This window comes from Olsenella profusa (assembly GCF_016900315.1).
Taxonomy (GTDB): Bacteria; Actinomycetota; Coriobacteriia; order Coriobacteriales; family Atopobiaceae; genus Thermophilibacter; species Thermophilibacter profusus_A.
Map to the genome: position 1 here is coordinate 57,672 of NZ_JACSNQ010000001.1, position 57,671 is coordinate 115,342.

Consider the following 57,671-nt stretch of genomic DNA (forward strand, 5'->3'; position numbering starts at 1 on the left):
CATGACGCTCGAGATCCCCGCCGGCAAGGTGGACGGCGACGAGCCACGCGAGGCCTGCGCCGCGCGCGAGCTCACCGAGGAGACCGGTCTTGTCGCCGAGCGGCTCGAGCTTTTGGCCGAGTCCTACGGCGCCCCCGGCTTCACCGACGAGCACACCTCGGTCTACCTCGCCCACGGCCTTACGCAGGGCCCTGCCTGCCCAGATGCGGGCGAGCTCGTTAACGTGGTCTGGGTGGACCTGGACTGCGCGCTGGAGGCCATCCGGCTTGGGCTGCTCGACGACGCCAAGACCGTAACGGGCATTCTCGCGGCCAAGACGTTCGGTATGCTATAAAATGTGGGCGCTTGACCATCGCGCCCTTAGCTCAGTTGGATAGAGCCGCGGACTTCTAATCCGAAGGTCGGGGGTTCGAATCCCTCAGGGCGCACCAGTGGGCCTGGTCGGGCCGGGCACCCCGAGGGGTGTCCGGCCCGTGTCATGCCTCTGGCCGCGTGGAACGGCGCGCTCGCGTAAATCTCGCGCGGGCGGAAGGTGTCATGAAGGCATACTGAACAGGTGTGGTCTGCTCGTTGGAAGGAGCGCACGTTGATCTACACGATGACGTTGAACCCTGCCCTTGACTATGTCATGCACCCGCTGACCCTCGACATGGGCTTCACGAACAGGTCCTCTTCCGAGGAGCTCCACTGCGGTGGAAACGGAATCAACATCTCCACGCTGCTCAACGAGCTCGACGTCCCGAGCATCGCCATGGGCATCGCCGCCGGCTTCACCGGCGACTACCTCCTGCGCCGTCTGCAGGAGAAGGGCATCGCGAGCAACTTCGTGTGCCTGGACCGCGGCTACACCCGCATCAACATCAAGCTCAACGGCATCGTCATGACGATGGTCAATGGCATGGGCCCCAAGATTCCCGAGAAGAAGGTCGACGAGCTGCTCGGCCGCATGGACATCGTGGGCGCCGGTGACACGCTCGTCCTGACGGGCTCCATCCCCAACTCGCTTCCCGAGGACATGTACTCCCAGGTCATGCGCCGCCTCGGCGGCCGCGGCATCCAGTTCGTCGTGGACGCCCCGGGTCAGCTCCTCATGGAGGCCCTGGAGATGCACCCGTTCCTCATCAAGCCGAACAACCACGAGGTCGGCCGCATCTACGGCGTCAACATCGAGGAGCCCGAGGAGTGCATGCCCTACGCGCACAAGCTCCAGGAGGCCGGCGCCCGCAACGTCATCATCTCCTGCGGAGGCCACGGCTCGCTCCTGCTTGACGAGAACGGCGCCGAGCACATCGTCCCCACCGCCAAGATCAAGCTCGTCAACGCCACCGGCGCGGGCGACTCCATGGTGGCGGGCTTCCTCGCGCAGGTCACGCGCGGCGTCGACTACGAGACGGCGCTGATCTTCGCGTCCGCCTGCGGCACCGCCACGGCGGCAAGCAAGGGCATCGCCAAGCGCGCCACGATCGACCGCGTGGTGTCCGCGCTCTACAAGAAGATGGGCCGTGCCATCCCGGGCACCATCGCGCAGGCCATGGAGAACAACCGTGCGCGCGAGGCGGCCGTGGCTGCGGCAGAGGCGGCGGACCAGGGCGAGAAGAACTAGTCGCGCCGCGCTGAGATTGGGTTTCTCGTCCCCTCGGGGGCGTGAACAAGTTGTAATGAGGCCGCCATCCGGCCTGGGACGTAGGGGGATAGAACATGTACGAGGGAGTCAACGCATCTGACGGCATCGGCATCGGCGTGGCGCGCGTCGCCGTCGAGCCCGACCTCAGCTTCACTCCGCACAAGCCCGATGACACGGGCGACGAGAAGCAGCGCTACGCCGCCGCCGTCGCCAAGTTCATCGAGCAGACCAACGCGCAGATCGAGCGCATGAAGGTCACGGTGGGCGAGGAGGCCGCCGCCATCATGGGCGCCCACATCGAGTTCGCCGAGGACGAGGGCATCCAGGAGATGGTCAACGGCTCGATTGACTCCGGCATGTGCGCCGAGCAGGCCGTCTCCGAGGCGTACGACATGTACTACAACATGTTCTCCAACATGGAGGACGAGCTCTTCCGCGAGCGCGCCGCCGACGTCGCCGACGTCAAGACCGGCCTTCTCGCCGACCTGCTGGGCAAGGAGGTCGTCGACCTCTCCACGCTGCCGGAGAACTCCATCGTCGTGGTGCACGAGCTCACCCCGTCCATGACGGCCGACATCGACAAGGACAACGTCGCCGGCATCGTCACCGAGACCGGCGGCCGCACCTCCCACTCCGCGATCATCGCCCGCGCGCTCGAGATCCCGGCCGTGCTCTCCGTGGCCGACGTCACCAAGACCATCAAGACCGGCGACATGGTCATCGTCGACGGCTCCCGCGGCCGCGTGCTCGCCAACCCGAGCGACGACGAGCTCTCCCACTACCGCGCCAAGGCTAAGCAGTTCGCCGAGGAGAAGCAGGCGCTCGAGGCCTACCGCGGCAAGGAGACCGTGACCGGCGACGGCGAGAAGGTCCTTCTCGTTGCCAACATCGGCAACCCGGACGACGCCAACGTCGCAGCCGAGCACGACTGCGAGGGCGTGGGCCTGTTCCGCTCCGAGTTCCTGTTCATGGACGCCAAGGAGCTCCCGACCGAGGACGAGCAGTTCGCCGCGTACCAGAAGGTCGCCCTGCGCATGAAGGGCCAGCCCGTCATCATCCGCACGCTCGACGTGGGCGGCGACAAGGAGATCCCGTACCTGAACCTCCAGAAGGAGGAGAACCCCTTCATGGGCTTCAGGGCCGTGCGCTACTGCCTGAACAACCCGGACCAGTACAAGGTCCAGCTCACCGCGCTGCTGCGCGCATCGGCCTTCGGCGACATCAAGATCATGATTCCGCTTGTCACCAACATCGACGAGATTCGCCAGGTCAAGGCCCTCGTGGAGGAGTGCAAGGCTGACCTTGACGCCCGCGGCGTCGCCTACAACAAGGACATCGAGGTCGGTACCATGATCGAGACGCCCGCCGCGTCGCTGATCGCCGATGACCTCGCCGCCGAGTGCGACTTCTTCTCCATCGGCACCAACGACCTCATCGGCTACACCATGTGCGCCGACCGCGGCAACGACCGCGTGAGCTACCTCTATGAGGTCTACCAGCCCGCCGTCCTGCGCTCGCTCAAGCGCATCATCGAGGAGGGCAACAAGGCCGGTATCATGGTCGGCATGTGCGGCGAGGCCGCGGCCGACCCGCTGCTGATCCCGGTGCTGATCTCCTTCGGCCTGAACGAGTTCTCCGTGTCCGCGCCGTCGATCCTGCGCACGCGCCGCATCATCTCCGAGTGGACCAAGGCCGACGCCGACGCCCTGACCGAGAAGGTCATGAAGCTCAAGACCGCCACCGAGGTCAAGGCCATGCTCCAGGCTGCTGCCCGCTAGGTCTTTCGCTTTTAGCTCACAGCAAGGCGACTTGGGTGCCCCGGCTCCACGCGAGTCGGGGCGCTTTTTTGGCGGATTGATGCTGGACCGAGCGACGCTGGTCCGCCCAGCGCAGGCGAGAAGAGCCAGTGGCTGTGACACGCTGCCGCGACGTGCTGCCGCAGCTTGCACCCGCGTCCTAGCGCGGGAAGATGACGCGCAGCGCCCCCGGAACGACCTCCACCGAGAAGTGCGTGCCCTCGAGGCGCTCGCCATCCACCTGGCAGGGCGGCGCGACGGCAAAGTCGAGCTCGGCGCGGCGCACGCGGCGCAGACACACGGCGGAGGAGCCGGCGTGGCGCCACCACCGCGCGAGGCCGAAGAGCGCGAGCAGGTGGGGGAGGGCCGGGACGCGCACGTTGTAGCAGACGTCGAGCTGGCCGTCGGTGGGGTCGGCGTCCGGGCAGACGCAGAAGCCGCCGCCGTAGCTCGGCCCCACCTGGATGGCAAAGATGAGTGTGGAGAGCTCGAGCGGCGCCTCGTCGTCAAAGCGGGCCGTGCAGGCAAAGCCGCCCTTGGCATGGGAGAGGATCTTGAGCCCGGAGGTCACGAAGAGCGCCTCGCCCTCCTGCGAGGTGTCGGCGGCGCGCCGGTCGGTGGTGTCAAGCGCGATGGCGGCGTCCAGCCCGAAGGAGAGCGTCTGCATGAAGTGGACCCCGTTGACCCGGCCCACCTCGACGCTGCGCGCGGACCCGCGCACGAGCTGGGCGAGCGCCGCCTCGACGTCGTTTTTCGCCATGCCGAGGGTGCGCGCGTAGTCGTTCCCGGAGCCGAGCGGGATCACCCCAAGCTGCGGGCGGTCCGCGGCCGGCCGCGCCATGAGGCCGTTCACCACCTCGTGGATGACCCCGTCGCCGCCGAGCGCCACCACCGTGTCGAAGCCGTCCGCCGCTTCCGCCATGCCCACGGCCTCGCCCGGGCCCGTCGTACGGCGCACCTCGAAGCCGCGCGTGGCCGAGCCCCAGCTTGCCAGGAAGCGCTCGGCAAAGTCCGCGCCCTCCGCGCCGCGGCCGCTGTGGGCCGCCGGGTTGGCGATGACGAGCGTGCGGCCAAGAGGGGAGTCTGCCATGGCGTCCTTCTTACGGAAAGGCCCGGACGCATGGCCCGGGCCTTGACTCTCATGGAGCGGGTGACGGGAATCGAACCCGCGTCATCAGCTTGGAAGGCTGAGGTTCTACCATTGAACCACACCCGCGTGCGATGGTCGGGGCGGCGAGATTCGAACCCGCGACCCCCTGCTCCCAAAGCAGGTGCGCTACCAAGCTGCGCCACGCCCCGGTCGCAGGAAGAAAGTATAGGCGAGCGCAGGGGCCGGGGCAAGCGTACCCACAAGACGTCCTTCTCGCCCGCGAGACGGCGTCCGGCGAGAAGGACCGCCCGTGAACACCGTCGTGTGTACAGAAGGTTTCGCGCGAGGTTCGATGGCGTTACGTATGAGGCACTGGCTCTGCACGGCTACGTTTCAAAAACGTATCCTTTTCAGCAAAGTAAGCCGGCCCACGGACCGTCCACAGATTGGAGCGCACATGACGTATTCCGACAAGGTCATCGCCGAGCTCGAGGCGCGCTACCCCGAGCAGACCGAGTTCATCCAGGCGGCCAAGGAGGTTCTCGAGACCTTGCAGCCCGCCCTTGACGCGCACCCCGAGTACGAGGAGGCGAGCCTGCTCGAGCGCCTCGTGGAGCCCGAGCGCGTGGTGATGTTCCGCGTGCCGTGGGTGGACGACGCCGGCAAGGTGCAGGTCAACCGTGGCTACCGCGTGGAGTTCAACTCCGCGATCGGCCCCTACAAGGGCGGCCTGCGCTTCAACCCCACGGTGACCGTGGGCATGCTCAAGTTCCTCGGCTTCGAGCAGATCTTCAAGAACGCCCTCACGACGCTGCCGATGGGCGGCGGCAAGGGCGGCTCGGACTTCGACCCCAAGGGCAAGTCCAACCGCGAGGTCATGGCCTTCTGCCAGTCCTTCATGACCGAGCTCTGCCGCCACATCGGCCCCGACACCGACGTCCCCGCCGGCGACCTGGGCGTGGGCGGCCGTGAGATCGGCTACATGTTCGGCCAGTACAAGCGCATCCGCAACGAGTGGAGCGGCGTGCTCACCGGCAAGGGCCTCACCTACGGCGGCTCGCTCGCCCGCACCGAGGCCACCGGCTACGGCCTCGTCTACTTCGTCGACGAGTACCTCAAGAGCCAGGGCGACTCCTTCGAGGGCAAGACCGTCGTGGTGCACGGCTCCGGCAACGTGGCCATCTACGCCATCCAGAAGGTCGCGCAGCTTGGCGGCAAGACTATCGCCTGCTCCGACACCAAGGGCTGGGTCGAGGACCCCGACGGCATCGACTACCAGGTGCTCGAGCACATCTACGACAAGAAGCGCTCCGGCCACGACCAGGGCGTGAGCCTGGCCATGTACGTCGACGAGCGCCCGAACGCCACCTGGCACGCCGAGGACGGCCGCGGCGTCTGGCAGCTCCCCTGCGACATCGCGCTGCCCTGCGCCCGCGAGAACACCCTCGAGCTTGCCGACGCCCAGGCGCTCGTGGAGCACGGCTGCAAGGTCGTGGGCGAGGGAGCCAACATGCCCACCATGCCCGACGCCACCACCTACCTCATGGAGCACGGCGTGGCCTTCATGCCCGGCAAGGCGGCCAACGCCGGCGGCGTGCTCGTGTCCGGCCTCGAGATGAGCCAGAACGCCGAGCACCTCTCCTGGACCTTCGAGGAGGTCGACGGCAAGCTCGAGAGCCTCATGCGCGGCATGTTCCACAACGTGAACGACACCGCCCGTGAGTACGGCCACGAGGGCAACTTCGTGATGGGCGCCAACATCGCCGGCTTCCTGAAGGTCGCCGATGCCATGATGGCCCAGGGCGTCTGCTAGGCGAGAAGAACCTGACGGGTGCGAGGCCCCGGGGCTTGCGCGCGGAAGTGCACTTCGTGAAACTTCCGCTAAGCAGGCCCCGGGGCTGCCTGTCATCAGGGCGTTGCGTGCGGGGCCGTCATGGTGTCGGCGGACCTCCTGCCGCCGGGGGTGTCGCGTGCGGGGTGGAGGTTCTTCTCGCCGGGGAAGGATGGGTGCGGCCAGATGGCCGCACTGTTTTCGGACGGAATTCACCCCCGAATCGTCCGGGGACGGTGCGTCCTTCCGCTGCGTACTGTTTCTGGACGGAACCCAGCCCTGGACCGTCCGGAGTCGGTGCGGCCGTCGGCTACGTACTGTTTCTGGACGGTTTGGACAGTCAGAACGTCTGAAAACGGTACGGCAGATGAAGACGTACTGTTTTAGGACGGTTTGGAAGGTCGAAACGTCCGGGGACGGTACGAGCGGGGAGGCGGGTACTGTTTCCGGACGTTCTTCTCGCCGGGAACGTCCGGAAACGGTGCGGCCAGCGCCCGGCCAGCGTCCCGCCGGCCCCGACCCCCTCATCCCGCGCATTTTGGGTAGGGGCGTTATGTCACCACACGGGCAACGCCTTTACTGCTATGCTATCCAAGACCTTTAAGACGGTACGAGAGACCGAAAAGGCGTCCACAACCTACGTCGCAGCCTAGTCGGAGTCTCGCGTGAACGGGCTCCGTTTTTTGTAGCTGCGGCCTGCCTTCTGGGCGCACGGACGAAAGGGCGGTGTTGCTGTGAACCTACTGGTGGACAACGGCAGGCATCCGAGGGCGCTTCTGGCGCTCGAGAACGGGATGCACTTCTTCGGGCGCTCCGTGGGCGCGGAGGGGGAGACCTTTGGGGAGATCGTGTTCAACACCTCGATGGTCGGCTACCAGGAGATCGTCTCCGACCCGTCCTACGCGGGCCAGATCGTGACGCTCACCTACCCGCAGGTTGGCAACTACGGCATCAACGAGAAGGACATGCAGGCCGACCGCCTTCACCTGGCCGGCCTCGTCGTGCACGACGCGTGCTACACCCCCTCCAACTGGCAGAGCGTCACGAGCCTGCCCGAGTTTCTCGCCGAGCGCGGCGTGGTGGCCATCGAGGACGTGGACACCCGTGCCCTGACGCTGGCCATCCGCGAGGGCGGCGCCATGCGCGCGGCCATCTCCACCGTGGATCTCGACCCGGAGAGCCTCGTCGAGCGCGTCCGCCAGAGCCCGGCGATCGCCGAGCACAACTACGTGGCCGACGTCTCCTGCGAGAATCCCTACGTGATTCCCGGCAAGGACGTCGACGGCTGCCCGCGCCTGTCCGTCGTGGCCTACGACTGCGGCGAGAAGGCCGGCATCGCCAAGCGCCTCTCGGCTGCCGGCTGCGAGGTCACCGTGGTGCCGTGGGACACCCCGGTGGCTGACGTCCTCGCCCAGGAGCCGGACGGCGTGTTCTTCTCCAACGGCCCCGGGGACCCCGAGAGCGTTCCGAGCGTGGCCGAGGCCGTCCGCGCGTGCCTCGGCAAGGTGCCGGTCTTTGGCATCTGCCTGGGCAACCAGGTCATCTCAATGGCGGCCGGCGCACAGATCGAGAAGCTCCCGTACGGCCACCACGGCGGCAACGAGCCCGTCATGAACCTGCTCACCGGCAAGGTGGAGATCACCGCGCAGAACCACAACTACGGCCCGGTCTTCTCGACCTTCGGGCCGCTTGTGCCGGAGCTCTCCGACGGTGTCTCCGAGCACCCGGCAGACGAGGACCTGCGCTTCTGGTCCTCGCGCCACATCGCGCCGGTGGTGCGCAACGAGCGCTACGGCCGCATCCGCCTCACGCACGTCAACCTCAACGACGGCACCCCCGAGGGCATCCAGTTCCTCGACGTGCCGGCCTTCTCCATGCAGTACCACCCGGAGGCCAAGCCCGGCCCCAACGACTCCACGTACGCCTTTGCGGCGTTTGCCAAGCTCATGCGCGGCGAGGACGACTACCTCGCCATCGACGTCCGCGAGGGGAGGCGCTTCTAGATGCCCAAGCGCACCGACATCAAGAAGATCCTGATCATCGGCTCCGGCCCGATCGTCATCGGCCAGGCCTGCGAGTTCGACTACTCCGGCACCCAGGCCTGCAAGGCCCTACGCTCGGAGGGCTACGAGGTCGTGCTCGTCAACTCCAACCCGGCCACCATCATGACCGACCCGGAGACTGCCGACCGCACCTACATCGAGCCCATCACCGCCGCCTCGGTGGCCAAGGTCATCGAGAAGGAGCGCCCGGACGCCCTGCTGCCCAACATGGGCGGCCAGACGGGCCTCAACTGCGCCGTGGCGCTTGCCAAGGCGGGCGTGCTCGAGAAGTACGGCGTCGAGGTCATCGGCTGCGACATCGACTCCATCGAGACCGGCGAGGACCGCGAGCTCTTCGCCAACGCCATGCGCGACATCGGCCTGGAGGTCGCCAAGTCCGGCGTGGCGCACACCATCGAGGAGTGCGAGAAGATCGCCGACGACCTCGGCTACCCGGTGGTCATCCGTCCGGCCTTCACCCTGGGCGGCGCTGGCGGCGGCATGGCCTACGACCATGACGACCTGCTGCGCATTGCCGAGCAGGGCCTGGCGCTCTCTCCCGAGAGCGAGGTCCTGGTTGAGCAGTCCGTGGAGGGCTGGAAGGAGATCGAGATGGAGGTGATGCGCGACTCCGCGGGCAACGGCGTCGTCATCTGCTCCATCGAGAACCTCGACCCGATGGGCGTGCACACCGGCGACTCCATTACCGTGGCGCCCTGCCAGACGCTGAACGACTTCGAGCTCCAGCGCCTGCGCGACTACTCGATCGCCATCCTCGAGCGCGTCGGCGTGGCCTGCGGCGGCTCCAACGTGCAGTTTGCCGTGAACCCCGACGACGGCCGCGTCATCGTGATCGAGATGAACCCGCGCGTGAGCCGCTCCTCGGCGCTGGCCTCCAAGGCCACCGGCTTCCCCATCGCCAAGATGGCGGCGCTGCTCTCCGTGGGCTACACGCTCGACGAGATCGAGAATGACATCACGCGAGAGACCCCGGCCTGCTTCGAGCCGTCGATCGACTACTGCGTGGTCAAGATCCCGCGCTTCGCCTTCGAGAAGTTCAAGGGCACCGACGACACCCTCACCACGCGCATGAAGGCCGTCGGCGAGGTCATGTCCATCGGCGCCACCTTCGAGGAGGCCATCCAGAAGGCCATGCGCTCCCTGGAGCAGGGCCACGCCGGCCTCGGCGCCGACGGCGCGGACGACTTCGACGAGGAGAACTTCGAGCACCACGTGGCCACGCCCACGCCCGAGCGCATCCTCTATGTGGCCGAGGCGCTGCGCCGCGGCTGGGGCGTCGAGCGCGTCCACGAGCTCACCAAGATCGACCGCTGGTTCCTGAACCGCATCGCCGACATCGTCACGGCCGAGGGCGTCATCCGCGAGCGCGGCCTGGCGGGCCTGGACGCCGACACGATGATGGCCGCCAAGCAGCTCGGCTTCTCCGACACCCAGCTGGGCTACCTCACCGGCCAGCGCGAGGACACCGTCCGCGCGGTCCGCGAGGTGCTCGGCGTGCGCCCGTGCGTCAAGACCGTCGACACCTGTGCCGGCGAGTTCTCCGCGCGCACGAGCTACCACTACTTCACCTACGAGGCGGGCGGCGTCTCCGAGTTCCACGAGGCGGAGAAGCCGCGCGTGGTGATCCTCTCGGCCGGCCCCAACCGCATCGGCCAGGGCATCGAGTTCGACTACTGCTGCGTGCACGCCGCCTACGCGCTCGAGGCCAAGGGTTACGAGACCGTCATGGTCAACTGCAACCCCGAGACCGTCTCCACCGACTACGACACCTCCGACCGCCTCTACTTCGAGCCGCTCACCTTCGAGGACGTCATGAACGTCATCGAGGTCGAGAAGCCCGTGGGCGTGATCGTCACCCTGGGCGGCCAGACCCCGATCAACCTGGCCCGTCGCCTCAAGGCCGCCGGCGTACCGATCATGGGCACCCAGCCCGAGGCCATTGACCTCGCCGAGGACCGCGACCGCTTCGCGAGCCTGCTCGACCGCCTGGAGATCGCCTACCCGCCCTCGAGCACGGCTGAGACGCTTGAGGAGGCCAAGGACGTGGCGCGCCGCGTGGGCTACCCGCTGCTCGTCCGCCCGAGCTACGTGCTCGGCGGCCGCGGCATGGGCATCGTCTACGACGACAACGACCTCGTGAGCTACATGGAGGAGGCCACCAAGGTCTCCCCGGACCACCCCGTCTACCTTGACGCCTTCCTCGAGGACGCCATCGAGCTCGACGTGGACGCCCTCTGCGACGAGCAGGAGTGCTACGTGGGCTCGGTCCTCGAGCACATCGAGGAGTGCGGCGTGCACTCCGGCGACTCCGCCTGCTGCTTCCCGCCCTTCTCGCTGTCCGACCGCATCGTGGCCAAGATCCGCGACACCACGCGGCGCCTGGCGCTCTCCTGCCACATCAAGGGCCTCCTCAACGTGCAGTACGCGGTGCGCGACGAGCAGGTCTTCGTGATCGAGCTCAACCCGCGCGCGAGCCGCACCGTGCCCTTCTCGTCCAAGGCGACCGGCGTGCCGCTGGCCAAGTGCGCCGCCCGCATCATGAGCGGCGAGAAGATCGCCGACCTCGACCTGCCGGAGGAGGGGCGCGACCTCGGCTACTACGCGGTCAAGGAGGCCGTGATGCCGTGGAGCCGCTTCCCGGGCGCCGACGTCACGCTGGGGCCGGAGATGAAGTCCACCGGCGAGGTCATGGGCATCGACACCACCTTCCCGAAGGCCTACGCCAAGACGCGCGAGGCCATCGACTACGTGATCCCGCAGTCCGGCAACGTCTTCGTCTCCGTGTGCGACCGCGACAAGCGCTCGGTGGCGACGGTGGGCCTTGCGCTCCAGACGCTTGGCTACGATCTCCTGGCCACGCGCGGCACCGCCAAGACGCTGCGCGCCGCGGGCATCCCGTGCGAGGTGGTCAAGCCGATCTCCGAGGGCTCGCCCAACATCATCGACCTCATGGCCGAGGGCAAGATCGCCTTCCTCATCAACACGCCCAAGGGCCACAGCTCGCGCGGCGACGGCGTGAAGATGCGCTCCGAGGCCGTGAGCCGCGGCATCGACATGGCCACCACCATGTCCGGCGCGGTGGCGCTCGTCCAGGCCATCGGTGCGCTGCGCCAGGGCCCGCTCGACGTCTACGCCCTCCAGGACCTGGGCCGCTGATACGAATGATACGAAGGGACAGTCCCTTCGTATCATTTTGACCTCATCGGGCCGTCGGGCTTTTCGCCCGGCGGCCCTTTGTCCTTTCGGCTGCGGGCGTCCGGCCGCGACCCCGCGGCCATGCGGTAGGATTAACCCACATTTGGCTTTGGTTGGCTTTCCTGCTTGAACGGCCAACTGGGGTTTTGCCGGCTTCACAAAGCCAAATGTGGGTTTTTCAGACGCGAAGGGGGAGACATGCCACGTCCGCTTGCGCCCGGCTCCATCGTCGACTGCCACACCCACACCCGCTTCTCGGACGGGGTGGGGACCTTTGAGGAGAACGCCCGGGCCGCCGTCGCGGCGGGGTGCGCGGTGCTCGTCTCGACCGACCACCTCACGCTGCCGCGCGTGATGGACCCCAGCGGCGGGGTGCAGGTCACGGAGCCGGAGCTCGCCGAGCACCGAGCGGCGTGGGAGGCCGCCGCGGCCGCCCACCCGGAGCTGGAGTGCGTCTACGGCTTCGAGTGCGACTGGTACCCCGGCTGCGAGGAGAACGTCATGCGCTGGTCCGCCGGGGCGCAGGTGCGCCTGGGCTCGGTGCACTGGCTTGGCGAGCAGGATGACGGAGCGTGGATCGATGACGTCAACGACCAGCACATCTGGCGCGAGCTCGGCCCCGACGAGGTCTGGCGACGCTACGTTGACGCGTGGTGCGCGGCCTGCGAGAGCCCGCTGCCCTTTGACACGATGGCCCACCCCGACCTGCCCGAGCGCATGCGCAACGAGGGCTTCCCGGCCACAATCGACCTCGCCCCGCTCTGGGACCGGATGGTCGCCTGCGCACACGACACGGGTCGGCGCGTGGAGCTCTCCACGGCGGGCTGGCGCAAGGGGGTGGGGGACTGGTACCCCGCTCACGGCCTGCTTGAGCGCTTCTGCCACGCGGGCGTGCCGATCACCGTGGGCTCCGACGGCCACCGGCCCGAGGACCTCTGCGACGGCATTACGCGCGCCTACGCGCACGCCTGGGAGGTGGGCTACCGCTTCGTAGAGGTGCCTCGGGCGGACGGCAGCTGGGAGTCGATGCCGCTCCAGTGACGCGATGATGCGAAGGGACTGCCCCTTCGCATCATTCAGCTAGGCCTCGTCAGTGAAGGTGGGGTTGGACCACGCCGTGCGGCCGTGCGCGTCGATGCACTCCACGCGCAGGTACGTCTCGCCCCCGCGCAGGTTGAACTCCGCGTGCTCGAGCGCGCCCCCCTTGGGGGCGATCACGGTGCCGCCGGCGTTGATCGGCCCGCCGGCCACGAGGTTCACGCGCTCGCAGGGGCTGCACTCGACCCACACGCGCCCGTCGCGCACGCCCCAGGCGCGAAGCTCCGGGCCGCTCGAGGAGTAGTAGTCGCCAGCTAGCAGCGCGCGGACCACCGCGTCGCGCGTGAGCGCTTCTGCGCGCACCACGACCCACCCGCCGAAGGCGTCGTCGAAGAGGCCCTCGTTGTGGTTGTCGTCCGAGGCGAAGCCCCACACGCGCCTGCCGCGCCGCAGCATGAGGTCCCAGTAGGTGGTGTCATAGCCGGTGCCCGACTCGTTGACCGTGTCGTAGTTGTAGACCTCAAGCGCAAAGAAGCCCTCGACGCCGCAGAACTCGTCGGGCTCCACGCGGCTCCAGATGGGGTGGTTGTAGGTGACCACGCACCCGCGCGAGGCAAGCTCCTCGGCGAGCTGCCTCGCCACGGCCGCGCCGTCCCAGCTCCCGTGGCAGCGGATCGGCTCGAGCCGCTCCATGTGCGCAAAGCGCCTGCCCGCGGCCCTCACCATCTCATCGGTCCCCAGGATGCCGTGCATGTGGTGGCAGCGCAGCCGCACCGACTCGGTCTCGTCAGCGTAGAGGTAGGCCGACGCCTCGAGGCCCGGCAGGATCAGGAAGTCGTCGGAGCCGAGCTCGGCGGAGTAGTCGGTGTAGAGGTCGTGCTCGGAGAGGCAGAGGAAGTCGTATCCGTGCGCGCGGAAGGCGGCCACGGACTCGGCGGGCGTGAGGTGGCCGTCGGAGTTGGTGGTGTGGCTGTGGAGGTTGCCCTTGTAGCGGTTTCCGCCGCGCTCAAGAAAGACCTGGTCGGTGAAGGACATGGGAGCTCCTTTTTCTGGGACGGCCCGCGCACCGGGTGCGGTGCGCGGGCCAAACTGGAAGGGAGGGTGAAGCTCAAGGGGCGAGAAGAACGTGCGGGAGGGGAGGCTTCCCGGGACCATTGGTTCCACGGGACCCCACGGGAAGGAGGTTCTTCTCGCCGGGCGTGGCTGGCCCTACGCGGCGGCCTCGGACGGGATGAAGAGGCAGTCGTGCTCGGGGAGGGTGAGCCAGACCGTGTCGAGGTCGTCGAACATGTGGAAGCTGCGGAAGAGCGCGTCCACGCGCAGCGTGGTCTCGCCCACGTTGACGGTGTAGCGCAGCACGTTGCCGCGCGGGGTGCTGTCGACCACGGTGCCCTTGACCACGTAGGCGCCCTCTGCGTCCTCGGGCTTCTCGCGGGCGATCCCGATGGTCTCGGGGCGCACGGCCACCACGTGGCCGGCGGGCACCGCGGTGCCGGTGAGGCGGGAGAACTCCCCGGCGGAGAGCTGGTTGTAGCTGCCGATGAAGCTCGCGGCAAACTCGGAGACCGGGTTGGTGTAGACCTCGACGGGGCTGCCCGCCTGCTCGATGCGGCCGGAGTGGAAGAGCTGGATGACGTCGGACATCACCATGGCCTCGTCCTGGTCGTGCGTGACGAAGATGGTGGTGAGGCCGAGCTCCTTGTGGATCTCGCGGATGCGAGACTGGAGCGCCTTGCGGAGCTTGGCGTCGATGGCCGAGAGGGGCTCGTCAAGCAGGAGCACGGCCGGCTCGGTCACGATGGAGCGGGCCAGGGCGGCGCGCTGCTGCTGGCCGCCGGAGAGGTTGGCCGGGTAGGCCTTCTCCTTGCCCTTGAGCTCCACCATCTCGATGGCGTCGGCCACCTTCTTGGCGATCTGCTCCTTGGGGACCTTCTTCATCTTGAGGCCGAAGGCGACGTTCTGCTCGACGGTCATGTTGGGGAAGAGGCTGTACTGCTGGAAGACCATGCCGATGTTGCGCTTGGAGGCCGGCACGTTGGTGATGTCACGGCCGTCGAGGACGATGCTGCCCTCGGTGACGGTCTCGAGGCCGGAGAGGCAGCGCAGCAGCGTGGACTTGCCGCAGCCGGACGGGCCGAGCAGCGTCACGAGGTCGCCCCGCTGGATGCCGAAGTTGATGTGGTCGAGGACGGTGTTGTCGCCGAAGCGCTTCACCACGTTCCTGAATTCGATGTAAGCCATCTGGGGCGTCTCCTTACCTGTTCTGGGAGGACTTCTGGAGCTTGAGGACGATCGCGGTCACCGCGGCGACCACCAGGAAGATGATGACCACGATGGCGCTCGAGAGGCCGCTCGAGCGGGCCATGTTGGCCTGGAGGAACACCTGGATGTTCTGGTAGTTGGTGCCGGCGATGTTGTTGGCGAGCACGAAGTCGCCGAAGACAATGCTCTCGGCGAGCAGGCTGGAGACCAGGATGCCCGACATGATGTTGGGCAGGACCACCTGCACGTAGGCGCGGAAGCGCCCGCAGCCGAGCATCTCGGCCGCCTGCATCAGCATGTTGGCGTCGATGGCGTTGAGGGCGTTGCGGATGCCCTGGTAGATGTAGGGGAGCACGAGGATCGTGTAGGCACCGAAGAGCATGAACATGCGGTTGGACAGGATGGTCCCGGTGCCCGTGTAGAGCGAGATGATGCCGATGGAGAGGATGACGCCCTGGAGCGCGTAGGGGATCATGCAGACGAACTGCATGAAGCGCCCGAGCTTCTTGTTCACGGCAACCACCACGTACATGGCAAGCAGGAGCAGCACGATGGTGATGGCGACGCTCACCAGGCACAGGATGAGCGTGCGCCCGATCGAGGCCCAGAAGGTCATGTTGGTGAAGAGCTCGGCGTAGTTGCGCAGGGTGAACCCGGAGGGCAGCACGTCGGTCCACTCGATGAAAAGCGAGTAGACGAGCGTGGTGAGGAAGGGAATCAGCAGGTACAGGGCGACGATGCCCAGGAAGATCTTCGCGGCGAGCGGGGTCTTCTTGCCGGGCGCGGCAGCGCGGACGGCCTTGGACTTGGAACTCATATGATCTCACGACCCTTCGACGCGCGCTTGGTGAAGTAGTTGTTGATGACGGTGCAGACCACCATGAGCACGATGAGCACCACGGCAAGGGCGCCGCCGGTGGCAGCGTCGATCTGGACGTCGCCCTTGAACTTGGAGGTGATCTGCAGCGGCAGCAGCGCGTAGTTGTTCATCACGATGGCGTAGGCGGTGGCGTACGCGGCGAGCGCGTTGGAGAAGAGCACGGAGAGCGTGCCGAGGATCGACGGGAGGAGGTTGGGGATGACGATGCGGAACCAGTAGTCGAAGCTCGACGCCTGCAGGATCGTGGCCGCCTCGCGCCAGGACTTCTTGATACCGGAGAAGGCGGGCAGGAGCAGCAGCGTTGCCAGCGGGATCTGGAAGTAGATGTAGAGCACGAGCAGGCCCTCGCCGGTGTAGAGGTCGAAGTTGGCGAGGAACGGGATGTTCCACTGCTGGCCGAGGATGGTGAGGACGCCGGAGTTGCCCATGAGGATCATGAAGGCGAACGCCAGGGGCACGCCCGAGAAGTTCGACATCATGTTGAGGACCATCGTGAAGGCGTTCTTGACGCGGTCGCTCGAGTCATAGGCGAAGCGGGCGGCGAGGAAGGACACCACGATGCCCACAAGGGCCGAGACGAGGCTGATCCAGACGCTGTTGATGATGGACTGCTGGTAGAGCGGGGTCGTGAAGACCTTGACGAAGTTCTCCACGCCGACGGTGCCGGACTCCTTGCCGATGAGGCTGTCGATCGCGAGCTGGGCGAGCGGGAGCAGCTCGTAGCCGATGATGACGAGCAGGAAGGGGAGGAAGGCGAGGTAGCCCACCCACTTCCTGGTGCGCTTCGGCGCGCGCTGGGCACCGGCGGCGCGCTCGGGCGCGCGCGTGGCCTCGGCGCTGACGTCCGCGGTGACGGTGGCGCTCGCATGCGAGATCTCTGCCACGATACCTCCTTCTTTGGGGTGTTCGATGGGTTGGCCTTTGTGGTCTGGCCGTGCGGCTGGGTTGTACGGCCGGTCGTGCGTTCGGTCGTGCCGTCTTGCCATGTTTTCTGGCCGCGCGTGCGGTCATGTCGTCTGGCCGGGCCAAGGGAAGGGCGGCCCGAGGGCCGCCCTGTCATGCCGTCTGAGTCGACGGGCTCCGATGCCGTGCTAGCCCAGGATGGGGATGATGTTCTCCTGGTACCAGGTCACGAGCTCGTTGGTGACGTCGGTCCACTTGCCGTAGTCGATGGACTGGACCTGGTCGCCGTACTGCTCGTCCGGAAGGCGCAGCGCCTTGACGTCCTCGGGCAGCTCGACGGAGCTGCGGATCGGGGTGGCGTAGCCGCGGGCGAGGTTGATCTGGCCCTCGTCGGAGAGGATGAACTCGCGGGCGAGGCAGGCGGCCGCGGGGTGCGGAGCGTTGGCGTTGATGATCGTGGCGTAGCCGGACTGCACCGAGCCGTCGGAGGGGATGCAGACGGAGAACTTCGCGTCGGGGTTGTTCTCGACGATCTGGGCGCGGTAGTTGAGCGCGTTGTAGTCCCAGTTGAAGCCCACGGCGATCTCGCCGCTCTCCAGGCGGGCGACCGACACGTCGGAGACGTCGAGGCGGCCGGCCTGGGCGAGCTGGGTGATGAAGTCGTAGGCAGGCTGGAGGTCGTCGATGCTGCCGCCCATGGCGTAGGCGATGGCGAGGACGGCGTGCTGGGCGTTGGCGGCGGAGGTGATGTCGCCGACGGAGACCTTGTAGTCGCCGTCGAGAAGCTCGGAGATGGAGGTGGGGGCGGGGCTCACCTGGTCGTCGTTGGAGATGAGGGCCATGGAGCCGTAGTAGCCGACGACCCAGTCGCCGTCGTCGTCCTTGGCCCAGTCGGGGATCTCGTCCCAGTAGCTGGTCTTGTACTTGAGCGTCACGCCCTCGGACTCGGCCGTCGGGCCCCACTGCTGGCCCACGTCACCGATGTCCTTGGTGCCGTCGGTGCCCTCCTGCTTGAACATGGCGATCTCCTCGGCGGAGGACATGTCCTGGTCGGCGTGCTGGAGGCCGTACTCGGAGTTGAGGTCGGCCCAGGTCTCCACCCAGTTGGCCCAGGTGTCGGGCATGCCCACGGAGTTGATCTGGCCCTCCTCCTTGGCCTGGGCGATGAGGTCGTCGAGGCTCATGGAGTTGTAGTCGACCGCCGGAGCGGCGGAGCCGCCGTCGTCGCAGCCGGTGAGGCCGAGCCCGGCGACGCAGGCGAGGCCGGCAGCACCGAGCATGCCGAGGAAGCCGCGACGCGACATCGAGCGCGACGCATTGGTGACGCTGTTCTTCACGTAATCCCCCTTCGGTTCCTGTGCAGAGGCCGCGGGCTTGGCCCCGCGGTTTTCCGCCGAGCAGTCTATGGGCCGCCCGCGGCGTTCCGGCCGCCGGTCGGGGGATTATTTCAGTCTCCTGATTATTTCTTACATGTTTCTGCGTTGTTTCGGCGCTTTCCCTTACATTTCCCCACCCGCGTAAGGATACGAAGGGACAGTCCCTTCGTATCATCTGGCGAGAAGAACCTCTAGCACGTTTCCAAACGATAAACCCCACAGGTAGTCGTTCTTCTCGCCGAGAGGGGGGCAGTTTATCTGGGACTTTTCCGATGCGGAGGTGAAAAAGAGGGACTACCTGTGGGGTTTTCAGCACCGCTGCCCACACAAATGCGAGGTGTTTCGCCTAAAGCGCCCGTCGCCAGCGAGCCCCGCGCTCGGTGCGCTCGTATGGCGAGAAGCCCGCCGCGGCAAAGCACCGCTGGGACGCGACGTTCCAGTCGTATATCTCGCCCACGCGCACCTCGTCCCAGCCGAGCGCCCGCGCTCGCTCGCAGAGCGCCTCGACCACGCGCCGTCCGACGTGGCGGCCACGCATGTCCTTCTCGCCGATGACGATGGGGAGGTCGTCGGGCCAGAGCGTGACGTCGCCGACCGGTCGCCAGCCGTCTGCGGCCCGCTCGTCGCGTACCTCGATGTACCAGAGCTCGCCGTGCTCCGCGAGCCAGTCGTACATCTGCCTCAGCAGTTCGGCCGTGTAGGGCTCCCGCTTGCCGTCGACCATCCAGAGCGTCTCGGGGTCCTGGTACCAGGAGAGCGCCTCGGCGGGCGGCTCGTCAAGACGAACGAGCCGCAGGTCAAAACCTATGTCAAGAACGCGTGGCGTCATCGTCACTTCCGTTGCTCCCCTTGAGCCGACGCTCGAGGCGACGCAGGTCCTCGGTGGCATCCCAAACCTTCTCCTCGACGTCGGGCCCGCTGCAGGGAGGGTCGGGCATGCCCGTGAACCAGAGCGACGTCCCGCCGAGCTCGTTGAACCTGAGATAGGGTCTGCGCGGTATGTCCATGTCTCCCCCTTCAACGCGTCTAGAATAGACGAGGGGCGCGGGATTCGCCGTGCCATCTGCCGAAAGGTCGCCCAATGAGCCTTGCTGTCCGACCCATGGCCGAGAAGGACCTCGGGCCGCTGGCCGAGCTCCTTGCTGACGAGCGCGTGATGCGCTGTCTTGAGCCGCCCTTCTCGCCCGAGCGCTCGCGTGCGTTTTTGGAGCGTGAGGGCCTTGCCGACCCGCCGCGCGTCTGGTCCGTCGAGGACGGGCAGGGCTTTGCCGGCTACGTCATCTACCATGACTACGACGACACATCCGTTGAGATTGGCTGGGTGCTCATGCCGCGCGTCTGGGGGCGTGGGTATGCGACGGAGCTCACGCGCGTCCTTCTCGGCTGGGCGCGGGCGGCCGAGAAGGACGTTGTCATCGAGTGCGTTCCCGAGCAGGTGGCGACGCGGCGCATCGCGGCTCGTTTTGGGTTTGCGCCAGTGGGGGAGTGCGACGGGCTGTTGGTCCTGCGGCGTTCGCGCGCGCCTGTGAGGTGACGTTCGTCCGTTCTGGATGTGGGCCGTCTTTGCCAGCATTTGCGAGGTTGCCGCCGTCGTACTGTTCAGCGGGCCCGAGCGCTCGTGGCTGACCTTCGGCCGGTCGTCCCGCGCAACTCTGCTACGGTAGGGTGCGACGCCATGTCACCTGCGTCACGTCACAAGGAGGGAAGAAGCTCGTGCTGCACGTTGCCGTTGTCGATGACGAGGACCCGGCCCGGGAGCTCTACGGGACGCTTGCGCGCGACTGGGCGCGCCGCCGCGGCCTGGAGGCGGAGGTCGCGCCTTTTGCGTCCGCCGAGCAGCTGCTCTTCTCGCTTGACGACGCCCCCTGCGACATCGTGCTCCTTGACATCGAGATGCCCGGGCTCGACGGGATGGCGCTCGCTCGCGAGCTGCGCTCCCGCGGCGAGCGCACGCAGATCGTCTTTGTGACGGGCGTCATCGACCACGTGCTCGACGGCTACGACGTGGACGCGGTCTCCTACCTCCTCAAGCCCGTCCGCTCCGAGAAGCTCGACGCCGCCCTCGACCGGGCGGCCGAGCGCCTGGGCCGGGAGGAGCCCGTGCTCGTGCTGGAGGGCGCGGGCGAGACGAACCGTGTGCCTGTCACGCGCGTCTGCTACCTGGAGGCACGCGGCCACGACACGCTGGTCACGCTCGCCGACGGCACGCGCCTCGTCTCCTCGCGCGGCATCGCGCAGCTCGAGGCCGAGCTCGCCCAGGCGTCCGGCCTCTTCTGCAAGGCGCACCGCTCCTACCTCGTGAGCCTCCCGCACGTGCGGCGCATCACGCGGCGCGAGGTGGAGATGGACACGGGTGACGTGCTCCCCATCGCGCGCGGCCGCTGGGAGGAGCTCAATCGCGCATGGCTCGCGTGGTGCCGGGGGACGATCTCATGACGGCGCTCGCGGCACACGTGGCTCTGCTCGCCGCCTACGCAGCCTACGTCCGCTCGCTCGGCCGCATGCGCGCGCCCCGCGGGGCGTGGGCGGTCGCGCTTTCCATCTGCGCGTGTGCTCTGGCCTGCGGGTGGTTTGGCGACGCGTTTTCTTCGTGGGCGCTTACGGGTGCGGCCGCGGACCCGCTTGCCGCGGGCGTGCCCTGGGGCGTCGCCGTGGCCTGGGGCGCGGTGGCCCTCACGCTCACGCTCATGGACGCCTTCTTCGACGAGGAGCCCTTCTCGCTCATGTGGGTGGCAGTCGCCGCCCCGGGGGTGCTGGCCGGCGTCCTTCTAGCCGGCTCGGCCGTCTACTGCGGGGGCGCGGCGCCGGCTGGTGCGGCCGCCGCGCTCGTTGCCGCGCCGCTCTGGCTGATGTTCGTGCTCGCGATGCGCCGGCGGGGGAGTGCGAGTCTCAGGGAGACGGTTCTTCTCGCCTGCGTGCTCGCGCTCTGCTCGGCTGCGGTCGCCCTGGGCGCCCCCGTGCTCGCGGCAGGCGCGCTTGTGGTGGAGTTTCTTGTCTACCTGCTGCTCACGGGCGGCTTCGAGCGCTTCCGGCGCGGCTTCGAGAGCTCGACGGAGCGCTTTCAGCAGGAGGTGCTCTCCCGCCAGTACGATGAGATCCGCTCCATCTACCTGGACATGCGCGGCTGGCGGCATGACTACCACAACCACCTGCAGGTCATGAAGGCCCAGCTTGCGGCAGGGCAGCTGGACGAGCTTTCGGCCTACCTCGACGAGCTCGAGAGCGACCTCGACCGCGTGGACACCTACGTCAAGTCCGGCAACCTCATGGTCGACGCGATCCTGAACTCCAAGCTGAGCCTCGCCGAGCGAGACGGCGTCGAGGTGACCTGCAAGGCGACCGTGCCGGACGAGCTCGCGGTGGACGACGTGGACCTCTGCGTGATTCTGGGCAACCTCCTGGACAACGCGATCGAGGCGTGCGAGAAGATTGACGGGCGGCGGTGGCTGCGCGTCTACGTGGCCGCGCGCGGCGCGCAGCTCTACGCGTCCATACAGAACTCCGCCGTGGAGGACCCGAGCTTCAACCAGCGCAACTACATCTCCGAGAAGCGCGGCAACCACGGCCTGGGCATGAAGCGGGTGGCCGCCGTGGTGGACAAGTACGAGGGCTACCTCAACCTCGCCAACGAACCCGGCGTCTTTGCCGCCGAGGTCAGCCTGCCACTGTGATACGAAGGGACAGTCCCTTCGTATCATTTGCCGGCGTCGTGTGCCTGGGGTAGGATGAGGTCATCCTGCACCCGGCGAAGGGTACTCATGCTCTAGGACTCTTCTGACATAGCAGTTTCGTCTGAACGGGGAGTCCCATGACATCTATCACGCCTGCCGCGCGGGAGTACTTCCGCGCCTTCTATCGTCACAACTATGCTTGCTTTGCCGTCGCGCTCGCGCTTACGGTGCTCGACATCCCGTCTGCGCTCATCGGGTCGTGGCTCTTGGGGGAGATCATCGACGTCATCTCGAGCGGCGACCTTGCGCGGCTCCAGGTCCTTCTCGCCTTTGGGGCCGTGTTCACCGTGGTGTCGTTTGCGATCAGCGTGGGCATGTACCGCGCCAAGTCAGACTTTGTGTGCCGCGCGCTCATAAGCTACAAGTCACTGGCGTTTCGGCGGCTCTCCGAGAAGAGCATCCGGGCCTTTGCGCGCGAGAACACGGGCAGTTACCTGAGCCTGCTCACCAACGACGTGGCCTCCGTCGAGGAAGGCTACCTCAAGCGGTCGTTCCTGCTCATCTACCATGCGCTGCTCTTTGTGGGCACGCTCGCGATGATGCTCTTCTACAGCGTGACGCTGACGGTGGCGGCCGTTCTGCTGAGCCTGCTGCCGCTCGTGGCGTCGGTGCTCATGGGCCGCGAGATGGCCGTCCGCGAACGCGCGGTGTCCGACCGCAACGAGGCCTTTGTCTCCCAGCTGCGCGACCTGCTGTCCGGCTTCTCCGTCATCAAGAGCTTCAAGGCCGAGGCCCAGGCCCGCGGGCTCTTCGACGCGGCGAGCGGGCGGGCCGAGCAGACCAAGCGTCGCCGTTACTGGTGGGAGTGCCTGATCAGCGCGGTCTCGGGCAACCTGTGCTCGATGCTGCTTCAGTTCGGCGTGTTCTTCATTGGTGCGTGGCTTGCCATTGACGGGCAGGTCACGGCCGGCACGGTGCTCATCTTTGTGAACCTGTGTAACTACCTCATCCAGCCGATCAACATCGTCCCGCAGTACTGGGCGAGCCGAAAGGCCGCCTCGGGTCTGGTTGAGAAGCTTGCCGCGGCCACGCGCGAGAACACGGAGCGCGCCGGCGAGAAGATCGAGCCGCGGCTTGAGCGGGGGATCAAGGTCTCGGGCGTGACGTTTGGCTACGAGCCGGGCGAGCCCGTGCTGCGCGACGTTACGCTTGAGCTTGCGGCGGGGCGCAGCTACGCGGTGGTGGGCGCCTCCGGCTCCGGCAAGTCCACGCTGCTCAACCTCCTCATGGGCGGCTACGACACCTACGAGGGCTCCATCACGCTGGACGGCCACGAGCTGCGCGGCATCGACGCGAGCAGCCTCTACGACCTGGTGAGCCTTATCGACCAGAGCGTCTTCCTCTTTGACGACACAATTCGTGCCAACGTGACGATGTTTCGCGACTTTCCGGACGAGGCGGTTGACGACGCCCTGCGCCGCGCGGGGCTGGCCGACCTGGTGGCCGAGAAGGGCGAGGGCTTCCACTGCGGGGAGAATGGGGGCGCGCTCTCCGGTGGCGAGCGGCAGCGCGTCTCCATCGCGCGGGCGCTTCTGCGCGCCACGCCGGTGCTGCTGGTTGACGAGGCGACGGCGGCGCTCGACAACCAGACGGCACGTGCGGTGGGCGAGGAGATCTTGAGCCTTGATGGCCTCACGCGCGTGGTGGTGACGCACCGGCTGGAGGCTCCGCTGCTTGCACGCTACGACGAGATCGTCGCGATGCGCGACGGGAGCGTGGTGGAGCGCGGGACCTTCGACGAGCTCATGGCGGCGCGCGGGTACTTCTACTCGCTGTTCACGGTGAGCAGCTGACGCGAGGGGCGGCCCCTGAGTCGCCCCGAGATGGTTCGCGCGGCGCTCGCCGGCTCGCTCGCGGTGTGGGGCGCCTTTGCGGGCGAGAAGCTCGTGGGGTTCGCGCGCGTCGTGGGTGACGGGGCCTCCATCGTCTTTATCCAGGACGTGGTGGTGGCGCCCGAGCTGCACCGCCGCGGCATCGGGACGGCCCTCGTGCGCGCGGTGCTCGCGCGCTTCCGGGGCGTCTACCAGACGGAGCTTCTCGCCGATGACGAGCCCGGGACCCGCGCCTTCTACGAGTCCCTCGGCTTCTCGCGCGCCGAGCGCCTGGGCTGCGCGGCCTACGTGTGCATTGGATGATACGAAGGGACTGTCCTCGTATCATCTCGCGCGGAAAATCGAACAACTCGTGCGCACGCGCCCCGCTGCCTGCGCCGGCGCGGTATCACATCCTTGGACGAAGGGATGTGATCAATCGTGGACGCAACCGCAACAGCAACCAAGTCCTTCTTGCCGCCAGCGGCGAGAAGGACGCTAAGCTCACGAGCAGAGAAGAACCTGGAGGTGAATATCCATGATGCACGCTAGCACCGTCACCGCAGCAGCGGGCACCGCGCCCGCCCCGGCGCGCCGATACGGCATCGTGGCCAACACGCTCTACGCGCTGCGCTGGCTCTCCAAGGTCTGCGGCCCCCGTGCCTTCGCGCTCTGCGTGGCGGACGCCGCGCTTGCCGTGGTGCAGCCGTTTCTGGCCGCTGCGCTGCCGAGCCTCGTGGTCGCGGCGCTCACGAGCGGGAGCTCGCCCGTGCTCGTCCTCGCCGTCATCGCGGCCTACGTTGCCGTGGCACAGGGTCTTGCCACGCTCGCGGTCTGGACGCGCTCGCGGCGCAGGAGGCACTGCATGAACCTGCGCATCTGGGGAGGGCTCGACCTCTGCCGTCTCGTGCTCGCAGCAGACTTCCGCCTTGTGGAGTCAGACGACGGCCGGCGCCGTATCGACGACGCCGAGCGCAGCTTCTACTACAGCAACGACATTGGCATCGAGGCCCTCGTGGTCTCCACCTTCGACGCGCTCGCCGCGCTTCTCGGCCTCGTTGCCTACAGCGCAGTGGTGGGCCTCTCCAGCCCGGCCCTGCTCGCGCTGATCGCGGTGCTGTCCGCGCTCTCCGTTGCCGGCAACGTCCGCGCCTCCGAGCACGCCTTCTCCCTGCGCGACGAGTCGAGCCGGGCCTACAGCGCGTTCTCCTACCTGCGTCGACAGACGCTCGACGCGGCGAACGGCAAGGACATCCGCCTCTACCGCATGCGCTCGTGGTTCGCCCGTGCCTTCCGTGAGGCCACGGGCCGCATCCTCGGCATCTTTGACTCCGAGCGGTTGGGCTACGAGCGCGCGGGGCTCCTCGCCGCCACGCTCTCCCTCGTGCGCGACGCCGCGGCATACGCCTACCTCATCTGGAGGCTCCTCTCGGGCGTGCTCGACCTCCCGGGCTTTCTGCTGCTCGCCGGCATGGTCTCGGGCGTCGGCTCGTGGATGGGCCAGTTCTTCGACGCGCTCTCCCAGGTGACGCAGAACGCCCGCACGCTCACGCTCTGGCGGGAGCTCGAGGACGAGTGGGCCTCCACGGCCGAGGCGGGCACCTCCGCGCCCAACCCCGGGCGCCCGCACGAGTTCCGTCTGGAGCATGTGTGCTTCTCCTACGACGGCAGGACCGACGTCCTTCACGATCTCACGCTCACCCTGCGCGCTGGGGAGAAGGTGGCGCTCGTCGGCGTCAACGGCGCCGGCAAGACCACGCTCGTCAAGCTCCTCTGCGGGCTCTACCGGCCCACCTCTGGCACCATCTACCTTGACGGCGTTGACATGAACGGCATCTCCCGCACCGCGCTCTGGCGTGAGCTCTCCGTGGTCTTCCAGGACTGCTTCCCGTTCTCCTTCACCGTGGAGGACAACGTGACCTGCGCCGCCGTGGCGGGGGACGTCGAGAAGGACGCTGACGTCGAGAAGGACGCCCGCGTTGACGCCCCTTCCGCCGTCGACCCCGTGCGCCTCACGCGCTCCCTTGACCAGGCCGGTCTGCTGGAGCGCGTGCGCGCCCTGCCGCATGGTGCCCGGACATACCTCGGTCAGGACGTGGACCCCGAGGGAGTGGACCTCTCTGGCGGCGAGGTGCAGCGCCTCATGCTCGCCCGCGCGCTCTACAAGGACGCGCCGGTGGTCCTTCTGGACGAGCCCACCGCCGCGTTGGACCCGCTTGCCGAGCGCCAGATGTACGAGCGCTACGACGAGCTCACCCACGGCAAGACGAGCGTCTTCATCTCGCACCGGCTGTCCTCGACGCGCTTCTGCGAGCGAATCTTGTTCCTCGACGGCGGGCGCGTGGTGGAGGAGGGCACCCACGACGAGCTCATGGCCGCCGGCGGCGCTTACGCGCACATGTTCGAGACCCAGGCCCGCTACTACGAGGACGACCCAGAAGGGGACCGTGCCCCTCTGGGACAGGAGGGAGGCGAGGGCAATGGCCGATAGGGTCAAGGTCTTCCTCAGGAGAAACGCGTTTCACCGCACGGGGCTGCGCCTGCTGGCGCTCGTGCGGAAGGTGGACCCGCTGCTCGCGCCGCTCGTGTTTCTCGACGCGGCACTCAAGGTGGCGGCCCTCTACGCGGGGCTCGCGCTCACGTCCGGGCTCGTGGACTCCCTCGTGGCGGCCGACCTGCGGAGGAGCGCCGTCATGGCCGCGGGCGTGGTGCTGGTGGCCTTTGCGCAGGGCTGCGCCCACGCCGCGCTTGACCGGCGCGTCCGCGTGGGAGTGGAGCGCTGCTACCTCGCCTCCTACGTGATGGTGCGCGACTACGCGCTTTCGCTCGACTTCCAGACCATGGAGGACCCGGAGCTCGCCGAGAGGATCGCCTACATCGAGCGCACGGCGAGCATGCACGGCCATCTCGGGTCGATTCCGATCTTCTACCGCGACATGGTCTCGGCGCTGCTCAACATAGTCACGTGCGTGGCGCTCGTGGCAGGGCTCTGCCTTGCCCCGCCCGAGGCGACGGGCGCTCTCGGGGTGCTCGCGAGTCCTGGCGGCTCCGCGGTTCTTCTCGCCGTCGCGCTCGTGTGGGCCGTCCGCACGAACGGTCTTGTGGGCCGCGCTCGCGACCGGCTTGCCAGCTATGTCGCAACGGAGCACACCTCGGTGGAAAACCGGCTCAGCTACCTGCTCGGCCTCTCCTTGGAGGACGTGCGCGCGGCCAAGGTCACCCGCATCTACGACATGGGCAGCATGCTCATGCGCAACATCGAGGCCAACCAGCGCGCCTCGGCGGACTTCTTCGACGACTGGATTGCGCGGGAGGGGGCCATCGACACGGCCACGAGCGGCGTGAACGCGCTCTTTGTGGTGGCCTCCTACGTGCTCGTGGCGGCAAAGGTCCTTGCCGGCGCCGTGACGGTGGGGTCCTTCACCACCTACGCGGGAGCGCTTGCGCAGTTCGGCGGCGCCTACGCGGCGCTCGTGACGGCCAACGGGCAGCTCCGCGAGGCCTGTGCCTACCTTGCCGACCTGCTCGAGTTCCTGGACATGGACGACCCGCGCCCGCATGGCTCGATCCCGGTTGAGAAGCGCGACGACGGGCAGTTTGAGATCGCCTTCGAGCACGTGAGCTTCCGCTACCCCGGGACCGACCAGTGGGCGCTGCGCGACGTGAGCTTTAGGCTGGACACGCTGGGCAAGCTCGCCGTGGTGGGGCCCAACGGCGCGGGCAAGACAACCTTCATCAAGCTGCTCTGCCGTCTCTATGATCCCACGGAGGGGCGGATCACCCTGAACGGCGTGGACATTCGCAAGTACGACGAGGAGGAGTACCGGGACCTCTTCGGCGTGGTGTTCCAGGACTTCAAGCTCTTCGCCTTCCCGGTGTGGGAGAACCTGGCCGCGGGCTACGCGCGCGACGACGCCCGCATGTGGGAGGCGCTACGCCAGGCCGGGGCGGACGGCCTCGTGCGGTCGTGGCCGGACGGCCTTGAGACGCGCCTCTACAAGGACCTCGGCGACGGCGTCATGGTCTCGGGCGGCGAGGCGCAGAAGCTGGCGCTTGCCCGCGCGCTCTACAAGGACGCGCCGGTGGTCATCCTGGACGAGCCCACCGCGGCGCTCGACCCCATCTCCGAGGCGGAGGTCTACGCCGGCTTCGACCGCATGGTCACGGGCCGCACCGCGGTCTACATCTCCCACCGCATGAGCAGCTGCCGCTTCTGCGACAAGATCGCGGTCTTCGACGCCGGGCGCGTGGTGGAGGTGGGCACCCATGAGGAGCTGCTCGCCGTCGGCAGACTCTACAAGCGGATGTGGGAGGCGCAGGCGAGCTACTACGTGGGTACCGAGAGGGGCGGTGGCGCCGAGAGGGACTGACGACCCCAGGTTCTTCTCGCCCGTGATGCAGTGGCGGGGCGGTGCCGGGCCTCCTCCCAATACGCCCGGCACCCTCCCGCCGCCGCATCACGTGAAATATCTGCCGAGACGTGGGTACACTGTAGAAGTTTGCTATGATTCAAAGGCTGTGCATCATGCGGGCGTGGTGGAACTGGTAGACACGCTGGATTTAGGTTCCAGTGGGGGAGACCCCGTGAAGGTTCGAGTCCTTTCGCCCGCACCACGCAGGCACGCACGTGGCGGGGTCGGCCCGCCAGGCACGAGAAGACACTGGAGGAACGTTGAAGATCACCGTCACCGCCGAGACGCCCGTCGACGAGAAGCTGGCCGCCACGGTCACCATCCCCGCCGCGGACGTGGACAAGGCCATCGCCAAGACCTACAAGGACATCGCCAAGAAGTACAACTTCCAGGGCTTCCGTCGCGGCCACGCCCCGCGCCCGGTGATCGACGGCATCATCGGCCGTGAGGCGGTTCTCGCCCAGGCCACCAACGACCTGCTCAACGCCGCCGAGCCCATGATGCTCGAGGAGCTCGACGTCACCCCCGTGGGCCGCGTGAGCTTCGGCCCGGAGGGCGCCGACCCTGAGCTCGCCGCCCAGGGCGCCGACTACGTGGTCACCGCCACCATCGGTGTCCGCCCGACCGCCGAGCTGGAGAGCTACGACGCGCCGGAGATCAACCTCCCGCCGATGGAGGCCACCGAGGCCGAGATCGACTGGCAGATCAACCAGCTGCTCACCTACCAGGTCACCTACGAGGACGTCGAGGAGGACCGCGAGGTCGTCGAGGGCGACATCGTCTCCGTTGACATCGAGAACGTCGAGGGCGCCGGCCACCTCGCCGGCAAGAACCGCATGCTCGCGCTGAACGGTCAGCAGGTCGCCCCCGAGCTTCAGGCCGGCATCATCGGCATGAAGAAGGGCGAGACCAAGGAGATCTCCTGGACCCACAGCCACGAGCACGAGGGCGAGACCCACTCCCACACCTTCACCGTCAAGGTGACCCTGAACGCCATCAAGAAGGCCGTCACCCCCGAGCTCGACGACGAGATCGCCAAGAAGTACGGCTACGACGACGTGGCCGCCTTCCGCGAGGCCGTCAAGGAGGAGATTGAGGGCGACAAGAAGACCACGATCCCGAGCCTCAAGGAGGACCGCGTGGTCGAGGCCATCGGCAAGCAGCTCAAGCTCGAGACCGTGCCCGAGGCCTACCAGAACGAGATCTTCAACGAGCTCGCCTCCGAGTTCCTGAGCCAGCTCCAGCGCCAGAACATCAGCCTTGACATGTTCCTGCGCGCCCGCGGCCTGAAGTCCGACGACTTCATCGCCGACCTCCACGTCCAGGCCGAGGAGCGCGCCCGCCAGTCGCTCGCGCTTGACGCCGTGGCTGCCAAGCTCGGCCTCGAGGCCACCGAGGACGACATCCGCGCCGAGTTCGAGCGCGCCGGCGTCGAGGACGTCGACGCCGGCATCAAGGAGTGGCGCGACCAGGGCCGCCTGCCCGCCATCCGCGACTCCATCCGCCGCACCAAGGCTCTCGACTGGCTGGTCGAGAACGCCAAGGTCAACACCGTGGACGAGGTCGCCGAGCGCGCCAAGGCCGAGGCTGAGGCTGCTGACGGCGAGAAGGACGCCGAGTAGCCCCCGCCGCGCCCGTTTCAACGTAGCGTGGGCCCCGGGCGAGTGTCACCTCGTCCGGGGCTTTCTGCAAGAGGGCCCCTGGGCCCGAGAGCGAACGGAGAGCACATGCACAACCCCACCAACATCCCGTTGATTCCCTACGTCGTGGAGCAGACGCCGCGCGGCGAGCGCAGCTACGACATCTACTCCCGCCTGCTCAACGACCGCATCGTGTTTCTGGGCGAGGAGGTGACGCGCGACTCCGCCAACCTGGTGATCGCGCAGCTCCTGCACCTTGAGAGCCAGGACCCGGACAAGGACATCGCCCTCTACATCGACTCCCCGGGTGGCGACGTCTACGCCGGCCTTGGCATCATCGACACGATGAACTTCATCAAGCCCGACGTCTCCACCATCTGCGTGGGCATGGCCGCCTCCATGGGCGCCGCCATCCTCGCCTGCGGCGCCAAGGGCAAGCGCCTCGCGCTGCCCAACTCGATGGTGCTCATCCACCAGCCGAGCTCGGGCGTCCAAGGCCAGCAGACCGACATCCAGATCGTGGCGGACGAGACCCGCTGGATCCGCCAGCGCCTCAACGAGATCCTCTCCGAGGCCACCGGCCAGCCCATCGAGAAGATCAACGCGGACACCGAGCGCGACAACTACATGCGCGCCTCGGAGGCCTGCGCCTACGGTCTTGTGGACAAGGTCATCACCACCCGTGCCGACCAGACCCAGGAGTAAACCCAGATGCCCAACAACGACCAGCTTGGAGGCCCCGGCGCGCCCGGCGAGATGTACTGCTCGTTCTGCGGCAAGACCCGCAGCCAGGTGAGCAAGCTCATCGCCGGCCCCGGCGGCGTCTACATCTGCGACGAGTGCGTGCACGCCTGCTCGGAGATGATCGACGAGGTCGACCACGCCGCCGAGGCGGAGGCCGCGGGTGAGCCCGAGAGCGAGCTGCCCATCAAGAACCTCCCGACCCCGCACGAGATCTACGACGAGCTCTCCCAGTACGTCATGGGGCAGGAGCAGGCCAAGCGCGCCATGAGCGTGGCCGTCTACAACCACTACCGCCGCATCCTCTCCGGAAACGACGAGGTCCCGGAGGGCGAGGAGGACGTGGAGATCGCCAAGAGCAACATCCTGCTGCTGGGCCCCACCGGCACGGGCAAGACGCTCCTGGCCCAGACGCTCGCGCGCTTCCTCGAGGTGCCGTTTGCCATCGCCGATGCCACCACCCTCACCGAGGCCGGCTACGTGGGCGAGGACGTGGAGAACATCCTGCTCAAGCTCATCACCGCCGCCGACGGCGACGTGGAGCGCGCGCAGGTGGGCATCGTCTACGTGGACGAGATCGACAAGATCGCCCGCAAGGCCGAGAACCTCTCCATCACGCGCGACGTCTCCGGCGAGGGCGTGCAGCAGGCCCTCCTCAAGATCCTGGAGGGCACCGTGGCGAGCGTGCCCCCGCAGGGCGGCCGCAAGCACCCCCAGCAGGAGCTCATCCACATCGACACCACCAACATCCTGTTCATCTGCGGCGGCGCCTTCGTCGGGCTGGACAAGATCGTGGCCGACCGCATCGGCAAGAAGGGGATCGGCTTTGCCGCCGAGGTGGGCCAGAACGTCGAGAAGGACGAGGACTACCTCATGGAGCAGGTCATGCCGCAAGACCTCCACAAGTTCGGCATGATCCCCGAGTTCCTCGGCCGCATCCCGGTGATCACCTCCACCCGCGAGCTCACCGAGGACGACCTCGTGAACATCCTCACGCAGCCGCGAAACGCTCTCGTCAAGCAGTACCGCCGCATGTTCGAGCTCGAGGGCGTGGACCTGGAGTTCGAGGACGACGCGCTGGTGGAGATTGCGCGCCAGGCGCTCGACCGCGGCACCGGCGCCCGCGGTCTGCGGGCCATCTGCGAGGCCACGCTGCAGGATACGATGTTCGACCTGCCGAGCGACCTCGACATCACCAAGGTGGTCGTCACCAAGGAGAGCGTGGGTGGCAAGGTGTCGCCGCACCTCGTGACCACCGCGCACGGCAAGCACCGCCTGGCGGGGTAGCCGCACCTGGGGCGCGTCCGCGCCGCAAGGCCGGGTGGCGCCGCCTGCGGCAAGCACCCCGAGGTTCTTCTCGCCAGATGCGCTTGGTACGTGACGGACGGGGTGGCCCTGCACGCGAGCCTTTGGGCTGCGTGCGGGGCCACTTATTTGTGTCGCAGCTGTGGGTGCTTTGGGATTTTGGATTGTTGCAGCGTTTGGTCGTGCGGCTGCTTACGGATTGAGGGCTGATGCACTGCTTGGGCGCGGGGCTGCTTTGAAAATCGGGACCGTTGCGCTGTGTGCCCGTCGTTTGCTTACAAATGGGCGCACGTTGCGTCCCTAAAGCCGCAACGTGTGCAGTTTTCAAAGCAGCTATGCATCTCGAGCCGCAACGACCCAGCTTCTCTAAGCAACCACACTGCATGGTGGTGCAACAGTCACGTTTTTCTAAGCGGTCGTGCGTCGCTGGGGGTGCAACAGTTGCGCTTTTCAAAGCAGCCACGTGCCTCGTGCTTGCAACGACCGCGTTTTTCAAAGCGCCGCGCTTGCCGGAGCCGCAACGGCCCGCATTCTGTAAGCAGCCAGCTCTGCACGCGCCCGCGCGCGTCGCCACCCCTACAGGTTTGCTCCCCCAAGCCCCATGTACGTGGAGATCACGGCCTTGCGGCGTTTGGTGCCGGGCGGGCAGACCTTGTCGAAGGCCGGCATGACGCCCTTGTAGAGCACGATGACCTGCAGGCGCTTGGCGAGCCCCTTCGCGGTGGCGCGCGAGTCCTCCAGCTGGCCGCGAATCTCGTCCAGGTAGGGCGAGCACATCGCGTAGCGCCAGAAGTCCTCGGCACGGTCGGCGTCCATGTAGAGCCAGGGCCGGTTGTCCGGGCCCGCAAAGTGGATGATCGCCGGGTCCGCGGCTGCCTCGGCGTACTCGGCGCGCACGTCGGCCGGCGCGTTGGCCACGATGTGGGTGCGACGCAGGTGCTGCCAGTCCATGAGGTAGTTCCAGCGCATGTGGACGCGCACGTAGTTGCCGTTGACGACCTTGTTGAGCACGTCCTGGTCCAGCCAGCGCCACATGCGCTCGGTGGAGAGCCTGAGGAACTCCTCCGGCGTCACGGAGCGCCTGAGCTCGGCGAGGTTCATGAGCAGCACGCCCGCCTGGAAGTAGTCGTGCGGGTCCCTCATCCCGAGCTCGTTTTTCAGGTACGGCCCCACGGTGGCGTCGTAGCCGTCGATCTGGCCGATGGTGTCGGCGTCGCGCGTGGCCGCGAGGGGGTAGCCCGTCACGTCCACGTCGAAGAGCTTGGCGATGTCGTCCTCCACGATGAGGTCGGAGTCCAAGTAGACGGCCTTGTCCACGTTGGGGAGCAGCTGCGGGGCGAGCAGGCGGTAGTAGGTCTCCGGACGAAAGTGCCCGTGGTGGGGGAGCTTGATGTCGCCCAGCGCCGCGTCCACGTCAAGAAAGCCGATGCCCACGTTGTCGGACTTGGTCTGGCGCGTGAGCGTGATCATGGACGCCGGGGAGATGTTGCGCGTGAGCACCACGATGTCGTAGCGGCGCTCTGCGCTCGCGTTCTCGATGATCGACTGGATGGCGACCGAGAGGTACGGCACGAAGTTCTCGCTGCAGGCAAAGACGATGACCACGTCGCTCAGCGGCAGGTCGAGGTCACCCGACGTGCTCGCGAGCATCGTGGAGGAGAGCGGGTTGCGCACGTGCATGGTCTTGCGCAGGGGCTTCATGGTACCTCGGTTCTCGCGCGTTCAGAGACTCGTCAACTCTACCATTGACGCCGCGCGCCCTCAAATCCCGCACGTCGCGCGAGCCCGCGCCGTCAGGAGAGCAGCTCCTCCGCGTTCCGGGCAAGAAGCGTCTCGACCTCGCCTGCGTCCTCGCCCCGGGCAGCGGCGATCCCGTCCACGGCGCGTCCCAGGCTGGCGAGAAGGACCTCGACCCCGCCCGTCTCCCCGGGCGCCGCGGGCAGGTCGGTCTCCAGGAGCAGGCGTCCCGCGGGGACCTGCCGCGCGTACTCCCGGCCGCGCCGGGTGGCGAGCGCGCGCTCGCCGAAGGAGAACCAGCACCCCAGAGCGCGGGCCCGCGCGAGCTCCTCGGAGCTGCCGGAGAACCAGTGGAGCACGCAGCGGCAGCGCTCGGCGGCGCCCGTGCGCTCCAGGACGTCGAGGGCGTCCGTCGCGGCACGGACGGCGTGGACGGAGATGACCACGGGCGCGGACGGGTCGCTCGTCTCCGCGCACGCCGCACAGACGCGCTCGAAGGCGGCGAGCTGGGCGCCGTAGGTCGCGGCGTGGCGCGGGGAGGCGTCAAGCCCCACCTCGCCGACCCAGCGCGTCTGTGGGAGCGCTGCGACCAGCTCGTCCGCTTCGGAGGCGTCGCGCACCCACCAGGGGTGGAGGCCCGCCGCAAGCGCCACGTTCTTCTCGCCGGAAAGCGGGGCGCGGAGGGCGCGGTATTCGTCGGGGGTCACCGTGACGGCGAGCAGCCCCAGGCCCCTCTTGCCGGCCTCGCGGGCGACGGCGGCCGGCTCGTCAAACCACCCCAGGTGCACGTGCGCGTCAAACAGCATGGAGCCTCCTCTCTTCCTGCGATGATACCGCCTGCGTGCTATCCTGTTAGGCTGCTAGACAAACGCCCCCACGAGAGGACAGACCGTGGAAGAGATGCCCAAGACCTACGACCCCGCAACCGCCGAGCCCGAGCTCATCGACCGCTGGATCGAAGCCGGCTGCTACCAGCGCAGCAAGGGGGTGGGGGACTGCACCGTCGTGATCCCGCCGCCCAACGTCACGGGCATCCTGCACATGGGCCACGCGATGGACGACACGATCCAGGACGCCTTCGTGCGCTACAACCGCATGCGCGGCCGCTCCACGCGCTGGATCCTCGGCACCGACCACGCGGGCATCGCCACGCAGACCAAGGTTGACAAGAAGCTCAAGAGCGAGGGCATCTCCCGCCTCGAGATTGGCCGGAGCAAGTTCCTCGACGCCTGCTGGGACTGGACGCACGAGTACGGCGGGACCATCGTCAGCCAAATCAAGCGCATGGGCTGCTCGATCGACTTCAGTGACGAGAAGTTCACGATGAGCCCCGAGTTCTCCCGCGCCGTCCGCAAGGTCTTCTGCGACTGGTACCACGACGGCCTCATCTACCGCGGCAAGCGCATCGTCAACTGGTGCCCCTCCTGCTGCACCGCCATCTCCGACGACGAGGCCGAGTACAAGGACGAGAAGGGCCACCTCTGGTACCTGCGCTACCCGCTTGTGGAGCCGGTCGACGGCGTGGAGTACGTGACCGTGGCCACCACGCGCCCGGAGACCATGCTCGGCGACACCGGCGTGGCCGTCTCGCCCAACGACGAGGAGAAGGCCAAGCTCGTGGGCGCCAAGGTCATGCTGCCGATCGTGAATCGCGAGATCGAGATCTTCTCCGACTGGCACGTGGACGCGGGCTTCGGCACGGGCTTCGTCAAGGTGACGCCCGCCCACGACCCCAACGACTATGCGATGGGCCAGGCCCACGACCTGCCGCAGATCAACATCTTTGACGAGCACGCCGTGGTGGTCCCGGGCTACGGCGAGTTCTCTGGCATGACGCGCGACGAGTGCCGCGAGGCCGTGGTGGCCTGGTTCGACGAGCACGGCCTGCTGGAGAAGGTCGAGGAGCTCGACCACTCCGTCATGCACTGCTACCGTTGCGACACCGCCCTTGAGCCCTGGCTCTCCGAGCAGTGGTTCGTGGCCGTGGACAAGCTCAAGGAGCGCGCCACGCAGGTGGTCAAGGACGGCGAGGTCACCTTCCACCCGGCCCGCTGGACGCAGACCTACCTCACCTGGATGGAGAACCTCAAGGACTGGTGCATCAGCCGCCAGCTGTGGTGGGGCCACCGCATCCCCGTGTTCTACTGCGAGGACTGCGGCTGGGAGGACGCCCTCATGGAGGACACCGACGTGTGCCCCAAGTGCGGCGGCCACCACGTGCACCAGGACGAGGACGTGCTCGACACCTGGTTCTCGTCGCAGCTGTGGACCTTCGCCACGCAGGGCTGGCCCGACTACCCCGAGCAGATGCAGGGCCACCACCCCACCAAGGTCCTCGTGACCGCGCGCGACATCATCGCCCTGTGGGTGGCGCGCATGATCATGAGCTCGCTCTACTTCACCGACGAGGTGCCCTTCCACGACGTCTACATCTACGCCACGATCCTGGCCAAGGACGGCAGCCGCATGTCCAAGTCCAAGGGCAACGGCGTCGACCCGATGGAGCTCATGGAGAAGTACGGCGCCGACGCCATGCGCTACAACCTCCTCACGCTCATCACCAACAACCAGGACGTCAAGTTCGACGCCAACATCGACAAGAAGACCCACAAGCTGATTGACAGCCCGCGCACCGAGCAGGCCCGCGGCTTCGTGACCAAGATCTGGAACGCGAGCCGCTTCGTGCAGATGAACCTCGAGGGCTACGAGCCGGGCGCTCCGGCCGCCGTGACGCCCGAGGACGCCTGGATGCTCTCCCGCCTGGCCCGCGCCGTCTCCCGCGCCACCGAGCAGCTGGAGACCTACGCCTTCGGCGACTACGCGCGCGAGATCCAGTCCTTCTTCTGGGGCGACGTCTGCGACTGGTACATCGAGCTCTGCAAGGGCCGCCTGCTCGACGGCACCCCTGAGGAGCGTCTGCAGGTCCAGCGCAACCTCGTGTTCGTCCTGGACACGTGCATGCGCCTGCTCCACCCGGCGATGCCCTTCGTGACCGAGAGCGTCTGGGACGCCCTGCCCGCGAGCGGCCTGGACGACCACTCGGCGCAGTTCCTCATGGTGGCCACCTGGCCCGAGCCCGAGCGCTACTCCGGCTTTGTCAACGAGCGCGCCGAGAAGGACTTCGAGCTGGCCAAGGAGCTCGTCTCCAGCGTCCGCTCCACGCGCGCCCGCTACCGCCTCTCGCCCCGCGCCGAGCTGCGCGTGGACGTCAAGGCGCCGGCCGACGCGTGCCAGACGCTGGCCGCGCAGGCCGACTTCGTCCGCAGCGTGGGGCACCTGAGCGAGCTTGTGCTCGCCGAGCCGGGCGAGTTCGCGCGCCCGGAGGGCTCCGTCTCCGTGGTGACGCCGGAGTTCGAGGCCTACGTGGTCGTGGGCGACCTCGTCGACCTGGCCGCCGAGTCCGCGCGCCTCTCCAAGGAGCTCGCAAAGGCCGAGAAGGACCTCGCGGGCGTGGAGCGCACGCTTGCCAACGAGGGCTTCATGGCCAAGGCGGCGCCGGAGGTCGTGGAGAAGAAGCGCGCGCAGGCCACCGAGCTCACCACGACGATTGAGCAGCTCAAGGCGCAGATCGCGGACTTCGCGTAGGTCCGCGCGCGTGGGGGAGGCCCGCCCGCCTCTCGCCGGCTCACTGCGCTTCGCGCAGAAGTCGCTGGCCGAGAAGCAGGCGGGCCTTCGCGCGTTGGGCCTCGCTGCGTTGGGTTGGGTGTTCGTGGCGTGGTGACGGGGGCTGACGGGTGCACTTTGCGTGCGACTGTCGGGCAGCCGGGTGCACTTGAGGTGCGGCTGTCGGGCGGCCGGGTGCACTTGATGCGATAATTCGCCGGGGTTCTTCTCGCCACCTGCGGTTTTGTCGTAGGTGCACCCGTTAAGTGCACCCGCGGGGGAGAAGTGCACTACCAATGGGGGGTGCACCCATTGCAAGAGGTGCCCTTGCTGGATTGTGATGCGGAGCGACCTGCGAATGGGTATAATGCCGCAATCTCGTCGGATCCCGTCGAGGGAAGGGGACGACATGGACGCAGCCCTTGAGGCTCGTGGTCTCTGCTTTGGCTACGGCGACGTTCCGGTGTGGGAGGACGTGTCCTTCTCGCTGGAGCCGGGACAGGTCGCGTTTCTCACGGGGCCCAACGGTGCGGGAAAGTCGACGCTCTTTCGCTGCCTTGCGGGTTGGCTTGTGCCGACTGCGGGCGAGGTTCTGCTCGGCGGCTATCAGTACTCGGGACGCACGCGTCTGGCTCCGGGCGAGCTTGTCTTTGTGAGCGACGTTCCCTCCTTCTACGATGACCTGACCGCCATCGAGCACATTGAGCTCGTGCTTTCCGTTAACCGGGCGGATGACGCCCGCCCGCGCGCGGAGGAGCTGCTCGAGCGCTTTGGCCTCATGGGTCACGAGCGTCTGCTACCCTCGGCGTTCTCGCGCGGCATGCGAGAGAAGCTCGCGCTCGTCCTGGCCCTCATGCTGCGTCCCCGGGTGCTTCTGCTTGACGAGCCCCACGGCCCGCTTGACCGCGAGGCCTCGCTGACCCTCTCCGAGGAGCTCTCCAAGGTGGCGGGGGAGGGCACGGCCGTCCTGCTGAGCTGTCATCACGACGTGCCGGGGCTTGCGTCCGACGTCCTCCTTGAGCTTGCGGACGGCGTCCTGTCCGTTCGGACGGGGGCCTAGCATGCGCTCAGAACTTGCCGTGGTCGCCCGTCTTGAGCTGCGGCACGCGCGCAGCGACCTGCGCTTCCTACTTTTTGCCGCCGGCGTCGACATAGACGAGGACCGCGGGTTTCTCGAGCGCACCTACCAGCTCTACCTGCTTGCCCTCTGTGCGGTGGTGGTCGTGCTCTCCTGGGCGCAGGTGGTCTCCCTTGTCGAGGGAGCGCGCGCTGTGCTAGGTTCGCTCGCAGGGCCGCTTGCCCTGCTGCTGCTTGCGCTTGCGCCAACGGTTGCCCTGGCTGCCTGGACGGCTGGCTCCCTGCGCGAGACCCCGCTGCGCCTGATTGCCCCTGACATCGCCTGGCTCGCCCGGACCGTGCGTCCCGGGGCGCTGCTGGCGGTTCGACTGGTGCGCAACGTGGCGTCCGCAGCCGTTGTCGGCGGGCTCTCCGGCTACCTGCTGGGCGTGCTCGCTCTGGCGTCGAGCCCGCTCGTTTGGTCCGCTCTCGCCACCGTGGTGCTCCCGGCCGCCTGGCTGCTTGCGCTCTTGGCCGGCCTGGCGAGAAGCGCCGCCTCGAGGCGGCTGCGTCCTGTTGTCACACTCTGCGCCGCCGTGCTCGCCGTCCTTCTCGCCGCCGCGCTCTTTCTCGCACTTCCTGCGCTTGTCGATCTGGCCGGCGCCTACCTAGTTCCTGTCGCGCTGCTGGTCGATGCCCTTCTCGTCGTGGCTTCGCTTGCGCTTGCAGCGCGGGCGGACATGGCCTTTGTCGTGGACGACAACGAGCTCTATGCCGCGCGTCAGTCGCTGCGCTTCCTTGCGCTCGTCAACACCGGGGCGTATCGGGAGGCGTGCCGTCGCCGCCAAATGGGCCGCCATCGCCAGGCGAGAAGAACCTGGCGCTTCCGTCCCGGCCTGACGGCGCTCGTCTCGCACGCGCTCGTGAGCCTTGTCCGCCGTCCCTCAACTCTTCTTGGCGTCCTTTCCTGGGGAGCGCTCGTCGTGCCAACGGGTGCTCTGCTCGTCGCTGCTCGCGTGGATGCGGGCGTGCTCCTCATGTGGTATCTCTGCGTCCTGATGCGGCTGCGAGATCCGCTCGAGCTTACCTGGGTGTTCCGCGAGGACTGTGCAAACCGCCTCGTACGCCCGATGCTTCCGGTGAGCTCGCTTGCGCTGCTCGCGCTCGACTCGCTCCCGGCCGTCCTTGTCGCGGCTGTGGCGTCGACTTTCGTGGGTGGCGGAGCGGCGGCCCTACTTTCCGGGAACGTTTGGGGAACGGTCGCCCTCTCGTGGGCACTGCTTGCAGTGCTCGTGTTCTCGGCCGGCTTTGACGACCCGCAGCTCGCCGCCCGACGGGGTTCGGTGCGACCCACGGCCTTCCTCGCCGGCTCGGTGAGCCTCCTCGTCATCGGCCTTGTGGGGCTTCTTGGCGTCGTGCCCGCGCTCGTTTGTGCCGTTGTCGTTGACGTCCTTCTCGTCTGTCTGCTGCGGTAGGGCGCACGGGGCGCGTGACCGATGGGCTGACGAGTGTGCTTTGCGCGCGGCTGACGGGTGCCCGGGTGCACTTGGTGTGCGGCTGACGGGCGGCCGGGTGCACTTGACGCGATAATTAGCCGGGGTTCTTCTCGCCACCTGCGGTTTTGTCGTAGGTGCACCCGTTAAGTGCACCCGCGGGCGAGAAGTGCACCCGCCAAGTGCACCGCAAACGAGAAGTGCGTGTGTCAGGTGCACCGGAGCCCCGGTTAGCCCGCTACGCCCAGCCCAGGAGGTCGCGAATCACGCGGCTCGCGAGCATCTGGCCCATGATCGGTGGCAGGTAGCTCATCGTGCCCAGCAGCGACCCCTCGCGCATCCAGCGCTCGTCGGAGATCGCCTCCATGCGCACGGGCTGCTCGTCCGAGAAGAGCACGCGCAGGCCACGGATGCCGCGCCGCCGGCACTCCTTGCGCATCACGCGCGCGAGCGAGCAGTTGACGGTCTCCTCGATCCGCGCGAAGCGCAGCCGGCACGGGTCGAGCTTGTTGGCCCCGCCCATCGCGGAGAGCTCACTCACGCCGCGCTCCTGGCACCATTGTGCCAGCCGCAGCTTCTGCGCCACGGTGTCGATGGCGTCCACCACGTAGTCGAGCGGCCCGAGTGCGTCCATCTGCTCGGGGAGCCGGTCCTTGTCGAGAAACGCGGTCAGTGCCGTGACGTCGGCCTGCGGGTTGATGTCGCGCACCATCGCGGCCATGACCTCGGCCTTGGGGCGCCCGATCGTGCTCGTGAACGCGATGGCCTGGCGGTTGATGTTGCTCGGCGCCACCACGTCGCGGTCCAGCAGCACGAGGTGGCCCACGCCGCCGCGCGCGAGCGCCTCCGCGCAGGACGAGCCCACGCCGCCGAGGCCGATCACGGCCACGCGGGCCGCCGCGAGCCGCTCGAGCCCCTCCTCGCCGATCACCAGCCGCAGTCGGTCCTGTGCCGTCTCCACCTTCGCTCCGTTCTTCTCGCCGAATGTGTGCCAGCTTGCGCGATGTCACGCTTTTCGGCGCCGGAACGTGACTCTGGACGAGCTTCTGCTGGCTGACTCGCTCATCGTCACGGTTTCTCGCCTTAAAGCGTGACTTTAGACGAGTCGCTGCTGGCTGGCTCGCTTATTGTCACGAAGCGCCGTGCCAGAACGTGACTTTGGACGAGCCGGAAAGCAGAAACTCGCTCATTGTCACGAAACGCCGTGCGGAAGCGTGACTTCCAGCGAGTTAAGATGAGCCAGCTCGCTCATTGTCACGAAAACCAGTGCCAGAGCGTGACTTTGAGCGAGCTGACGAGCAGAAACTCGCTCTTGCTCACGTTATTCTCGCCCAAAGCGTGACTTTGCGCGAGGCGAAAACGGAAGCTCGCTTACCCAGGGACAAGACTCCATGAACCCTCGGTAGCGTTGCAGCTCGCGTGTCGCCATGCTGTGCGGCGAGAAGAACCTGCAGCTCGCAGCGCCTTTCGACGCCAACGCTCTTCTCGCCGGGCGGCTACGCGACGGAGAGGCGGTAGACGACCGTAATCTCGTAGGGGCGGCCGGGCTCGCAGACGCTCTGCGGCCAGTCGAGGTGGTGCACGCAGTCCGGGTAGAACTCGGGCTCGAAGGCGAAGCCCGCGCGCGGGCTGTAGCTTGCGCCGTCCTTGGCGTTCGCGTCGCCGAGCCAGTTGCCGGTGTAGAGATGGGCACCGGGGGTGGTCAGCAGGACGTCGAGCGCCCGGCCGCTCGCCGGGTCCTCCGCGTGCAGGGCTTGGCGCGGCGCGCCGCCCGGCTCGAAGCCGCGCACGCAGAAGCAGTGGTCGTAGCCGCGGGCACGACGGAGCTGCTCGCAGTCGTCGTCGATATTGGAGCCGAGGGGCTTGGGCGAGCGGAAGTCGAAGGGCGTGCCCTCGACGGGGCGCAGCTCGCCCTCGGAGACGGAGTCCTCGCGCACGGGCAGGAAGGCGTCCGCCTCGATGCTCACCACCTGGGTGAGCACGTTTCCGGAGCCGTGCCCGGCGAGGTTGAAGTAGGCGTGGTTGGTCATGTTCACGTAGGTGGGCGCGTCGGTCTCGCAGCGGTAGCGCACGGTGAGCTCGGCCGCGTCGTCTGCGGCCTCGGCAAGGGAGAAGCCCGCGGTGAAGAGACGGTTTCCCGGCAGCCCGAGCTCTCCGTCGGCAAGGCAGCAGCTCAGGGCGACGGAGCTTTCCGCCTCGTCTACGCGCGCCTTCCAGTGGCGCTTGTGCAGGCCGCGCGCGAGGTCGGAGTGGAGGTTGTTGCGGTGGTTGGGGCCGTCGTTTCCGGGCAGGTGCCAGACGTGGCCGCCAAGCGGCACCTCGGCGCGGTCGGTGCGGTTGGCCACGGGGCCGATGGTGGCGCCGTAGCAGGCGCCGTTCTCGCCGGCGTAGCCGTCGAGGGAGGCAAAGCCGAGGAGCACGTCGGCCGTCGCGCCCGTGCGGTCCGGGGCGTCGATCCCGAGCAGCGTGGCCCCGAAGTCGCTCACGCGCACGCGCACCGCGCCGGCAGAGAGCTCAAAGACGCTCGCCTTGGACCCGTCGGGGGCCACACCGAACTCACGTTGCTCGACCATCGCTTCCTCCTGCCTCGTCGGGGCTGCCGCTAGCCCGCCGCCCGCACGCTCGACCGCCCGGGCCGCGCGGCCTTTTCGCCTCGTTAGAGCTGCCGCCCGCGTACTCGCCCGCGCACCCACCTTCTCACGCCCATTATGACAGCGTCGCCGCGCGGGGATGGCGGCGCCCCCGGCAGGGACGCGCGCACGCCGCTCGGCGGCCGATCCCGTCCGCTCCGGCGCGCTGTGCGGTTTTCTCGACCCCTCCCGCCCCGCCGCGGGGAGCGGCCGGCTTGCGCTACAGTAGAGGGCCAAAGCGTTGACCGAAGGGAGCCGCCATGGCAGAGCACAAGTCCGACATCGAGATCGCCCAGGAGGCAAAGATGCTGCCCATCACGGAGGTCGCGGCGCGCGCCGGGCTCTCCGAGGACATGCTCGAGCCCTACGGCCGCACCAAGGCCAAGGTGGACATCCACTCCCTGGCAGACCGCCCGATGAAGGGCAGGCTCGTGCTCGTCACTGCCATCAACCCTACCCCGGCCGGCGAGGGCAAGACCACCACCTCGGTGGGCCTTGCCGATGCCATGAACCGCCTGGGCCACCAGACCATGCTCTGCCTGCGGGAGCCCTCGCTCGGCCCCGTCTTCGGCATCAAGGGTGGCGCGGCCGGCGGCGGCTATGCACAGGTGGTCCCGATGGAGGACATCAACCTCCACTTCACCGGCGACTTCCACGCCATCGGCGCCGCCAACAACCTCTGTGCCGCGATGCTGGACAACCACATCAAGCAGGGCAACGAGCTCGGGATCGACCCGCGCCGCATCACCTGGAAGCGCTGCGTGGACATGAACGACCGCCAGCTCAGAAACGTCGTCGACGGCCTGGGCGGGGTAGCGGACGGCATGCCGCGCCAGGACGGCTTCGACATCACGGTGGCCTCCGAGGTCATGGCCGTGTTCTGTCTCGCCACGGACCTCGCCGACCTCAAGGCGCGCCTGGCCCGCATGGTGATCGCCTACACCTACGACCGCAAGCCCGTCACCGTGGCGGACATCCACGCCGAGGGCGCCATGACGGCGCTGCTCAAGGACGCCATCAAGCCCAACCTGGTCCAGACGCTCGAGGGCAACCCCGCCTTCGTCCACGGCGGCCCGTTCGCCAACATCGCGCACGGCTGCAACTCCGTGGAGGCCACGACCACGGCCCTGAAGCTCGCGGACTACGTGGTCACGGAGGCCGGCTTCGGCGCGGACCTCGGCGCCGAGAAGTTCCTCGACATCAAGTGCCGCGCCACGGGCGTGGCGCCCTCCGCGGTGGTGCTCGTGGCCACGGTGCGCGCGCTCAAGTACAACGGCGGCGTCCCCAAGGCCGAGCTCACCACAGAGAACCTCGAGGCCCTTGAGGCCGGCCTGCCCAACCTGCTGCGCCACGTCTCCAACATCCGCGACGTCTGGGGCCTGCCCGTGGTGGTGGCCATCAACGCCTTCCCCACGGACACTGCCGCCGAGCTGGAGCTCGTCGAGCGCCGCGTGCGCGAGCTCGGCGTCAACGTGGCCCTCTCCGAGGTCTGGGCCAAGGGCGGCGAGGGCGGCGAAGCACTCGCCCGCGAGGTCGTGCGCCTCTGTGACGAGCCCTCCGACTTCCACTACGCCTACGAGCTCGACGGCACCCTTGCCGAGAAGATCGACGCCATCGCAACGCGCGTCTACCACGCCGACGGCGTCGACTTCACGCCGGCGGCCTCCCGCCAGCTCGCCCAGCTTGAGGAGCAGGGTTTCGGCGGGCTGCCCATCTGCATGGCCAAGACCCAGTACTCCTTCACCGACGACCCCAAGCGCCTCGGCGCGCCCGAAGGCTTCCGCATTACGGTGCGCAGCGTCCGCGTCTCCGCCGGTGCCGGCTTCGTGGTGGCGCTCACGGGCGACATCATGACCATGCCGGGCCTGCCCAAGGTGCCCGCCGCCGAGAAGATCGACGTCACGTCGGACGGCCGCATCACCGGCCTGTTCTAGGCCTATCGCGGCGTGCGAAGCGCCCGAGACTCCAGGAGGGGAGACTTCTTCAATGGACGAGAGGCTCACGGAGCTGAGCTGCGAGGAGTTCGCGGAGCGCGTCGCCGCCAAGACGAGCGTGCCGGGAGGGGGCGGCGTGGCCGCCCTCGTCGGCGCGCTCGGGGCGTCGCTCTGCTCGATGGCCGGGTCCTTCACCGCTGGCAAGCCGCGCTTCGCCGCCGTCGACGCCGACGTCCGGCGCATCATGGACGAGGTCGAGGACGTGCGCTACCGCCTGCTCGAGCTGGTGGAGGAGGACGCGCTCGGCTTCGAGCCGGTGACGGCAGCCTACGCGCTCCCCGCCGACGACCCCGCCCGCCCCGCCGCTATCGAGCGTGCGACCGAGGGCGCCTGCATGGCGCCGCTCGCCATGATGGGGGAGTGCTGCCGCGCGGTGCCGCTGCTCGAGGAGATGGGGCGCATCTGCTCCCCGCTGCTCATCTCGGATGTGGCCTGCGGGGCGCTGCTCGTGCGCGCGGCGCTCGAGACGGCGAGCGTGAACGTCTACGTGAACACCTCCCTGCTCAAGGACCGCCAGATGGCCGAGCGGGTGGAGTCGACCTGCAGCGAGCTTCTGGACGAGTACGTGCCGCGCGTCGAGCGCCTGGCGCTCTCCGTCACGGACCGCATCGGCGCCCGCGGGGCCGCCCAATGACGCGCGAGCTGCGGGGCGCGCCCGTGGCGAGGGAGCTCACGGCGCGCGTGGCCGAGCGGGCCGCACGGCTCGCCGCGGCCGGCGTCACCCCCTGCCTCACGATGGTGCGCGTGGGCGAGCGCGGCGACGACCTCGCCTACGAGCGGGCGGCCGAGAAGCGCTGCCACTCCGCGGGCGTCGCGGTGCGCCACGTGACGCTTCCCGCCGACTGCGCGCAGGCCGAGCTCGAGTCCGCGCTCGCTGAGGCCTCGGCCGACGCGTCCGTCCACGGCATCCTGCTCTTCCGCCCGCTGCCCGACCCGCTTGACGCCGCGGCCGCCGCGCGCCGCATCGACCCCGCCAAGGACGTCGACGGCGTCACGGACGCCTGTCAGCTCCGCGTCCTCTCCGGCCGCGCGGACGGCTTTGCGCCCTGCACCGCCGAGGCGGTTCTCGCCCTGCTCGACCACTACGAGGTGTCCCTCGACGGCGCCGACGTCACGGTGATAGGCCGCTCCGACGTCATCGGCCGGCCCGTGGCGGCCCTTCTTCTGGCGAGAAACGCCACGGTTACGACCTGCCACACCCACACGCGCGACCTTGCGGCCTGCTGCCGGTGCGCGGACGTGGTCGTGGCCGCCGCCGGCGCCCCGGGGACCGTGGGCGCGTCGTGCGTAGCCGCGGGGCAGGTGGTCGTCGACGTGGGCACCACCTGGGACGAGGCCGCCGGCCGCCTTGTCGGCGACGTCGACGCCTCGGCCGCCGAGGGCGTCGTGGGCGCACTCACGCCGGTTCCGGGCGGGGTCGGCTCCGTCACCACCGCCGTGCTTGTTGACCACGTGGTGCGCGCTGCCGAGGCGCAGGTGGCGCGGGCTGCCGAGCCACAGACGCGGCGCCCCGCCCCGTTCCGCCCCGCACAGCCGCACCCCGCCCCGGCCACCGAAAGGACCCCAGATGTCTGATGAGCTGAACTATCGCGCGCTCGACCGGGCGCGCGTCGAGGCTGCGGTCCGCGAGCTCCTGCTTGCGGTGGGGGAGGATCCCGACCGCGAGGGTCTTCTCGGCACGCCCGACCGCGTGGCGCGCGCCTGCATGGAGGTGCTCGGCGGCATGCAGGAGGACCCGGGCGCCCACCTGCGCAAGCAGTTCCACGAGCCCGGCAACCAGGAGATGGTGATCGTGCGGGACATCCCGTTCTCCTCGCTCTGCGAGCACCACCTGCTGCCGTTCACGGGCAAGGCGCACGTCTGCTACATCCCGCGCGACGGCCGCATCACGGGCCTCTCCAAGATTGCGCGCTGCGTCTCCGGCTACGCCCGGCGCCTCCAGGTCCAGGAGCGCCTGACCGGCCAGGTGGCCGACGCGATGGTGCGCGAGCTCGACCCGCTTGGCGTCCTCGTGGTCATGGAGGCCGAGCACACCTGCATGACCATGCGCGGCATCCGCGCGGCGGGCGCCCTCACCACCACCTCGGCGGTGCGCGGCTGCTTGCGCGACCTCAAGACCCGCGAGGAGGCCCTGCGCCTGCTCGGCCTGTAGCGCACGGCCCGTCGACGGCCGGGCCGCGCGCAGGTCGTTAGGGTACGTACACCCCACGAACCCCAGGTTCTTCTCGCCAGCCCTCTGACCTGCGAGTTTGTGGGGGCGGCCTCATTGGGAGCTCTGTAAAAGTGTACGTACCCTACAATGCCCCTGTACGTACCCTCCAACGGCCCACGGCGCCCCTGCAGGAAGCGCACCAGGCCGCCGGAACACCAAGCGAGAAGAACCCCGGCACGGACCGGGGCCTGAAACGGAGCGAAATGTACCGAGTCCCCTTTGAGGTGCCCGAGGTCTCCTACGCCGAGGCGCTCGACCTCGTGCACAGCGCGCTGCGCTTTGGCATCTGCCCCATGCTCGAGACCGTCGAGGACATGCTAGCCGAGCTCGGCGACCCCGACCTCGCCTTCGAGTGCGTGCAGGTGGCCGGCACCAACGGCAAGACGTCCACCTCGCGCTTCACCGCGGCGATCCTTGCCGGCGAGGGGCTGCGCACCGCGCTCTACACCTCGCCCGAGCTCGTGAGCTACACCGAGCGCATGGAGGTGGGGGGCCGCCCCGTCAGCGAGGAGGCCTTCGCCCACGGCGTCTCCGCGGCCCACCAGGCGGGCGTCCGCGTCAACGCACGCCGCGCGGCTGCCGGCGAGCGACCCTACGACGTCACCGAGTTCGACACGCTCACCGTGGCCGCGATGGTCGTCTTTGCCGAGGCGGGCGTCGACGTGGCCGTGCTCGAGTGCGGCATGGGCGGGCGGTGGGACGCCACGACGGCCGCCAAGTCCATCAGGACGGTGGCGGTGACGGGCATCGGGCTCGACCACACGCGCGTGCTCGGCGACACGCTCGAGAAGATCGCCGGCGAGAAGGCTGCGATCATCCGCCGCGGGCGCGCCTGCGTGCTCGGCGTCGGCACCGCTACGCCGGCGAGCGTGGAGGACGTGCTGCTGGGCCAGGCCCGCGCTGAGGGCGTGGAGCCCGTGCTGCTGCGTCCGGAGGACCCGGCCGACGCGGCGGGGGAGATGGGTCCCGGGGCGCCTCGTCTCCACGCCAACCTGCCGCACGCCAGCTACAAGATCACACGCCGCCCGCACCGCATCGGGGCGCCGCTCGAGCTCGCCGTGACCACGCCGCGCGCCACCTACGCGGAGCTCGCGTGCCTGAAGCCCGCCTACCAGGCGGCAAACGTCGCCTGCGCGGTGGCGCTCGCTGAGGCGCACCTCGGGCGCGTGCTCAATGCCGACGCCCTCTTCGACTCCGTGGTGGGCTGCCCCACGCCGGGCCGCTTCCAGCTCCTGCGTCCCGACCCGCCCGTGCTCATCGACGCCTGCCACAACCCGCAGTCCGTGGCGACCTTCCTCACCGCGGTCGACGACGTGGCGCCCGCGCGCGACGAGCGGCCGACCCTCCTTGCAGCGGTCCTGGCGGACAAGGACGTGGACGGGATCGTGGCGCTTCTGGCCAAGGCGTTCCCGCGCGTGGCCGTCACGCAGACCGCAAGCCCGCGCGCCCTCCCGGCAGACGAGCTTGCCGCGCGCTTTGCCGCCGCGGGCGCCCAGGTGGTCGGGACGTATCCGACGGTTGAAGCCGCGACGTCGGCATTGTGTGGAGAATCCTACGTGGGCTGCGGCTCCATCACCCTTGCGGGGGAGCTAGTGGGCCTGTTCGATTGACTTTTGCTACAATTCGAATGTCTGCGCCGTCGCAAGCGGTGCGCCCCGATGTGCTAAGGAGTCCCCGACATGCAAGATCTGCTTGACCAGCTCATCACGCCCGAGGTCCGCATGGTCCTCTACCTCATGGTCATCTGCGTCGTCATGCTCTACATCCTCTCCATCGTCTACGTGATCCGCGACGCCCAGCGCCGTGGCGCCGAGCCCTGGTGGATGTGGGCCATCATCTCCGTCATCCCCATCGTGGGCCTGCTCGCGTACGTGATCCTGCGCCCGAGCTCCTACCTCATCGACCGCGAGGAGCAGGACCTCGACATCGCCCTGCGCGAGCACCAGCTCTCCCACTACGGCATTTGCCCCAAGTGCGGCGCCCCGATCGACCGCGACTTCGTGGTCTGCCCGATCTGTAACACGCAGGTTCGCAACGTCTGCCCCACCTGCCACCGCCCGCTCAACGCGGACTGGAAGGTGTGCCCGTACTGTCGCACGCGCATCCAGTAGCGCCGGCGAGAAGAACCTGCGACGTGCTGCGGCCCCTGCTTCGGCGGGGGCCGCTTTTTGGGCGTCGGTGGGTTCGGCTCTGCGCTCCTGCTGCTGTTTGCGCTCCTCGCCCGCATTCCTCTGCTCGCGCCCGCCGCTGCTCGCGCCCCCTTGAGCGCCCACCTCTGGTCGAGCCCCCTTGCCCGCCCTCCTCTGCGCAGAAATCCGGGGGAGTGCGCGTTCGGGCCGCGTAAATCGGCTCCCCTGTGCGCAGCGGTGCACACACCCCCGGCGATTCTCGCGGCGAAAACGCACACACTCCCGGATTCCCGCGCAGCGAACCAGCCCAGGGCCCGCGCCCGCCCAATCGTGCGCATGCTGCGAATCTGTTTCCCCGCGCGCGGTCGGTGGCCACTTGTGGTAAACCATTGCTGTGCAAGCGAGACGAAAGGCAGCGATGCGTCGCTTCAGCGCACATATCGTTCGAACTCAGACTATCTAGGCGTCTGTCCCTTCCTATGGCCGGCGGGCCACGGACAGGCGCCGCATATTGCTCGGCGCATCCGCGCTCGGGCCTTTTTTATGTTCATCCCCAGCGAAAGGTGTTCCCATGAAGGTCCTCTACAACGACGGCCACGTCGACGAGTGCCCGGCCGAGGAGGTCACGCACGTCGTTCGCCACAGCGCCGCCCACATCATGGCCCAGGCCATCAAGCGCCTCTACCCCGAGGCCGACTTCGCCTACGGCCCGGCCACTGACAACGGCTTCTACTACGACATCGACCTGCCCGAGGGCCAGAAGATCTCCGAGGAGGACTTCGACGCCATCGAGGCCGAGATGAGAAAGATCGTGAAGGAGAACCTCAAGTTCACGGTCTTCGAGCTGCCGCGCGCCGAGGCCATCGCCCTCATGGAGGAGCGCGGCGAGAAGTACAAGGTCGAGCACATCGGCGACCTGCCCGACGACGCCCGCATCACCTTCTACCAGCAGGGCGAGTACATCGACATGTGCGTGGGCCCGCACCTCACCTACACCAAGGCACTCAAGGCCTTCAAGCTCACGGGCGTCTCGGGCGCCTACTGGAAGGGCGACAAGAACAACAAGATGCTCATCCGCGTCAACGGCACGGCCTTTGCTACCAAAGACGAGCTCGACGAGCACCTGCGCCTCATCGAGGAGGCCAAGAAGCGCGACCACCGCAAGATCGGCCGCGAGATGGGCATCTTCATGATGCGCGACGAGGCCCCCGGCTTCCCGTTTTTCCTGCCCAACGGCATGATCCTCAAGAACGAGCTGCTCGACTACTGGCGCGAGATCCACCACAAGGCGGGCTACGTGGAGATCTCCACCCCGATGATCATGAACAAGGAGCTCTGGAAGACCTCCGGCCACTGGGACCACTATAAGGACAACATGTACTCCACGATCATCGACGACGAGGAGTACTGCATCAAGCCGATGAACTGCCCCGGCGGCGTGCTTGTCTACAAGTCCCAGCCGCACAGCTACCGCGAGCTGCCCATCCGCGCCGGAGAGATCGGCCTGGTGCACCGCCACGAGATGCGCGGCGCCCTGCACGGCCTCTTCCGCGTGCGCTGCTTCAACCAGGACGACGCCCACCTCTTCGTGCGCCCGGACCAGCTCACCGACGAAATCGTGGGCGTGGTGAACCTCATCGACTCCGTGTACCAGAAGTTCGGCTTCACCTACCACCTCGAGCTCTCCACGCGCCCCGACGACTCCATGGGCTCCGACGAGGACTGGGAGCGCGCCGAGGCGGGACTGCGCGAGGCCCTTGAGCGCCTGGGCAAGGACTACGTGGTCAACGAGGGCGACGGCGCCTTCTACGGCCCCAAGATCGACTTCCACCTGGAGGACTCGCTCGGGCGCACCTGGCAGTGCGGCACCGTGCAGCTCGACTTCCAGATGCCGCTCAACTTTGACCTGGAGTACACCGACGCCGACGGCTCCAAGAAGCGCCCGATCATGCTCCACCGCGTGTGCTTCGGCTCCATCGAGCGCTTCATCGGCATCCTCATCGAGCACTACGCCGGCAAGTTCCCCACCTGGCTCGCCCCGTGCCAGGTCAAGGTGCTCCCGGTCTCCGAGAAGAGCCGCGACTACGCGCGCGCCGTCACCGAGAAGCTCGACGCCGCTGGCATCCGCGCCGTGCTCGACGAGCGCGACGAGAAGATCGGCTACAAGATCCGCGAGGCCCGAAACATCGACCGCCCGCCCTACATGCTGATCCTGGGTGAGCAGGAGGTCGAGGCCGGCACCATCTCCGTGCGCGACCGCTCCAACGAGACCCACGTGGCCAACCTCGAGGACTTCATCACCGACGTCTGCGCCGAGATCGCGGCGCGCCGCTAAGCGTGGGCGAGAAGAACCTGGATATCCGGAGGGCGTCTGCGGCCGAGGTCGCGGGCGCCCTCTCGCTTGACGCGCTCGCGGCGCTGGCCACGGACCTCGGACGCGAGCGCTGGCGCGCCGTCTCCGACGCCGCGCAGGTCGTGGCCTGCTACCTGGCGTGCCACCCGCACGTCGTGGCCGTGCGCTACCCCGGCCTCAAGTCCGACGAGCTCTTCCCGCGCGCGGCCAACGCGCTCGTGGGAGGCTTCGGGCCGCGCGTGGCGTTTCTCGCCGCGGGTGCCCCGGCGGGGGAGTGGTTCCTCTGGGAGGCTGACGCGCGCGACGCGCGCGACCAGGTCATGGAGCTCGAGAGGACACTTTGATGAGCGGCCGCGACGGTCATGCGCGCACCCTCTGGTGTCTTTGGGGGGCCTTGCTCAGCGCCATGCCCTGCGTGCTGAGGTCGCCTGTCGTCTCGCTCTTTTCGGTTTCCGCTCTGGTTGCGCCCCTTCAGTTTCAGGTTGAGCCCCTTGCGGTGGCCCTGTCCGCTGTCGTCCTTGTTGAGGTGCTGAGCGAGGGCCGCACCTCGAAACGGGCAGAGCGCGTGCTTCGCATGGCCTGTCCCGTTGTTGCCTGCGTTACCGTCCCGCTGATTGCGCTGAGCGAGGTGGCGTGGTTGCCCATGAGGATTGGTGACTACTCGCTGCTCGCCTGGCAGCCGGTGTTTGAGCTCGTAGGCAATGTCGCACTTACCCTATCCCTTGTGGGCTGGGTACTGTTCGGAACGTGCCTTGGCAACGCCTTCGCTCCGTCTGGCGTCATGGAGAGGCGGTCGCTCATGCTCGGCCTGCTCCTGGGCGGCGTCTGTGTGCCCATGCTGCTTTTTGTTGTCTCGCTCGGCCTCCCTGCCTGGGGAGGTCCCGTGCTCTGCGTGGCCTCGGGCATTCTCTCCTGGTGCGTTTGCCGCCAAATCTCGCTCACCCTCGGTGGGATTAATGGCTCTCTTAGCTGTGCAGTTGTGCTTTCGGGCGCACTCTATACCTCTTCAGTCCTTTGCAAGGCGCTCTCCGAGGTCCTTCTGTACCATCCCGTCAATTTCCCCGACGCGGACCCGTTGGGGTCTGCCTGCATCGTGATGCTGGGAGTGGCCTCAGTCGCTCTTGTGCTCTGCGTTGCCGCCGCATATGTTCGAAAGCGGTGGTACACGGGCGAAGACTTGTCCTCCCACGTCCAGCCTCATGAAGCCGCTGCGTGCGATCTCCTCCCGCTTTTGCCCGGGGGCGACTCGTTAAGCGCCCGTCAGCGCGACGTGATTTCGTTGCGACTCAAGGGCATGAAGGGTGCCGAGGTTGCCAAAGAGCTTGGGATAGGAAGGGGGACGGTAAGCACGTTCCAGAGGCGCGCTCTGGACGCACTTGGTTTCGAGAGTCTTGATCAGCTTTCTTCCTATTTGGAGGGGCTTCGCAATAACGGTGATGCAGGGGGCGAGTTGACTGCGTGTGTTGAACGTGGTCGCCTGCCGCATCTTGCTTTGCCGCTCATTTTGCTGTGCTTGACCCCCTTTGCGTCCGTTGCTCCATCGCCGTTTCAGGAAAGCGGCCTGCTTGCAGCGGGAGCATTGCTTGTCATCGTGGCATCTGCTCAGATGATTGCTCACGATGAGGGTACTTGGGGTTGCGACCATGTGGGTGCCGGCGGTAGAGTTCGTGCGTTAACGTGTGTGTCCGCGCAGCTCCTGGGCTGCTTCGTGGCGGTGAACTACGGGGGTTTCCCCTGGGGATGGGTCGGTATTGTTGTTGCTGAGGTCCTTCTCGCCCTCGTGGCTCTTCGCGAGGGAGTCTGGTGCAGGCATGCTTCTCTTGAGGGTTTACGGACGCCTTGGAGGGATTTAGGAGCCTGCCTCCTTCAAGGCGCGCGCTCAGTTGTTGCGGATCGTCATGCCTTTCTGTTGCTGGTTGGTTCCGGCATGTCATCGTGGCGGGTGGCGCTGCTGAGCATCGAACTGCAGGAGGCCTACTTCATCGGGGCTGTGCTCTGCATCGCGTTTGTTGTCATGGACTTGGGGGTGTGTTTGCGCCGAGAAGGGCAAGACCATACGAACGTGTCCTTGAATGGAGACGAGGGGGCTCTGGGGCATTTTGAGACACTTGGACTCTCTGAGACGGAGGCGCGTGTTGTCGTTCTTTCCGTTCGGGGGATGACACGCTCACAGATCTCGCGGCGACTGTTCATAGCTCCTGGTGCCGTTAACAGTGCAAAAGCTACCGCCTATCGTAAGCTCGGGATACACAGCGCACGGGAGGCGTCTGAGCTGTTGCGTAAACGTACTGGTTGAGGCTGTCGGACAAACTTCATATAGGGTGCCGACACGACGGGTGACCTCATCTTGCTTAAGCTTGCATTAGGCAGACGAAGGGAGCAAGGATGAAGTCACTTTTACGAGGGGTGGGTGGGTGATCCCCGTGGGGAGCAGAAAGCGCATCAGACGCGTCCTCGTCGTGGGGCTCCTTGTGGCCGGAGTCGTTGGCACCCTGGTTGCCCTGGGGGTCCCGAAGCGGCTGCTGACCCACTTCTCGAGGCTTGACAGCGACACAGATCCGACCTTGGCTATCATTGAGACCAGGGGGAACCTAGAAAGCAGTAGGATTGTGCTCTTGGGTGAGGACCTCCAGGTGGTGTCCGAGCTTCTCCTGCCGTATGCTTCGGTCGCCCCGGGCTGGCAAGCTCCGTATGTCAGGGACGGACGCATGTACGTGGTTCCCGCTGGCCTTGACGGGTTTCGCAGCGAAAGGACCCTGCTCGAGTTTGACTACGTGGGGGGAGAAATCATCCCCCACACGGCAGACAGGGTCAATCTGTACGGTGTGGTGGCGACAGACGATTACCTCTTTGCCTGCAGCAACCTCAATTTCACCTCTTACGTGACTCGAGTCAGCAAGAACGGGCTGCCCTCACGCGAGGTGAGTCTGCCAGAGACGCACGTGCACTCCATTAACCTCTGTGGCGACAAGCTCTGCGTCTTTGCCGGAGATCTCACCGAGGGGCTGAACCGGAGTGACCTGCTCGTCTATGACCTAGACTTGAATCTTGTTGCCTCGTTCGATTTATCCGATTACGGTGTCGATCAGTGTCGTTCGCGCGTCCTGGACGGGAGCCTCTGGTTCACGAGTTGGTTCGACGGCTCTGAGGCCATGAATGGGTCAACGAAGGTTGGGGTGTTCGATCCTAGCGCGCTGACTCTCTCGCAAATTGACTTTGGCGATCCCGTCTACGACGTGTATCCCGGCCCCTATGGTCCGTTGGCCCTGATTGGCAGCCAGGTGGACATTGATGCGGGGCGACCCCTGCGCATGAGGTGCTACACCTCCGACCTCTCCCAGGTGGTCTGGGAGGAAGACGTCGGCAGTGTTTCCAACGCATGCGTTCATGACAACAGGGTCTACACGCTCTCTAGCTGGGAGGTTGTCAGCTACGAGATTGGTCCTGAGAGTCTTTCACGCCTTGAGTCCCTCGAACTGGAACCCATGGATGACTCGTTCAGCTACATATCCTCAATCGTCTCCTTGTAGCGCGCGACCAGGTCATGGAGCTCGAGAGGACACTTTGATGGGCGGCCGCGACGGTCATGCGCGCGCTCTGGTCGCGCCCCTTCAGTTTCAGGCTGACCCCCTTGCGGTCGCCCTGTCCGCTATCGTCCTGGTTGAGGTGGTGAGCTTGGCGTGAGTCACGTGAAGTCTTTTGCAAGGCTCATGCTGCTCCTCGGACTGTTGTGGCTGTCGTACTTCCTGCTCGGCTCCTTGACTGACCTGCCATGGGTTGCGGGCGTTCTTTTTGCAGTCGCGTTGGCAGCAGTCGTTCTCGTTGGTAGAAGCCTTCTGCGCTCCGGAGGGGAGGGGGCGGAAGCGCCGACCCCGGCCCTTGAGATATGGCTGCTTATCGGCTGCCTCCTCTCTGAGGTGGTGGTGCGCCTCGTGGCTCCTGCTGCCCAGCTGTGCATGAACGCGCTTGTGTGCCCTCTTCCTCATGCTGTGGGACGTTGCGGGGAGACGTCTCATCACTCGATGAGCTACGCCTTGGGCGCGCGGTTCTGCCGCCAAATCCTTAGGACCGTGCGGTGCGCTCGGGGAGCTCGACGGCGCGGTAGGCGTCGAGCAGCGCGCACAGGCGGCTATCTGGGAGCGGATGTCCACCCCGGTGTCGGTGTCGCCCACGGTGAGGGGTCGGGGCTCGACCTCGAAGCGGTCGTCGTCGCTCATGATGTCCGCGTTGAGGTCGAGCACGTCTGCGATGGACGCGAAGGGGCGGTGGGCCTTGATGCGCATGCCCCGCGGGTCGGCGATGAGCGTGTAGCCGGCGATTCCGGTCGTCTTGTGGTACGCCTGGCAGAAGCCGCCGTCGATGACGACGAGCCTGCCTCCGGCTCGCACCGGGCGCTCGCCCGCGGAGGCGTGCACCGGGGTGTGCCCGTTGATGATGTGGCCGCGCTCGGGGTCGCAGCCAAACTCCTCGAGGACGCGCCGGCAGGTGGCCGGGTCGTCGGTGAGCGCGTAGGGGTCGCGCGCGTCCAGGGTGGGGAAGTCGCGCGTGCGCAGCTCGAACGACCTCCCGCCCACCTAGCAGGTCCCGCGCCCGACGTCGACGTGCCCGAGCAGCAGGCGGTCCTCCATGTGCCAGTTGGGGTGGCGCAGGATGGTCTGGCCCTCGAGCTTGAACAGGATCACGGAGATGGTCTTCTCGACGGGGCTCATCCCGTCGTCGGCACGGTAGGTGGCCTCGGCGAACAGCGCGAGCTCGCGCAGCGACACCCCGTAGGCGCCCTCGAGGATCTTGAGGGAGTCGTAGTGGATGTTGTTGCGGATGACGGCGGCGAGGCACGCGGCGGACCCGGCCGCCGCCCCCATCCAGACGATGTCGTGGTTGCCCCACTGCAGGTCGACGGAGTGGTACTCCATGAGGCGGTCGCAGATCATGTCGGCGTACTCGGCCGGCATGGCCTTGCGCACCTTGGAGCGGGTGTAGGAGTCGGAGAGGTAGCGCGCCAGCCTCACGAGGCGCATGAGGGTGATCGCGTACTACTCGTCGGTGGCGACGCCCTCCTCGCGCAGGCGGCGCAGCTTTCGGTGCGGGTAGTAGATGAGCGTGCAGAGGTCGGCCTGCTCGGCGCTCGTGAGCTCGAGCCGGAAGGTGTCTGCGACGCGCTCGCGTATGACGCCCGAGCAGTTGCTGAGGATGTGCTTGAAGGCGTCGTACTCGCCGTGGACGTCAGAGACGAAGTGCTCGGTCCCCTTGGGCAGGCTGAGCGTGGTCTCGGCCGCCGCGTCGAGGCCGCCCACGTGCGTGACCATGACGGAGGGGTCCACGCGCCCGGCCGCCGTGAGCTCGAGCGACTCCACCATGTCGGCGGTGTTGCCGCCGGTGGTGCCCATGACGTGGTGGCTGCCGTAGTGGACCTCGTAGAAGTTCATCTCGGCCTTGAAGTTCTTGTCGGTGGGGCCGGCGAAGAAGTTGAGGCAGCCGTCGCGGCCGAGGATGGCGTCGGAGAGCGTGACCACGGGAGCCACGGGCGCGTAGCAGAGCACGTCGTCGAACCCGGTGCCGCCCGAGACCTCGCGCAGGGCCGCCACCTGGTCATCGTAGGCGCCGTTGTTGACGAAGACGAGCTCGATGCCCGTCTCGGCCTTGATCTCCTCGGGCGGGAAGAGCTCGGCGGCGCGGTCCAGCCGGTCCTGGTTGATGTCGGCCACCATCACGAGGCTCGGCCTGCGGTCGCAGTGCAGCGCGTAGGTGAGCGCGCCGAGTCCCATGGGGCCCGCGCCGGCCACGATGGCGAGCTTGCCGCCCTCGCGGATGCCCATCTCGTGGGTGTAGACGCCCATCTGCGTGTGGTAGGCCGCGTGGAAGGCGCCGATCGAGCAGCTCATGGGCTCGGCGAGCGACGCCTGGTAGTAGGCCTCGCCGGTGTACTCGAGCAGGCAGTCGCACTCCATGACCTCGGCGGGCAGGATGCAGTAGGTGGCGTCGCCGCCGCAGAACTCGTAGGAGTAGCCGGGGCTCCACATGGTGCCCTTGTAGTTGAGCGCTGGCTGGATGGTGAACTTCATTCCGGGCCTGAAGCGGTCGGCCCACTTGGAGCCCACCTTGACGATGTCGCCGGCGAACTCGTGGCCCATGATCGCGGGGTGCTCGGCCACGTCCTCGTGGACGCGCTTGTGCTCGACGCCCAGGGTCGCGCACTTGTAGGTGGACATGCAGATGCTGTCGGAGACGACCTTGACGAGCACCTCGTCGTCGGCGATCTCGGGGAGCTCGAACTCCTCGAGCCTCAGGTCGTTTGCCGCGTGGAGACGCACTGCCTTTGCCTTCATGGTTTCATTCCCTTCTGACTCGGGGCCCGTCGGCCCTTACGTCCTCTGTTGGTTCGAAAGTCGCCCCTAGAGCCGCTCGAGCGTCACGCGCGGGAGGAGCTCGTCGACGAGCGAGCGCTCTGCGGCCTGCGTGCCCGTCTGCATGACGTTCGCCGCGCCGGTGGCCATCGCCAGGCGCACCGCGTCCTCGAGGTCCATGCCCCTCTCCTGGGCGTAGGCGAGCGCGTCCACCACCGAGTCGCCGGCGCTCACCGTGGAGCCCATCTTGACCCTGGGGGAGCGGGCGAGAAGAACCCGCTCGCCGTCGGCGACTACGGCGCCCGTGCCGCCCTTGGAGACCACGACGCGGCCCACGCCTCCCCGCACGAGCCGGTGCGCCTCGTCGGCGACCTGGGCCTCGGTCTCGAGCGCGTGCCCGCACAGGCGGGAGAGCTCGGCGT

Annotated in this window: 45 protein-coding genes, 4 tRNA genes and 1 pseudogene (2 of these 50 cut by a window edge); 32 read left to right on the forward strand and 18 right to left on the reverse strand. The window is 67.5% G+C overall.

Annotated elements, in window-relative coordinates; translation table 11 throughout:
• From H9X80_RS00250 to ptsP, 4 genes are all read left to right on the forward strand, one after another.
• Positions 1-334: the 3' portion of an NUDIX hydrolase gene (locus H9X80_RS00250; protein WP_204792344.1), read on the forward strand. The gene continues 305 nt to the left of window position 1, outside the view; 334 of the gene's 639 nt are visible here — the last part of the coding sequence; the start codon falls outside the window, past its left edge; it ends in the stop codon at positions 332-334.
• 20 nt (positions 335-354) lie between these two features.
• A tRNA-Arg gene (locus H9X80_RS00255) sits at positions 355-431 on the forward strand.
• 155 nt (positions 432-586) lie between these two features.
• Entirely contained in the window at positions 587-1,603 is a 1,017-nt protein-coding gene (locus H9X80_RS00260; protein WP_204792345.1) for a 1-phosphofructokinase family hexose kinase, read from the forward strand.
• Positions 1,604-1,698: 95 nt separating this feature from the next.
• Complete coding sequence (ptsP, locus tag H9X80_RS00265; protein ID WP_204792346.1) at positions 1,699-3,402, forward strand: phosphoenolpyruvate--protein phosphotransferase; 1,704 nt, start codon at positions 1,699-1,701, stop codon at positions 3,400-3,402.
• A gap of 178 nt (positions 3,403-3,580) precedes the next feature.
• On the opposite strand, the gene H9X80_RS00270 is transcribed toward ptsP, so the two are convergent.
• From H9X80_RS00270 to H9X80_RS00280, 3 genes are all read right to left on the reverse strand, one after another.
• A complete protein-coding gene (locus H9X80_RS00270) occupies positions 3,581-4,510 on the reverse strand; it encodes a diacylglycerol/lipid kinase family protein (RefSeq protein WP_204792347.1) in 930 nt (309 codons plus the stop codon).
• 52 nt (positions 4,511-4,562) lie between these two features.
• A tRNA-Gly gene (locus tag H9X80_RS00275) sits at positions 4,563-4,636 on the reverse strand.
• Between the two features lie 6 nt (positions 4,637-4,642).
• A tRNA-Pro gene (locus H9X80_RS00280) sits at positions 4,643-4,719 on the reverse strand.
• Positions 4,720-4,967: 248 nt separating this feature from the next.
• Between H9X80_RS00280 and gdhA the strand changes: the two genes are divergently transcribed.
• The 4 genes from gdhA to H9X80_RS00300 all read left to right on the forward strand — a co-directional run bounded on the left by gdhA (position 4,968) and on the right by H9X80_RS00300 (position 12,640).
• Positions 4,968-6,323, forward strand: a complete 1,356-nt coding sequence (gene gdhA / locus H9X80_RS00285; protein WP_204792348.1) for an NADP-specific glutamate dehydrogenase — start codon at positions 4,968-4,970, stop codon at positions 6,321-6,323.
• Positions 6,324-7,075: 752 nt separating this feature from the next.
• On the forward strand, positions 7,076-8,344 hold the full coding sequence (gene carA, locus H9X80_RS00290) for a glutamine-hydrolyzing carbamoyl-phosphate synthase small subunit (RefSeq protein WP_204792349.1): 1,269 nt from the start codon (positions 7,076-7,078) through the stop codon (positions 8,342-8,344).
• The gene (carB, locus tag H9X80_RS00295; RefSeq protein ID WP_204792350.1) at positions 8,345-11,560 is read left to right on the forward strand and encodes a carbamoyl-phosphate synthase large subunit; all 3,216 of its coding nucleotides are present in this window, start codon (positions 8,345-8,347) and stop codon (positions 11,558-11,560) included.
• Positions 11,561-11,797: 237 nt separating this feature from the next.
• Complete coding sequence (locus H9X80_RS00300) at positions 11,798-12,640, forward strand: PHP domain-containing protein (RefSeq protein ID WP_204792351.1); 843 nt, start codon at positions 11,798-11,800, stop codon at positions 12,638-12,640.
• Positions 12,641-12,679: 39 nt separating this feature from the next.
• Here the strand turns inward: H9X80_RS00300 and H9X80_RS00305 are convergent, their stop codons facing one another.
• The 7 genes from H9X80_RS00305 to H9X80_RS00335 form a co-directional block, all read right to left on the reverse strand.
• The gene (locus H9X80_RS00305) at positions 12,680-13,672 is read right to left on the reverse strand and encodes a hypothetical protein (RefSeq protein ID WP_204792352.1); all 993 of its coding nucleotides are present in this window, start codon (positions 13,670-13,672) and stop codon (positions 12,680-12,682) included.
• 174 nt (positions 13,673-13,846) lie between these two features.
• Positions 13,847-14,878 carry an ABC transporter ATP-binding protein gene (locus H9X80_RS00310; protein WP_204792353.1) on the reverse strand — a complete coding sequence of 344 codons (1,032 nt, stop codon included), beginning with the start codon at positions 14,876-14,878 and terminating at the stop codon, positions 13,847-13,849.
• A 13-nt stretch (positions 14,879-14,891) separates the two neighbouring features.
• Positions 14,892-15,716 carry an ABC transporter permease gene (locus H9X80_RS00315; RefSeq protein ID WP_204792354.1) on the reverse strand — a complete coding sequence of 275 codons (825 nt, stop codon included), beginning with the start codon at positions 15,714-15,716 and terminating at the stop codon, positions 14,892-14,894.
• The gene (locus H9X80_RS00320) at positions 15,713-16,663 is read right to left on the reverse strand and encodes an ABC transporter permease subunit (RefSeq protein ID WP_204792355.1); all 951 of its coding nucleotides are present in this window, start codon (positions 16,661-16,663) and stop codon (positions 15,713-15,715) included. Before H9X80_RS00320 ends, H9X80_RS00315 begins: the two co-directional genes overlap by 4 nt.
• Before the next feature lie 207 nt (positions 16,664-16,870).
• Positions 16,871-18,019, reverse strand: coding sequence for an extracellular solute-binding protein (locus tag H9X80_RS00325; protein ID WP_342590834.1), 1,149 nt, complete (start codon positions 18,017-18,019; stop codon positions 16,871-16,873).
• Positions 18,020-18,404: 385 nt separating this feature from the next.
• Positions 18,405-18,887 carry a GNAT family N-acetyltransferase gene (locus H9X80_RS00330; protein ID WP_204792356.1) on the reverse strand — a complete coding sequence of 161 codons (483 nt, stop codon included), beginning with the start codon at positions 18,885-18,887 and terminating at the stop codon, positions 18,405-18,407.
• Positions 18,868-19,065 carry a hypothetical protein gene (locus H9X80_RS00335; RefSeq protein WP_204792357.1) on the reverse strand — a complete coding sequence of 66 codons (198 nt, stop codon included), beginning with the start codon at positions 19,063-19,065 and terminating at the stop codon, positions 18,868-18,870. Before H9X80_RS00335 ends, H9X80_RS00330 begins: the two co-directional genes overlap by 20 nt.
• A gap of 74 nt (positions 19,066-19,139) precedes the next feature.
• On the opposite strand from H9X80_RS00335, the gene H9X80_RS00340 reads away from it, so the two are divergent.
• From H9X80_RS00340 to clpX, 11 genes are all read left to right on the forward strand, one after another.
• Positions 19,140-19,592 carry a GNAT family N-acetyltransferase gene (locus H9X80_RS00340; RefSeq protein WP_204792358.1) on the forward strand — a complete coding sequence of 151 codons (453 nt, stop codon included), beginning with the start codon at positions 19,140-19,142 and terminating at the stop codon, positions 19,590-19,592.
• Positions 19,593-19,771: 179 nt separating this feature from the next.
• Positions 19,772-20,494: a response regulator gene (locus H9X80_RS00345; RefSeq protein WP_204792359.1), complete on the forward strand. Its 723-nt coding sequence runs from the start codon at positions 19,772-19,774 to the stop codon at positions 20,492-20,494.
• Entirely contained in the window at positions 20,461-21,729 is a 1,269-nt protein-coding gene (locus tag H9X80_RS00350) for a sensor histidine kinase (protein ID WP_204792360.1), read from the forward strand. Before H9X80_RS00345 ends, H9X80_RS00350 begins: the two co-directional genes overlap by 34 nt.
• A gap of 137 nt (positions 21,730-21,866) precedes the next feature.
• Positions 21,867-23,582 (forward strand): ABC transporter ATP-binding protein, encoded by a 1,716-nt coding sequence (locus H9X80_RS00355; RefSeq protein WP_204792361.1) that lies wholly within the window; start codon positions 21,867-21,869, stop codon positions 23,580-23,582.
• A 30-nt stretch (positions 23,583-23,612) separates the two neighbouring features.
• The gene (locus H9X80_RS00360; protein ID WP_204792362.1) at positions 23,613-23,924 is read left to right on the forward strand and encodes a GNAT family N-acetyltransferase; all 312 of its coding nucleotides are present in this window, start codon (positions 23,613-23,615) and stop codon (positions 23,922-23,924) included.
• 214 nt (positions 23,925-24,138) lie between these two features.
• On the forward strand, positions 24,139-26,091 hold the full coding sequence (locus H9X80_RS00365) for an ABC transporter ATP-binding protein (RefSeq protein WP_204792363.1): 1,953 nt from the start codon (positions 24,139-24,141) through the stop codon (positions 26,089-26,091).
• Positions 26,081-27,970, forward strand: a complete 1,890-nt coding sequence (locus tag H9X80_RS00370; protein ID WP_204792364.1) for an ABC transporter ATP-binding protein — start codon at positions 26,081-26,083, stop codon at positions 27,968-27,970. The genes H9X80_RS00365 and H9X80_RS00370 overlap by 11 nt, the downstream gene beginning before the upstream one ends.
• Before the next feature lie 157 nt (positions 27,971-28,127).
• Positions 28,128-28,214 (forward strand) — tRNA-Leu (locus H9X80_RS00375).
• A gap of 58 nt (positions 28,215-28,272) precedes the next feature.
• On the forward strand, positions 28,273-29,634 hold the full coding sequence (gene tig, locus H9X80_RS00380) for a trigger factor (protein WP_204792365.1): 1,362 nt from the start codon (positions 28,273-28,275) through the stop codon (positions 29,632-29,634).
• Positions 29,635-29,739: 105 nt separating this feature from the next.
• On the forward strand, positions 29,740-30,357 hold the full coding sequence (locus tag H9X80_RS00385; protein WP_204792366.1) for an ATP-dependent Clp protease proteolytic subunit: 618 nt from the start codon (positions 29,740-29,742) through the stop codon (positions 30,355-30,357).
• Between the two features lie 6 nt (positions 30,358-30,363).
• Positions 30,364-31,680: an ATP-dependent Clp protease ATP-binding subunit ClpX gene (gene clpX, locus H9X80_RS00390; RefSeq protein WP_204792367.1), complete on the forward strand. Its 1,317-nt coding sequence runs from the start codon at positions 30,364-30,366 to the stop codon at positions 31,678-31,680.
• 594 nt (positions 31,681-32,274) lie between these two features.
• Here clpX and H9X80_RS00395 read toward each other — a convergent pair.
• The gene (locus tag H9X80_RS00395; RefSeq protein WP_239471399.1) at positions 32,275-33,399 is read right to left on the reverse strand and encodes a glycosyltransferase family 8 protein; all 1,125 of its coding nucleotides are present in this window, start codon (positions 33,397-33,399) and stop codon (positions 32,275-32,277) included.
• Between the two features lie 92 nt (positions 33,400-33,491).
• Positions 33,492-34,241 carry a TatD family hydrolase gene (locus tag H9X80_RS00400; protein ID WP_204792368.1) on the reverse strand — a complete coding sequence of 250 codons (750 nt, stop codon included), beginning with the start codon at positions 34,239-34,241 and terminating at the stop codon, positions 33,492-33,494.
• 85 nt (positions 34,242-34,326) lie between these two features.
• Here H9X80_RS00400 and H9X80_RS00405 point away from each other — a divergent pair, with 85 nt between their 5' ends.
• The 3 genes from H9X80_RS00405 (at position 34,327) to H9X80_RS00415 (ending at position 39,569) form a co-directional block, all read left to right on the forward strand.
• Entirely contained in the window at positions 34,327-37,020 is a 2,694-nt protein-coding gene (locus H9X80_RS00405; protein WP_204792369.1) for a valine--tRNA ligase, read from the forward strand.
• Positions 37,021-37,447: 427 nt separating this feature from the next.
• Entirely contained in the window at positions 37,448-38,098 is a 651-nt protein-coding gene (locus H9X80_RS00410; RefSeq protein ID WP_204792370.1) for an ABC transporter ATP-binding protein, read from the forward strand.
• A gap of 1 nt (position 38,099) precedes the next feature.
• Positions 38,100-39,569 (forward strand): hypothetical protein, encoded by a 1,470-nt coding sequence (locus H9X80_RS00415; protein ID WP_204792371.1) that lies wholly within the window; start codon positions 38,100-38,102, stop codon positions 39,567-39,569.
• Between the two features lie 256 nt (positions 39,570-39,825).
• Here the strand turns inward: H9X80_RS00415 and H9X80_RS00420 are convergent, their stop codons facing one another.
• Positions 39,826-40,548, reverse strand: coding sequence for a ThiF family adenylyltransferase (locus H9X80_RS00420; RefSeq protein WP_204792372.1), 723 nt, complete (start codon positions 40,546-40,548; stop codon positions 39,826-39,828).
• A gap of 535 nt (positions 40,549-41,083) precedes the next feature.
• Positions 41,084-42,160, reverse strand: a complete 1,077-nt coding sequence (locus H9X80_RS00425; protein WP_204792373.1) for an aldose epimerase family protein — start codon at positions 42,158-42,160, stop codon at positions 41,084-41,086.
• A gap of 317 nt (positions 42,161-42,477) precedes the next feature.
• On the opposite strand from H9X80_RS00425, the gene H9X80_RS00430 reads away from it, so the two are divergent.
• The 10 genes from H9X80_RS00430 to H9X80_RS00475 all read left to right on the forward strand — a co-directional run bounded on the left by H9X80_RS00430 (position 42,478) and on the right by H9X80_RS00475 (position 54,435).
• On the forward strand, positions 42,478-44,151 hold the full coding sequence (locus H9X80_RS00430; protein WP_204792374.1) for a formate--tetrahydrofolate ligase: 1,674 nt from the start codon (positions 42,478-42,480) through the stop codon (positions 44,149-44,151).
• Between the two features lie 52 nt (positions 44,152-44,203).
• On the forward strand, positions 44,204-44,845 hold the full coding sequence (locus H9X80_RS00435; RefSeq protein WP_204792375.1) for a cyclodeaminase/cyclohydrolase family protein: 642 nt from the start codon (positions 44,204-44,206) through the stop codon (positions 44,843-44,845).
• Positions 44,842-45,786, forward strand: a complete 945-nt coding sequence (locus tag H9X80_RS00440) for a bifunctional 5,10-methylenetetrahydrofolate dehydrogenase/5,10-methenyltetrahydrofolate cyclohydrolase (protein WP_204792376.1) — start codon at positions 44,842-44,844, stop codon at positions 45,784-45,786. Before H9X80_RS00435 ends, H9X80_RS00440 begins: the two co-directional genes overlap by 4 nt.
• Positions 45,779-46,363, forward strand: a complete 585-nt coding sequence (gene folE, locus H9X80_RS00445; RefSeq protein WP_204792377.1) for a GTP cyclohydrolase I FolE — start codon at positions 45,779-45,781, stop codon at positions 46,361-46,363. The genes H9X80_RS00440 and folE overlap by 8 nt, the downstream gene beginning before the upstream one ends.
• A gap of 263 nt (positions 46,364-46,626) precedes the next feature.
• A complete protein-coding gene (locus H9X80_RS00450; protein WP_204792378.1) occupies positions 46,627-48,033 on the forward strand; it encodes a bifunctional folylpolyglutamate synthase/dihydrofolate synthase in 1,407 nt (468 codons plus the stop codon).
• A 69-nt stretch (positions 48,034-48,102) separates the two neighbouring features.
• Complete coding sequence (locus tag H9X80_RS00455) at positions 48,103-48,534, forward strand: zinc ribbon domain-containing protein (RefSeq protein WP_204792379.1); 432 nt, start codon at positions 48,103-48,105, stop codon at positions 48,532-48,534.
• A 589-nt stretch (positions 48,535-49,123) separates the two neighbouring features.
• Positions 49,124-50,887: a threonine--tRNA ligase gene (gene thrS, locus H9X80_RS00460; protein ID WP_204792380.1), complete on the forward strand. Its 1,764-nt coding sequence runs from the start codon at positions 49,124-49,126 to the stop codon at positions 50,885-50,887.
• A 2-nt stretch (positions 50,888-50,889) separates the two neighbouring features.
• Entirely contained in the window at positions 50,890-51,249 is a 360-nt protein-coding gene (locus tag H9X80_RS00465) for a PLP-dependent transferase (protein WP_204792381.1), read from the forward strand.
• A complete protein-coding gene (locus H9X80_RS00470) occupies positions 51,249-53,201 on the forward strand; it encodes a LuxR C-terminal-related transcriptional regulator (RefSeq protein WP_204792382.1) in 1,953 nt (650 codons plus the stop codon). Before H9X80_RS00465 ends, H9X80_RS00470 begins: the two co-directional genes overlap by 1 nt.
• A gap of 118 nt (positions 53,202-53,319) precedes the next feature.
• Positions 53,320-54,435 carry a hypothetical protein gene (locus H9X80_RS00475; RefSeq protein ID WP_204792383.1) on the forward strand — a complete coding sequence of 372 codons (1,116 nt, stop codon included), beginning with the start codon at positions 53,320-53,322 and terminating at the stop codon, positions 54,433-54,435.
• An 87-nt stretch (positions 54,436-54,522) separates the two neighbouring features.
• Here the strand turns inward: H9X80_RS00475 and H9X80_RS09000 are convergent, their stop codons facing one another.
• From H9X80_RS09000 to H9X80_RS00490, 4 genes and pseudogenes are all read right to left on the reverse strand, one after another.
• The gene (locus H9X80_RS09000) at positions 54,523-55,479 is read right to left on the reverse strand and encodes a fructose-bisphosphatase class III (protein WP_342590835.1); all 957 of its coding nucleotides are present in this window, start codon (positions 55,477-55,479) and stop codon (positions 54,523-54,525) included.
• Positions 55,480-55,857 carry a fructose-bisphosphatase class III gene (locus H9X80_RS09005; RefSeq protein ID WP_342590842.1) on the reverse strand — a complete coding sequence of 126 codons (378 nt, stop codon included), beginning with the start codon at positions 55,855-55,857 and terminating at the stop codon, positions 55,480-55,482.
• Between the two features lie 33 nt (positions 55,858-55,890).
• Positions 55,891-57,231: pseudogene (locus H9X80_RS00485) on the reverse strand (fructose-bisphosphatase class III); the annotation flags it as partial.
• Between the two features lie 66 nt (positions 57,232-57,297).
• Positions 57,298-57,671: the 3' end of a 1-phosphofructokinase family hexose kinase gene (locus H9X80_RS00490; RefSeq protein WP_239471400.1), read on the reverse strand. The gene runs 388 nt beyond the window's last position; 374 of the gene's 762 nt are visible here — the last part of the coding sequence; its start codon lies off the right edge, out of view; the stop codon is at positions 57,298-57,300.

Bases quoted from the DNA above. Each gene is read 5' to 3' on its own strand.
- ptsP (WP_204792346.1), top strand. From the start codon at position 1,699: ATGTACGAGGGAGTCAACGCATCTGACGGCATCGGCATCGGCGTGGCG.
- H9X80_RS00270 (WP_204792347.1), bottom strand. From the start codon at position 4,510: ATGGCAGACTCCCCTCTTGGCCGCACGCTCGTCATCGCCAACCCGGCG.
- gdhA (WP_204792348.1), top strand. From the start codon at position 4,968: ATGACGTATTCCGACAAGGTCATCGCCGAGCTCGAGGCGCGCTACCCC.
- carB (WP_204792350.1), top strand. From the start codon at position 8,345: ATGCCCAAGCGCACCGACATCAAGAAGATCCTGATCATCGGCTCCGGC.
- H9X80_RS00300 (WP_204792351.1), top strand. From the start codon at position 11,798: ATGCCACGTCCGCTTGCGCCCGGCTCCATCGTCGACTGCCACACCCAC.
- H9X80_RS00305 (WP_204792352.1), bottom strand. From the start codon at position 13,672: ATGTCCTTCACCGACCAGGTCTTTCTTGAGCGCGGCGGAAACCGCTAC.
- H9X80_RS00310 (WP_204792353.1), bottom strand. From the start codon at position 14,878: ATGGCTTACATCGAATTCAGGAACGTGGTGAAGCGCTTCGGCGACAAC.
- H9X80_RS00315 (WP_204792354.1), bottom strand. From the start codon at position 15,716: ATGAGTTCCAAGTCCAAGGCCGTCCGCGCTGCCGCGCCCGGCAAGAAG.
- H9X80_RS00330 (WP_204792356.1), bottom strand. From the start codon at position 18,887: ATGACGCCACGCGTTCTTGACATAGGTTTTGACCTGCGGCTCGTTCGT.
- H9X80_RS00335 (WP_204792357.1), bottom strand. From the start codon at position 19,065: ATGGACATACCGCGCAGACCCTATCTCAGGTTCAACGAGCTCGGCGGG.
- H9X80_RS00340 (WP_204792358.1), top strand. From the start codon at position 19,140: ATGAGCCTTGCTGTCCGACCCATGGCCGAGAAGGACCTCGGGCCGCTG.
- H9X80_RS00350 (WP_204792360.1), top strand. From the start codon at position 20,461: ATGGCTCGCGTGGTGCCGGGGGACGATCTCATGACGGCGCTCGCGGCA.
- H9X80_RS00355 (WP_204792361.1), top strand. From the start codon at position 21,867: ATGACATCTATCACGCCTGCCGCGCGGGAGTACTTCCGCGCCTTCTAT.
- H9X80_RS00360 (WP_204792362.1), top strand. From the start codon at position 23,613: ATGGTTCGCGCGGCGCTCGCCGGCTCGCTCGCGGTGTGGGGCGCCTTT.
- H9X80_RS00365 (WP_204792363.1), top strand. From the start codon at position 24,139: ATGATGCACGCTAGCACCGTCACCGCAGCAGCGGGCACCGCGCCCGCC.
- H9X80_RS00370 (WP_204792364.1), top strand. From the start codon at position 26,081: ATGGCCGATAGGGTCAAGGTCTTCCTCAGGAGAAACGCGTTTCACCGC.
- H9X80_RS00385 (WP_204792366.1), top strand. From the start codon at position 29,740: ATGCACAACCCCACCAACATCCCGTTGATTCCCTACGTCGTGGAGCAG.
- clpX (WP_204792367.1), top strand. From the start codon at position 30,364: ATGCCCAACAACGACCAGCTTGGAGGCCCCGGCGCGCCCGGCGAGATG.
- H9X80_RS00395 (WP_239471399.1), bottom strand. From the start codon at position 33,399: ATGAAGCCCCTGCGCAAGACCATGCACGTGCGCAACCCGCTCTCCTCC.
- H9X80_RS00400 (WP_204792368.1), bottom strand. From the start codon at position 34,241: ATGCTGTTTGACGCGCACGTGCACCTGGGGTGGTTTGACGAGCCGGCC.
- H9X80_RS00410 (WP_204792370.1), top strand. From the start codon at position 37,448: ATGGACGCAGCCCTTGAGGCTCGTGGTCTCTGCTTTGGCTACGGCGAC.
- H9X80_RS00415 (WP_204792371.1), top strand. From the start codon at position 38,100: ATGCGCTCAGAACTTGCCGTGGTCGCCCGTCTTGAGCTGCGGCACGCG.
- H9X80_RS00425 (WP_204792373.1), bottom strand. From the start codon at position 42,160: ATGGTCGAGCAACGTGAGTTCGGTGTGGCCCCCGACGGGTCCAAGGCG.
- H9X80_RS00430 (WP_204792374.1), top strand. From the start codon at position 42,478: ATGGCAGAGCACAAGTCCGACATCGAGATCGCCCAGGAGGCAAAGATG.
- H9X80_RS00435 (WP_204792375.1), top strand. From the start codon at position 44,204: ATGGACGAGAGGCTCACGGAGCTGAGCTGCGAGGAGTTCGCGGAGCGC.
- H9X80_RS00440 (WP_204792376.1), top strand. From the start codon at position 44,842: ATGACGCGCGAGCTGCGGGGCGCGCCCGTGGCGAGGGAGCTCACGGCG.
- folE (WP_204792377.1), top strand. From the start codon at position 45,779: ATGTCTGATGAGCTGAACTATCGCGCGCTCGACCGGGCGCGCGTCGAG.
- H9X80_RS00450 (WP_204792378.1), top strand. From the start codon at position 46,627: ATGTACCGAGTCCCCTTTGAGGTGCCCGAGGTCTCCTACGCCGAGGCG.
- H9X80_RS00455 (WP_204792379.1), top strand. From the start codon at position 48,103: ATGCAAGATCTGCTTGACCAGCTCATCACGCCCGAGGTCCGCATGGTC.
- thrS (WP_204792380.1), top strand. From the start codon at position 49,124: ATGAAGGTCCTCTACAACGACGGCCACGTCGACGAGTGCCCGGCCGAG.
- H9X80_RS00470 (WP_204792382.1), top strand. From the start codon at position 51,249: ATGAGCGGCCGCGACGGTCATGCGCGCACCCTCTGGTGTCTTTGGGGG.
- H9X80_RS09005 (WP_342590842.1), bottom strand. From the start codon at position 55,857: ATGCCGGCCGAGTACGCCGACATGATCTGCGACCGCCTCATGGAGTAC.